The 56,393-nt window shown below is 72.8% G+C and carries 55 protein-coding genes (2 of these 55 running past the window's edge); 32 read left to right on the forward strand and 23 right to left on the reverse strand.

The features are described from left to right. Positions 1-892, forward strand: partial view of a helix-turn-helix domain-containing protein gene (locus QOL15_RS01640; RefSeq protein WP_175473821.1) — the 3' portion only. 50 nt of this gene lie to the left of the window's left edge; 892 of the gene's 942 nt are visible here — the last part of the coding sequence; its start codon lies beyond the left edge, outside the window; it ends in the stop codon at positions 890-892. Then, positions 889-3,726 (forward strand): LuxR family transcriptional regulator, encoded by a 2,838-nt coding sequence (locus QOL15_RS01645; RefSeq protein ID WP_071246576.1) that lies wholly within the window; start codon positions 889-891, stop codon positions 3,724-3,726. The genes QOL15_RS01640 and QOL15_RS01645 overlap by 4 nt, the downstream gene beginning before the upstream one ends. Before the next feature lie 195 nt (positions 3,727-3,921). On the opposite strand, the gene QOL15_RS01650 is transcribed toward QOL15_RS01645, so the two are convergent. Both QOL15_RS01650 and QOL15_RS01655 read right to left on the reverse strand, forming a co-directional pair. Further along, on the reverse strand, positions 3,922-4,377 hold the full coding sequence (locus QOL15_RS01650) for an ester cyclase (protein WP_065960963.1): 456 nt from the start codon (positions 4,375-4,377) through the stop codon (positions 3,922-3,924). Positions 4,378-4,460: 83 nt separating this feature from the next. Then, positions 4,461-4,823 (reverse strand): DUF4267 domain-containing protein, encoded by a 363-nt coding sequence (locus QOL15_RS01655; protein WP_071246574.1) that lies wholly within the window; start codon positions 4,821-4,823, stop codon positions 4,461-4,463. A gap of 106 nt (positions 4,824-4,929) precedes the next feature. Here QOL15_RS01655 and QOL15_RS01660 point away from each other — a divergent pair, with 106 nt between their 5' ends. After that, a complete protein-coding gene (locus QOL15_RS01660; protein WP_071246572.1) occupies positions 4,930-5,466 on the forward strand; it encodes a TetR/AcrR family transcriptional regulator in 537 nt (178 codons plus the stop codon). A gap of 10 nt (positions 5,467-5,476) precedes the next feature. Here QOL15_RS01660 and QOL15_RS01665 read toward each other — a convergent pair whose 3' ends face one another. Continuing rightward, the gene (locus QOL15_RS01665) at positions 5,477-5,890 is read right to left on the reverse strand and encodes a BLUF domain-containing protein (protein WP_071246569.1); all 414 of its coding nucleotides are present in this window, start codon (positions 5,888-5,890) and stop codon (positions 5,477-5,479) included. Between the two features lie 198 nt (positions 5,891-6,088). On the opposite strand from QOL15_RS01665, the gene QOL15_RS01670 reads away from it, so the two are divergent. Next, positions 6,089-7,003 (forward strand): carbohydrate kinase, encoded by a 915-nt coding sequence (locus QOL15_RS01670; RefSeq protein ID WP_071246634.1) that lies wholly within the window; start codon positions 6,089-6,091, stop codon positions 7,001-7,003. Between the two features lie 111 nt (positions 7,004-7,114). Here the strand turns inward: QOL15_RS01670 and QOL15_RS01675 are convergent, their stop codons facing one another. The 4 genes from QOL15_RS01675 to QOL15_RS01690 form a co-directional block, all read right to left on the reverse strand. Continuing rightward, positions 7,115-7,243 (reverse strand): hypothetical protein, encoded by a 129-nt coding sequence (locus tag QOL15_RS01675; protein WP_290439172.1) that lies wholly within the window; start codon positions 7,241-7,243, stop codon positions 7,115-7,117. A gap of 83 nt (positions 7,244-7,326) precedes the next feature. Then, entirely contained in the window at positions 7,327-7,656 is a 330-nt protein-coding gene (locus tag QOL15_RS01680; protein WP_071246567.1) for a hypothetical protein, read from the reverse strand. A 10-nt stretch (positions 7,657-7,666) separates the two neighbouring features. Further along, a complete protein-coding gene (locus QOL15_RS01685; RefSeq protein WP_065961076.1) occupies positions 7,667-8,245 on the reverse strand; it encodes an Asp23/Gls24 family envelope stress response protein in 579 nt (192 codons plus the stop codon). Continuing rightward, positions 8,242-8,799 (reverse strand): RNA polymerase sigma factor, encoded by a 558-nt coding sequence (locus tag QOL15_RS01690; RefSeq protein ID WP_065960975.1) that lies wholly within the window; start codon positions 8,797-8,799, stop codon positions 8,242-8,244. The genes QOL15_RS01685 and QOL15_RS01690 overlap by 4 nt, the downstream gene beginning before the upstream one ends. A gap of 137 nt (positions 8,800-8,936) precedes the next feature. On the opposite strand from QOL15_RS01690, the gene QOL15_RS01695 reads away from it, so the two are divergent. The 5 genes from QOL15_RS01695 to QOL15_RS01715 all read left to right on the forward strand — a co-directional run bounded on the left by QOL15_RS01695 (position 8,937) and on the right by QOL15_RS01715 (position 11,598). Next, the gene (locus QOL15_RS01695) at positions 8,937-9,218 is read left to right on the forward strand and encodes a hypothetical protein (RefSeq protein ID WP_065960978.1); all 282 of its coding nucleotides are present in this window, start codon (positions 8,937-8,939) and stop codon (positions 9,216-9,218) included. Then, on the forward strand, positions 9,208-9,846 hold the full coding sequence (locus tag QOL15_RS01700; protein WP_071246565.1) for a hypothetical protein: 639 nt from the start codon (positions 9,208-9,210) through the stop codon (positions 9,844-9,846). Before QOL15_RS01695 ends, QOL15_RS01700 begins: the two co-directional genes overlap by 11 nt. A gap of 68 nt (positions 9,847-9,914) precedes the next feature. After that, positions 9,915-10,097, forward strand: a complete 183-nt coding sequence (locus QOL15_RS01705; RefSeq protein ID WP_071246563.1) for a hypothetical protein — start codon at positions 9,915-9,917, stop codon at positions 10,095-10,097. A 197-nt stretch (positions 10,098-10,294) separates the two neighbouring features. Then, complete coding sequence (locus QOL15_RS01710; RefSeq protein WP_139197412.1) at positions 10,295-11,302, forward strand: hypothetical protein; 1,008 nt, start codon at positions 10,295-10,297, stop codon at positions 11,300-11,302. Continuing rightward, complete coding sequence (locus QOL15_RS01715) at positions 11,299-11,598, forward strand: hypothetical protein (RefSeq protein ID WP_139197411.1); 300 nt, start codon at positions 11,299-11,301, stop codon at positions 11,596-11,598. Before QOL15_RS01710 ends, QOL15_RS01715 begins: the two co-directional genes overlap by 4 nt. Before the next feature lie 123 nt (positions 11,599-11,721). Here QOL15_RS01715 and QOL15_RS01720 read toward each other — a convergent pair whose 3' ends face one another. The 4 genes from QOL15_RS01720 to QOL15_RS01735 all read right to left on the reverse strand — a co-directional run bounded on the left by QOL15_RS01720 (position 11,722) and on the right by QOL15_RS01735 (position 14,946). Then, on the reverse strand, positions 11,722-12,141 hold the full coding sequence (locus QOL15_RS01720; RefSeq protein ID WP_139197410.1) for a hypothetical protein: 420 nt from the start codon (positions 12,139-12,141) through the stop codon (positions 11,722-11,724). A gap of 68 nt (positions 12,142-12,209) precedes the next feature. Then, complete coding sequence (locus QOL15_RS01725) at positions 12,210-13,154, reverse strand: GNAT family N-acetyltransferase (protein WP_083393924.1); 945 nt, start codon at positions 13,152-13,154, stop codon at positions 12,210-12,212. A gap of 79 nt (positions 13,155-13,233) precedes the next feature. Then, positions 13,234-13,572, reverse strand: a complete 339-nt coding sequence (locus QOL15_RS01730) for an SH3 domain-containing protein (RefSeq protein ID WP_071246555.1) — start codon at positions 13,570-13,572, stop codon at positions 13,234-13,236. A gap of 318 nt (positions 13,573-13,890) precedes the next feature. Next, on the reverse strand, positions 13,891-14,946 hold the full coding sequence (locus QOL15_RS01735; RefSeq protein ID WP_071246554.1) for a LacI family DNA-binding transcriptional regulator: 1,056 nt from the start codon (positions 14,944-14,946) through the stop codon (positions 13,891-13,893). Positions 14,947-15,115: 169 nt separating this feature from the next. On the opposite strand from QOL15_RS01735, the gene QOL15_RS01740 reads away from it, so the two are divergent. The 6 genes from QOL15_RS01740 (at position 15,116) to QOL15_RS01765 (ending at position 22,524) form a co-directional block, all read left to right on the forward strand. Continuing rightward, entirely contained in the window at positions 15,116-16,360 is a 1,245-nt protein-coding gene (locus QOL15_RS01740) for an extracellular solute-binding protein (RefSeq protein WP_071246629.1), read from the forward strand. Positions 16,361-16,441: 81 nt separating this feature from the next. Then, positions 16,442-17,413 carry a carbohydrate ABC transporter permease gene (locus QOL15_RS01745; RefSeq protein ID WP_065961004.1) on the forward strand — a complete coding sequence of 324 codons (972 nt, stop codon included), beginning with the start codon at positions 16,442-16,444 and terminating at the stop codon, positions 17,411-17,413. Between the two features lie 133 nt (positions 17,414-17,546). Further along, a complete protein-coding gene (locus QOL15_RS01750) occupies positions 17,547-18,308 on the forward strand; it encodes a carbohydrate ABC transporter permease (protein ID WP_065961079.1) in 762 nt (253 codons plus the stop codon). A 32-nt stretch (positions 18,309-18,340) separates the two neighbouring features. After that, complete coding sequence (locus QOL15_RS01755) at positions 18,341-20,257, forward strand: glycoside hydrolase family 127 protein (protein WP_071246552.1); 1,917 nt, start codon at positions 18,341-18,343, stop codon at positions 20,255-20,257. Positions 20,258-20,486: 229 nt separating this feature from the next. Next, on the forward strand, positions 20,487-20,708 hold the full coding sequence (locus QOL15_RS01760; RefSeq protein ID WP_065961007.1) for a LacI family DNA-binding transcriptional regulator: 222 nt from the start codon (positions 20,487-20,489) through the stop codon (positions 20,706-20,708). Positions 20,709-20,754: 46 nt separating this feature from the next. Next, positions 20,755-22,524, forward strand: coding sequence for a CBM35 domain-containing protein (locus QOL15_RS01765; RefSeq protein ID WP_083393923.1), 1,770 nt, complete (start codon positions 20,755-20,757; stop codon positions 22,522-22,524). 196 nt (positions 22,525-22,720) lie between these two features. Here QOL15_RS01765 and glgX read toward each other — a convergent pair whose 3' ends face one another. Both glgX and QOL15_RS01775 read right to left on the reverse strand, forming a co-directional pair. After that, on the reverse strand, positions 22,721-24,739 hold the full coding sequence (gene glgX / locus QOL15_RS01770) for a glycogen debranching protein GlgX (protein WP_254784094.1): 2,019 nt from the start codon (positions 24,737-24,739) through the stop codon (positions 22,721-22,723). Positions 24,740-24,869: 130 nt separating this feature from the next. Next, positions 24,870-25,145 carry a DUF4190 domain-containing protein gene (locus QOL15_RS01775; protein WP_071246548.1) on the reverse strand — a complete coding sequence of 92 codons (276 nt, stop codon included), beginning with the start codon at positions 25,143-25,145 and terminating at the stop codon, positions 24,870-24,872. A gap of 160 nt (positions 25,146-25,305) precedes the next feature. Here QOL15_RS01775 and QOL15_RS01780 point away from each other — a divergent pair, with 160 nt between their 5' ends. Together QOL15_RS01780 and QOL15_RS01785 are read left to right on the forward strand one after the other, a co-directional pair. Then, a complete protein-coding gene (locus QOL15_RS01780) occupies positions 25,306-25,947 on the forward strand; it encodes a hypothetical protein (RefSeq protein WP_065961014.1) in 642 nt (213 codons plus the stop codon). Between the two features lie 212 nt (positions 25,948-26,159). After that, a complete protein-coding gene (locus QOL15_RS01785) occupies positions 26,160-26,420 on the forward strand; it encodes a hypothetical protein (protein WP_065961017.1) in 261 nt (86 codons plus the stop codon). A 60-nt stretch (positions 26,421-26,480) separates the two neighbouring features. On the opposite strand, the gene QOL15_RS01790 is transcribed toward QOL15_RS01785, so the two are convergent. Next, positions 26,481-27,503 carry a LacI family DNA-binding transcriptional regulator gene (locus tag QOL15_RS01790; RefSeq protein ID WP_065961019.1) on the reverse strand — a complete coding sequence of 341 codons (1,023 nt, stop codon included), beginning with the start codon at positions 27,501-27,503 and terminating at the stop codon, positions 26,481-26,483. A 384-nt stretch (positions 27,504-27,887) separates the two neighbouring features. Between QOL15_RS01790 and QOL15_RS01795 the strand changes: the two genes are divergently transcribed. The 4 genes from QOL15_RS01795 (at position 27,888) to QOL15_RS01810 (ending at position 33,315) form a co-directional block, all read left to right on the forward strand. After that, entirely contained in the window at positions 27,888-29,927 is a 2,040-nt protein-coding gene (locus QOL15_RS01795) for a beta-galactosidase (RefSeq protein WP_071246546.1), read from the forward strand. After that, complete coding sequence (locus tag QOL15_RS01800; protein ID WP_071246544.1) at positions 29,924-30,868, forward strand: carbohydrate ABC transporter permease; 945 nt, start codon at positions 29,924-29,926, stop codon at positions 30,866-30,868. Before QOL15_RS01795 ends, QOL15_RS01800 begins: the two co-directional genes overlap by 4 nt. Continuing rightward, positions 30,865-31,815, forward strand: coding sequence for a carbohydrate ABC transporter permease (locus QOL15_RS01805; protein WP_254784093.1), 951 nt, complete (start codon positions 30,865-30,867; stop codon positions 31,813-31,815). Before QOL15_RS01800 ends, QOL15_RS01805 begins: the two co-directional genes overlap by 4 nt. A gap of 165 nt (positions 31,816-31,980) precedes the next feature. After that, the gene (locus QOL15_RS01810) at positions 31,981-33,315 is read left to right on the forward strand and encodes an ABC transporter substrate-binding protein (protein WP_065961025.1); all 1,335 of its coding nucleotides are present in this window, start codon (positions 31,981-31,983) and stop codon (positions 33,313-33,315) included. Between the two features lie 189 nt (positions 33,316-33,504). On the opposite strand, the gene QOL15_RS01815 is transcribed toward QOL15_RS01810, so the two are convergent. Both QOL15_RS01815 and QOL15_RS01820 read right to left on the reverse strand, forming a co-directional pair. Further along, the gene (locus QOL15_RS01815; protein WP_253181580.1) at positions 33,505-33,933 is read right to left on the reverse strand and encodes a DUF4190 domain-containing protein; all 429 of its coding nucleotides are present in this window, start codon (positions 33,931-33,933) and stop codon (positions 33,505-33,507) included. 76 nt (positions 33,934-34,009) lie between these two features. Continuing rightward, positions 34,010-34,618 (reverse strand): TetR/AcrR family transcriptional regulator, encoded by a 609-nt coding sequence (locus tag QOL15_RS01820; RefSeq protein WP_065961029.1) that lies wholly within the window; start codon positions 34,616-34,618, stop codon positions 34,010-34,012. An 80-nt stretch (positions 34,619-34,698) separates the two neighbouring features. Here QOL15_RS01820 and QOL15_RS01825 point away from each other — a divergent pair, with 80 nt between their 5' ends. Together QOL15_RS01825 and QOL15_RS01830 are read left to right on the forward strand one after the other, a co-directional pair. After that, positions 34,699-35,319 (forward strand): GNAT family N-acetyltransferase, encoded by a 621-nt coding sequence (locus QOL15_RS01825; RefSeq protein WP_065961033.1) that lies wholly within the window; start codon positions 34,699-34,701, stop codon positions 35,317-35,319. Positions 35,320-35,463: 144 nt separating this feature from the next. Then, positions 35,464-36,096, forward strand: coding sequence for an RNA polymerase sigma factor (locus QOL15_RS01830; RefSeq protein ID WP_083393921.1), 633 nt, complete (start codon positions 35,464-35,466; stop codon positions 36,094-36,096). 148 nt (positions 36,097-36,244) lie between these two features. Here QOL15_RS01830 and QOL15_RS01835 read toward each other — a convergent pair whose 3' ends face one another. Genes QOL15_RS01835 through aztB form a run of 4 tightly spaced genes read right to left on the reverse strand, consistent with a single transcriptional unit; the run spans position 36,245 to position 40,506 of the window. Continuing rightward, entirely contained in the window at positions 36,245-37,423 is a 1,179-nt protein-coding gene (locus QOL15_RS01835) for a hypothetical protein (protein WP_071246542.1), read from the reverse strand. 26 nt (positions 37,424-37,449) lie between these two features. Then, positions 37,450-38,361, reverse strand: coding sequence for a metal ABC transporter substrate-binding protein (locus QOL15_RS01840; RefSeq protein ID WP_071246540.1), 912 nt, complete (start codon positions 38,359-38,361; stop codon positions 37,450-37,452). Then, complete coding sequence (locus tag QOL15_RS01845; RefSeq protein WP_071246538.1) at positions 38,358-39,602, reverse strand: YncE family protein; 1,245 nt, start codon at positions 39,600-39,602, stop codon at positions 38,358-38,360. The genes QOL15_RS01840 and QOL15_RS01845 overlap by 4 nt, the downstream gene beginning before the upstream one ends. A 52-nt stretch (positions 39,603-39,654) precedes the next feature. After that, a complete protein-coding gene (gene aztB, locus QOL15_RS01850) occupies positions 39,655-40,506 on the reverse strand; it encodes a zinc ABC transporter permease AztB (RefSeq protein ID WP_065961044.1) in 852 nt (283 codons plus the stop codon). Positions 40,507-40,556: 50 nt separating this feature from the next. Between aztB and QOL15_RS01855 the strand changes: the two genes are divergently transcribed. Further along, positions 40,557-41,240: a metal ABC transporter ATP-binding protein gene (locus tag QOL15_RS01855; RefSeq protein WP_139197407.1), complete on the forward strand. Its 684-nt coding sequence runs from the start codon at positions 40,557-40,559 to the stop codon at positions 41,238-41,240. Positions 41,241-41,330: 90 nt separating this feature from the next. On the opposite strand, the gene QOL15_RS01860 is transcribed toward QOL15_RS01855, so the two are convergent. The 3 genes from QOL15_RS01860 to QOL15_RS01870 all read right to left on the reverse strand — a co-directional run bounded on the left by QOL15_RS01860 (position 41,331) and on the right by QOL15_RS01870 (position 44,966). Further along, a complete protein-coding gene (locus QOL15_RS01860) occupies positions 41,331-42,110 on the reverse strand; it encodes a copper homeostasis protein CutC (RefSeq protein ID WP_254784092.1) in 780 nt (259 codons plus the stop codon). Next, entirely contained in the window at positions 42,107-43,609 is a 1,503-nt protein-coding gene (locus QOL15_RS01865; protein ID WP_071246619.1) for a M81 family metallopeptidase, read from the reverse strand. The genes QOL15_RS01860 and QOL15_RS01865 overlap by 4 nt, the downstream gene beginning before the upstream one ends. Positions 43,610-43,781: 172 nt before the next feature. Beyond that, entirely contained in the window at positions 43,782-44,966 is a 1,185-nt protein-coding gene (locus tag QOL15_RS01870) for an ROK family transcriptional regulator (protein WP_083393920.1), read from the reverse strand. A gap of 203 nt (positions 44,967-45,169) precedes the next feature. Here QOL15_RS01870 and QOL15_RS01875 point away from each other — a divergent pair, with 203 nt between their 5' ends. The 8 genes from QOL15_RS01875 to QOL15_RS01910 all read left to right on the forward strand — a co-directional run. Then, positions 45,170-46,966: a peptide ABC transporter substrate-binding protein gene (locus tag QOL15_RS01875; protein WP_175473820.1), complete on the forward strand. Its 1,797-nt coding sequence runs from the start codon at positions 45,170-45,172 to the stop codon at positions 46,964-46,966. 115 nt (positions 46,967-47,081) lie between these two features. Then, positions 47,082-48,041: an ABC transporter permease gene (locus QOL15_RS01880; protein ID WP_071246534.1), complete on the forward strand. Its 960-nt coding sequence runs from the start codon at positions 47,082-47,084 to the stop codon at positions 48,039-48,041. A gap of 79 nt (positions 48,042-48,120) precedes the next feature. Then, complete coding sequence (locus QOL15_RS01885; protein ID WP_071246533.1) at positions 48,121-49,017, forward strand: ABC transporter permease; 897 nt, start codon at positions 48,121-48,123, stop codon at positions 49,015-49,017. Beyond that, on the forward strand, positions 49,014-50,813 hold the full coding sequence (locus QOL15_RS01890; RefSeq protein ID WP_071246532.1) for an ABC transporter ATP-binding protein: 1,800 nt from the start codon (positions 49,014-49,016) through the stop codon (positions 50,811-50,813). The genes QOL15_RS01885 and QOL15_RS01890 overlap by 4 nt, the downstream gene beginning before the upstream one ends. Further along, positions 50,810-51,736, forward strand: coding sequence for an ROK family protein (locus tag QOL15_RS01895; protein ID WP_071246531.1), 927 nt, complete (start codon positions 50,810-50,812; stop codon positions 51,734-51,736). Before QOL15_RS01890 ends, QOL15_RS01895 begins: the two co-directional genes overlap by 4 nt. Positions 51,737-51,866: 130 nt before the next feature. Then, positions 51,867-52,598, forward strand: coding sequence for a trypsin-like serine protease (locus QOL15_RS01900; protein ID WP_071246529.1), 732 nt, complete (start codon positions 51,867-51,869; stop codon positions 52,596-52,598). 424 nt (positions 52,599-53,022) lie between these two features. Further along, on the forward strand, positions 53,023-55,875 hold the full coding sequence (locus QOL15_RS01905; RefSeq protein WP_071246527.1) for a PA14 domain-containing protein: 2,853 nt from the start codon (positions 53,023-53,025) through the stop codon (positions 55,873-55,875). 84 nt (positions 55,876-55,959) lie between these two features. After that, positions 55,960-56,393: the 5' portion of a PA14 domain-containing protein gene (locus QOL15_RS01910; RefSeq protein WP_071246525.1), read on the forward strand. It continues 2,932 nt past the right edge of the window; the window shows 434 of its 3,366 coding nt (coding positions 1-434); it begins with the start codon at positions 55,960-55,962; its stop codon lies beyond the right edge, outside the window.

The raw sequence follows: 56,393 nt of genomic DNA on the forward strand, positions 1-56,393 counted from the left end.
GGCGTACCTGCGGGCGCACCGCGACCGCCTCCGACCCGACCAGGCCGGCCTGCCCGTGACCCGGGGGCGCAGGGTCCTCGGGCTCCGCCGCCAGGAGGTCGCCGAGCTCGCCGGGATCAGCGCCGACTACTACCTGCGCCTCGAGCAGGGCAAGGACCGCCGCCCCTCCGTGCAGGTGCTGTCCGCCCTGGCCCGCACCTTCCACCTCGACCCCGACGGTCGCGACCACCTGTTCCGGCTCGCCGGGCAGCACGGTCCGAGGTCGAGCGCACCGTCCGCCGACCTCGAGGGCCTGGTCGCGATGGTGTCCGCCTGGTCGGGTGTCCCGGCGGTCGTGGTCGACCCGCACCAGGACCTCGTGGTCGTGAACGCGCTCGGGCGGTGGTTCGTCCCGTCCGGCAGCGATGTCGGCGACAACCTGCTCGAGGCGCTCGTCGACCAGGTCGCGCACACGACCGACCCCCGCCTGCTGCGGGAGCGCGAGATCGCGGTCGCCGACGCGACGGCCGCCCTCCGGTTCCACGGCGACCCGGCCTCGCCGCGCCTGGCGGCGCTCGTCCGCGGGCTGTCCGCGCGGTCCGCGGTCGTCCGCCGGGTGTGGGACAGCCAGGAGGCCCGTCCCCGGCGGGCGGGCACGGTCACCGTGGACGTCGGGACGGCCCGCACCGACGGGGCGGCCGAAGGGGGCGCGGTCACCGGGAGCACGGCCACCGCGGTGACGTTCCGCTCGCAGACCCTCGAGGTGCACGGGGGTGCCGCGTTCCTCACCACCTTCTACGGGACGCCGGGGAGCCCCGCGGCCGCAGCACTCGCCGCCGTCGACGCGACGGCCCGCCCGGGTCGTCGTGCCGAGGTGTCCGATCCGCGCGTCGGTGCCACACTGGGCGTGTGAAGGAGCGTGCCGCCGTCGTCGGCCGGGACGGGGAGCTCCGGCGTCTCCGTGGCCTGGTCGACGAGATCGCCACCCGGGGTTCGGCCGTCGTCGTCGACGGTGACGCCGGCGTGGGCAAGTCCACCCTCGTCGACGCGGTCGCCGCGTACGCGCAGGACCGCGGCGTCCGGGTGCTGCGCACCGCGGGCTCGTTGTCCGAGTCGGGCGCGCAGTACGCCGCCCTGCAGCTCCTGCTCCACCCGCTGCGCGACGCGGTCGACGCCCTGCCGGGACCGCAGCGGGACGCCCTCGACGCCGCCTTCGGCCGGTCCGACGCCGCGGCACCGACACCGCTGATGGCCGGGCTCGCGGCCCTCACGCTCGTCACCGACGCCTCCGCCGAACGGCCCGTGCTGCTCGTCGTCGAGGACCTGCACTGGGTCGACCCCGAGTCGCAGTGGGCGCTCCGCATGCTCGCCCGGCGCATCGGTCAGGACCCGGTCGTCGTCCTCGTGACCACCCGCCTGCCGCCCGACGGCGACCAGACCGACCTCGACCGCGTGCACCTCGGACCGCTCGACGGCCACGACGCCGAGGCGCTGCTCGACGTGCTCGACCGACCGCCGGTGGGCGCCGCACGACGGGCCCTGCTCGACCTCGCCCAGGGCAACCCGCTGGCCCTCGTCGAGCTGAGCGGGCGGGACGGCACCGCGGGCGAGGACGGCGCCGTGACCCGGCGCCTCGAGTCCGCCTTCGCCGAGCGGTTCGGCGAGCTCGACCAGCCCGCCCGGTTGGCCGTGCTCGCGGTCGCGCTCGGCGGCACCGCCACCGCCGAGGACGCCGGACGCGCCGTGCACGCCGCGCTCGGCCGGTACCCCGACCCCTCGTGGATCGACCGGGCGGTGGCCGCGTCGCTCCTCGTCTGGTCGGACCGCGGGGGCCTGCGCTTCCGGCACCCGCTCGTGCAGACCGCCGTGACGAACATCAGCCGTCCGTCCGAACGTGCCGCCGTGCTCCGTGCCCTCGTGACCGAGCACGCCGACGACCCGGACCGGACGCTGTGGTGGCGCGCCGAACTCGCGACCGGCCCGGACCCGGCGCTCGCCGACGAGCTCGCCGCGCACGCAGCCGACGCCCTGACGACACGCGACCTCGTGACCGCCGCGCGGGCGACCGAGCGCGCGGCCGAGCTCACCCCGGCCGGCGGCGGCCGGGTCGCACGGCTGCTCGATGCGGCGGACTGCGCCGGGCTGGCCGGACGCGTGACCGACGCGGCACTGCTCCTGCAGCGCGCCGTCACCGAGACGACCGACCCCGTGCTGCTCGCCCGCGCCGCGTGGATCCGCGAGACGCTGCCGACCGGACGCACGGCGCTGGCCCGGGGCGACCTCGGTCCGGCGCTCGCCGCGGTCGGCGACCTGCAGCGGCACGGCGCGGTGGACCTCGCCACGGGTGCGCTGCTGCACCTCGCGGCGATCGCCTGGGACCACAACCGCCAGGCGTTCCCGGACGCCCCCATGCTCACCGCGGTCCGCGCGCTCCCGCTCCCCGAGGACGACCCCCGCGCCGTCGTGCTCGCCGCGGTCACCGAGCCGATCGCCCGCGGCGACGAGGTGGTCGCCCGCGTCCTCGCGCTCGACCCGAGCGTCACCGACGACCCCGAGCAGGCCTGGTGGCTCGGCTACGCACTGAACGTCGCGGGCGAGATCGAGGGTGCCCGGGAACGCCTCGACCACGCCGTCGCCGGACTCCGGGCGCGCGGCGACATCCGGGTGCTCCCGCAGGCGCTCCTCGGCGCCTCGATGAGCAACTACCAGGCCGGCCGGACCGTGCGCGCGCGGGAGCTGGCCGAGGAGGCCGTCGTGCTCGGCCGCGACCTCGGCGACGCGGGCTACACGACCGCAGCCCGCTCCTGCGTCGCCTGGTTCGCCGCGATCGACGGCGTCCCACCGGACCGCGACGCGATCGCCGGCGGCTCGGAGGAGGGCGCGCACGTCCTGCAGTCGAGCGTGATGCGCGCCAACCTTGCCGGTGCGACGGCCGTGAGCGCGCTGCTCGACCGGCGTCCGCGCGACGCCCGCGAGGCACTGCGGCACCTGCTCGACCCGGACGCCGACGGCCACAACCCGACCTTCGCGGTGCTCACCACGCAGGACTTCGTCGACGCCGCGCTCGCCACCGACGCCCGTGACCTGGTCGAACGGCACCGCGATCGGCTGGCCGCCCTGCACGAGCGGTGGCACGGACCGATCCTCGTGACGGCCCTGCGCTACACCGAGTCCGCGCTGGCCCTCGAGCGGGACCCCGACGCGGCCGTCCGGCGACTCCTCGCCGAGCCCCTGCCGATGCCGTACGTGCAGGGCCGGGCGCTGCTGCTCGCCGGCGACCACCTCCGCCGGTCCGGTCGCGGTGCGGACGCCCGTCCGGTGCTGCACGCGGCGCTGTCGGTCCTGGAGCACACCGCCGTGGACGCGTGGGCACGACGCACGCGCGAGGTCCTCCGGGCGACCGGGGAACGCCTGCCCGAGGCGCCGCCGTCCGGCGTCCCGGTGCTCACCCCGCAGGAGCTGCGGATCTGCACGCTCGCGGCGACCGGGTTGACGAACCGGGCGATCGCGCAGCAGATGTTCCTGTCGCCGCGGACCGTCGGGGCGCACCTGTACGCGGCGTACCGGAAGCTCGGGATCGGGGGGCGCGCGCAGCTCGCGGCGGTCCTCCGGCCCGACGGTCAGGACGGGGCGGTCGGGCAGGACGGGGCGGTCGGACAGGACGGGGCGGTCGGACAGGACGGGGCGGCCGGGTCCGTCGGGTCGGCCGGGTCGGCCGGGGACGTCGCGGAGCCGGGTCGGTCCTGACCGGCCGCGCCGCGACCGGTGTCCGGACCCCGTGCCGGACGGGAGGCGCGGTGCCGGCCCGACCCGCGCCTCCCGTCCGCGGGACGTGCCGGACGTGGTGCGGCCCGGCGTCGCGCCGCACGGCGGCCGTCGGCCGTGCGCGATCGACGGGTGCGGACCCGTGTCGCGTCCGCACCCGTCGTGTGTCGCGTGCCGTCAGCCCCAGGCTGCCGGGGTGGGGGCGTCCGCGGGAGCGTTCAGCTGCGCGATCAGGCCGGCGAAGTCCTCCAGGTGCCAGGTCGTGACGATCTTCCCGTCGCGCACCTGGTGGACGTCCATGGTGCGCATCTCGATGCGCTTGCCGGTGGGCTGGTGTCCCATGAAGACGCCCTGGTGGGTGCCGGACACGGTGTTCCGGACGGCGACCCTGTCGCCCTGGACGACGAAGTCCTGGTGCTCGACCGCGTAGTCGGGCATCGCCTGCCGGAACTGCGCGATCTGCCCCTTCATGCCCGCCGGCCCCTGTTCCTGGCCCGGTGCGAGCGGCAGGTCGGTCCAGTCCTCGGCGAGGACCTCGTCGTATGCGCTGGTGTCGCCGGTGCGGAACGGTTCGTAGAACGCGCGGACGACGTCCTCGGTGGTGGTGTCGTCGGTGTCGTGTGTGGTGCTCATCAGGGTGACCTCTCGGAGTCGGTGGTGCGGAAGGAGTCGACGGGGTGCAGCGAGGGAGCCGGGCGCGCGGCCGGGTTGCGTGCTCAGGCGAGCGCGAGGACGAGGCCGGCGACGATCAGGACGACGGCGGTCGCGGCGTGCACGCTGAGCGCCTGACGGAGCGTCCCGCCGTTCGTGACGACGATGATCGCGTCCCCGACGGGCGTGACGGCCGCGGCGACGAGGGCCCAGCCGAACACGTGCGGGCCGGCGACGAGGAGCACGACCAGGGGGACGATGCCGGACGTGATGTCGCGGACTCCCTTGATCGAGGTGAACGCGCGGCGACGGTCCTCGGCGATGCCGAACCCGGCCGTCGCGACCTCGGGCGCGATCAGGAAGCGGCCGCCGATGAAGAGGATGAACGCACATCCCAGGACGGCGACGATGAGCGCGACTGTGACCACGGGTGATGCCTTTCGAGGTTAGATAACAACGTTCTTCTTCGAGCGTACTGCTCGGAGGAACGCCTGTCTAGTGCTGTTACCTAACGCCTCTTGCTACGGTGCTCGCATGGCACCTCGACCCGCTCCCGACCTCGACCTCAGACGCGACCAGATCGTCCAGGCCGCGCGCGCGGTCGCCGAGGGCGAAGGGTGGGAGGCCGTGACGATGCGACGGCTCGCGAGTGCGCTGGGGGCGACGCAGCCGGTGGTCTACTCGGCGTTCCCCGGGGGGCGACAGGCGGTGATCGACGCGGTCGCACTCCGGGGCTTCGAGGCGATCGCAGCAGCGCTCGAGGCGGTCCCCGCCGAGCCGCTCCCGCGGATGCAGGCGTACCTGGCGTTCGCGGCCGACCAGCCGCGTGTCTACGAAGCGATGTTCTCGATGCCGTCGGGCCTGGAGTTCGGCACCGGTGCCGGGGCCGGGCCGTTGCAGCGCGCGTTCGCCGCGATCGAGGCAGCGTTCCCCGGATCCGACGGGACGGCAGCCGAGGTCGCCTGGGCCGCGGTCCACGGGCTGGCGACCCTCGAGAACGGCGGGCGCCTCCCGGCCGTCCGGTCAGGCGCGCGCCTGGCGTACCTGCACCGCGCCCTGACCACGGACTGACCCTGCCCCGTCAGTCCCCGCGGGGCCGGAACCACCGGATGAGCTCACGGAGCGCCGGCAGGGACGCCACCTGGGCACCGCCGTCGAGGTCGTCGAACGTGGTCCGGTAGCCGGGCGCCTGCTCGACGTCGGTGTCCTCGGCCGGGTAGCCCATCGTCCACTCGGGGAACTGCCGCTCCTCGACGACGTCCTCGAGCAGGACGGTCACCTTGGTGTGCCGGTCGTCGTGCTTGATGGTCTCCATCTTCGCGCGCACCGCCCGGTCCGGCCCCTCGAGCAGCTGCAGGAAGTACCCGTTCCGGAACAGCAGCACGCCGGTGATGTCGTTCTCGGCGTTCGCCCGTCGGCTCTGCTCGAGCAGGTGGGCCAGGTCGTCGTCACCGAGCGGACGCGTCGCGACGCTCGAGTAGATCAGGGACAGCATCGGGACTCCATCTCGACGGTCGGGTCGGGTCCCAGCAGTCAACTCCTGGGCACCGGCCAGCAGCCTGGTGAGCGCGTGCCCCGGACGACGCGACGCGCGCGGGCGCGGACGGGAGGCGCGGGGCGGGCCCGCACCGTGCCTCCCGTCCGCCCCGTGGGACGCTGCGGAACCCGCGCGCACTCTGCCAGGGTGGGCGGCATGGACACCGTCATCGTCATCGGAGAAGCCCTGGTCGACGTCGTCGACCGCCCCGAGGGGCGGGTCGAGCACCCGGGCGGCAGCCCGATGAACGTCGCCGTCGGCCTCGCGCGGCTCGGCCGGCCCGCACGGCTCGTCTGTGCCCTCGGCGACGACGCCCGCGGCGCGTCGGTCCGCGACCACGTCGGTGCGAGCGACGTGCAGGTGGACGCGACCGCGATCGACCGGACCTCGACGGCGGTCGCGACCATCGGCGAGGACGGCGGTGCCTCGTACGAGTTCGACCTCGACTGGCGGCTCGACGCCGTCGACGTCCCCGCGGGCACCCCGCTCGTGCACGTCGGTTCGATCGGCGCGGTGCTGCAGCCGGGCGCGCAGGTGGTGCTCGACGCCGTCCGCTCCCGCCCGACCGGTGCCCTGGTGTCGGTCGACCCGAACGTGCGACCGACCATCACGCCGGACCGCGACGGCGTGCTCGCGACCCTCGCGCCACTGCTCGCCGAGGCCGATGTCGTGAAGTGCAGCGACGAGGACGCGGCCTGGCTCTGGCCGGACCGGGACGTCGACGCGGTGCTCGACGGCCTGCTCGAGCACGGGGCCGGCCTCGCCGCCGTGACCCTCGGCGGCTCGGGCTGCGCGATCGCCACCGCTCGTGCGCGACGCACGCTGCCGGCGCCCACGGTCGACGTCGCGGACACCATCGGTGCGGGCGACTCGTTCATGTCCGGGCTGCTCGCCGGCGTCCTCGCGACGGGGACGGCCCCGGTCGACCTCGACGAGGACGAGCTCGGGCGGCTCGCGGCCCTCGCGCTGGCGTGCGCGGCGGTCACGGTGTCGCGGCCGGGCGCGGACCCGCCCACGCGGGACGAGCTGGCGGCGGACGTCGCGGCGACGTTGGGGGAGCGGGCGGTCTAGACCGGCTGGGCGAGCTGCACCGGCGCGTCGAGCGTGCCGTGCTCGCTGTCCACGGCCGCGCGCCGGGCCGCGGCGTGGTGCAGCGCACGGATGCCCCGACCGCCGAGGACCTCAATCCTCCCGGCGGGTGTCGAGCGAGCGACGCCGACGCGCGACGAGCGACTGCACGCCCCACGAGACGAGCGCCACCACGGCGACGAGCACGACGACGGTGACGACCAGGTTCACGTTCCCGAACACGTCACGAGCGGAGACCAGTCGGTCTCCCCACGGCGGAGCGCCCCGCTGGGCCGACGATGTCGAGCTGGTGTCCGGAAGGCGGTCTAGACGCCCTCGACGAGCCGCACCCGGACGTCGATCACGTCGGCGCGCGTGCCGCCGAGCCCGTCGACGACGTCGCGCAGGCGCTCGCCGACCTCGCGGACGGTGTCCGTGGCGGGCCGCTCGTCGGCGACGGCGATGCCGGTCACGATCCGCAGCGCGGAGCCGTGTCGCTGGACGTCGACGACCGCGTCCGGCTCGTGGAGCGCGAAGGCCGCCGCCGCGATCTCGGCGGCCGCGTGTGCGATCGGTCGCGGCGGGTGCACGGCGACCACGCCGGGGACCCCGCGCACGGCCGTGGTGAGGGTCCGGGAGAGCTCGTCGTCGTTCACAGGGTGCTCCTCACGGCCGGAAGACGTCGTCGAAGCGGACGTCGATCGACTCGATCCGCAGTGCGGTGTGGCGTTCGAGGGCGCGCTGCACGACCGCGCGGAGTTCGTCGGCGGTCTCGTCGGCCGAGGCGCCGTAGAGCAGGCCCGCGGTGATGTCGACGCGGACGGGGGCGTCGGGCGTGCCGATGTCGCCGTCGAGCGAGCACCGGCCCATCAGGACCGTCCGCATCCCGTCGCCGGCACGCCGGACGATGCCGCGGACGGCCGCCTCGGTCACGGCGAGCCGGAGTCGGGGGTCGGGGTGCGGGACGGGGACGTCCCGGCCGGAGCGCACCTCGGAGCGGATGGCGTCGAGCAGCCGGTCGATCCACCCGGTCTCGCGGTCGGCGTCGTCGTCGGCGCGACGGAGCAGCGCGTCCGTCGACAGCTCGCGGAGTCGCTGCAGGTTGGACAGGGCGAGGCGGCACCCGGCCGATCGCTCGATCGACGGGTCGACGGGGGTGCGACCGCGGTCGAGGTACTCCGCGAGCTCCTCGATCGTGTGGCCGTCGAGGTCGTCGCCGTCGTGCACGGTCACGTCGTCGCTCATCGCCACCCCTCCATCTCCACTGCGAGGAACCGTCGCGCACGGGCCAGGAGCCCCCGCACGGTCGAGGGGGACAGCTCGAGTTCCTCGGCGATCTCCTGGTAGGACATGCCCGCGGTCTCGCGCAGGAGCCAGCACCGGCGCTGGTCGGTGGGCAGACGGTCGAGGGCTGCCCACAGGGCGTCGGTCTGCTGCCGTGTCTCGACGATACGCTCCGGCGTCCGGACGGCATCGGCGGGGTGTGCGACCTCGTCGACGTCGTCGTGGTGCCGCTGACGGCGGAGCCGGTCGAGGGCCTTCCGGGTGGTGATCTGCAGCACCCAGGCGCGGAAGCGTGCCGGCTCCTCGAGCTCGGAGAGCTTCCGCCACGCGGTGAGGAAGGACTCCTGCACGACGTCGTCGGACTCGACGTTCGACGCGAGGACCTGCTCGGCGTAGACCCGCATCAGCGGCCCGTGCCGTCGAGCGAGCACCTCGAAGGCGAGGACGTCGCCGTCCGCGGCGCGGACCACGAGCGTCGCGTCAGCGGCTCTCGCGAGCGGGTCGTCGTCGCTCATCCCCACCCGTCGCTCGGCCGTCCCGACGCGGACCGGTCGGACCTCCGAGCATGCACCGCGCGGTCGAGCGCCGCCCGAACGGCGTGTCACCCGTGGATCTGTGACGTTCCGCCTCGTGCGCACGTCTTCACGGTGAGATGGACCACGACACGAACGACGTACCCGACGGGTCCACCCCGCAGGCAGCGCCCCCGACCGGTGGCGCCGCACCCGGCATCGACGCGGCGGTCGTCGCCTTCTGCACGAGCGTCTTCGACCGCTGGCGCTGCGGGGAGCCGGACGGCCACGGCGGGTCGCACCGCGCTGCGTCCGGCGCCAGCACCGCCTCCTGGAACGAGTCGGCGACCGGACGCGCGCTGCGTGGCTGGGCCGCGCGGACGATGCGCGGTCCGCGGGCAGGAGTGACCGATGACGAGTGAGGTCCACGAGGTGCCGGTGACCGTCGCGCCCCCTGCAGTGCTGTTCGTCCCGTGGGGGCCGTCCAGCGTCGACCGCGCGGCGCGGACCGCGATCGAGCTCCGGCAGGACCGCGACCTCGGCGGTCTGGTCGTCGCGAACGAGAAGGCACTCGTGCCGGACCTGTTGTCGTCCTGGCCCCACCGCACCCTCCGGACCCGCACCGCGATCCCGGACCGGACCGCGGTCGCGGTGGTCCGACCGAGCTACGAGCTGCTCGCCGGCCTCCGGCTCGGGGCGGACTGCGTCGTCGTCGTCGCCGAGGACCCGGCTGAGCCGCTCGGCGGGTGGGCGCAGTTCGTCGGCGCGCTCGACCTGGACAGCGGCGAGGTCCAGGGACTCGACGTGGACGACGCCGTCGAGGAGGGGTTCGTCCGCCTCCTCGACGCCACCCGTGGCGGACTGCCCGACGAGCGGTCGGTGCGCCGTGCGCGCGAGGCCGTGGAACACCTCCGGTCGCTCGGGCTGTCGGGGCCGCAGGTCGTCGGGTACCTGCTCAGCGGTCGTCGGCCGCCGGGGGTGCGCGGGTACCACGGTGACGCCCCGTTCAACGCCCGTGCGATCCGACGGCTGCGCGCGCTGCTCGACTGAGGTTGGCGCATCGGGGCTCCGCGGAGGCCGTGTTGACAGGACCTCGGCGTCCACGAGACCGTGGTGACGTGCGCAACGGTCTCGTCCTCGGTCTCGTCGCGGCGGGCTTCGGCGTCGTCGGCATGGTCCTGACGTTCGTGTGGGACACGTCCCGGTCCGGTCCGCTGCTGGCGCTCGCGGGCGTGGCGCTGCTCGTCGCGGTGGTGTTCGTGGGGCTCTCGGTGCGCGCGACGCGATCGACCCGCGACTGAGCCCGAGCGCGGCGGTCGCATCCCGGGTCTCGTCGTCGCTCGATCACGAGCGCACGCACGCTCGATGGCCTGCTGGCCAGCTGCCCGCGCGCGAACCTCATCCGATCGGATGAGGGTGATTCCTGAGTGCTCTCATAGATTCGGGTGTGTGCCGGGGCGAGGGGCCCCTGCCGCATCAGATGGGGGAATCAATGCTGTTGACGGGAAGAGCCTTCGGGCTCGCGGGGGTCGGACTGCTGTGCGTCGCCGCCATGGCGGGGACGTCCACGGTCGCGTTCGCCGACGACACCGAACAGGTCGACGCGATGGCCGCTGTCGAGGGGATCGCGCCGGAGGTCCTGGAAGGTGTCGCGTCGCCCGACAGTGCCGACGGTGACGCCTCGACGTACGTCGCCAGCGGCGTCGACATCACCGTCCCGAAGGATGCCGGCGACGGCGCCGTCCTGCAGGCCGGGAACCACGAGCTCACCGTGTCGCTGCCGTTCGCGAACCAGGCGGCAACTGCGGTGGACGTCGGCGGGGGACTGACGACGTTCGACAACCAGAACTCGTCGACGACCGCGCCGATCGCACGAGAGGACGGCAGTCTGCAGATCCTCACGATCATCGACGATGCCAGCGCGCCCACCCGGTACGACTACGACCTGTCGGTCCCCAGCGGTGGACAGATGACGATCCGCGAGGACGGCGTCGTCATCATCTCCGATCGCGACGGCGGTTTCGCCGGCACCGTGGCACCGGCTTGGGCGAAGGACGCGACGGGGGCGCCGATCGGAACCCACTACGAGGTGCAGGGCAACACCCTGACGCAGGTGGTGGAGCATGCTCCGGGCACCCAGTACCCGGTCGTCGCCGACCCGTGGCTCGGGATCACGCTCTTCAAGAGCTTCAAGCGCGACACCTACCACGGCGATTACCGCTACAGCGCCTGGGTGACCGGTCCCGGCGCACTGGTCCTCAGCGGTGGTGGCGGAGTGGGCGGGTACGCAGCCGGACAGGCCGTGTTCCGCGGTGCGGGTTGGGATGAGTGGAAGGCCAAGTGGCCAGCGATCACGAACAAGGCCACGCTGCAGCAGCAGTACAACTGCCACGTCGCGGCGAGCGTGTACGGGCTGCCGTTCACGCAGGACTACAACCTCGAGCGGTACCGGGCGAACCGCTCGAACTGGGTCGCAGGAGTTGCCTCCCACCGCTGCAACTGGTGACCGTTGCACGACCGATCGGAGAGAAGCGCATGAAGAAGTGGATGATCGCTTCCGCTGCCGCAGCGGGAGTCGGAGCGCTCACGGCAATCGGGTTCCTCGTCGCGATGGGCGTCGACTACCGCATGCAGGAAGCGACCGGCGTGGAACCCGGGTACACGCCCGACGGCATCGTCGGAGGCTTCCAGGTCGGCCTCTGGCTCCTCGGCGTCGGGATCGTGGCACTCGTCGCCTGCGTCGTCGTCGCAGCCGCGCGTCGCCGAGGTGGAAGTGGCTCGACATCCCCTTCTGAGCGCTGACGGGCTCTCGGGCAGCAGCACCGCTCCGGTGCTGCTGCCCGAGACCTCGATCCGCTCGACTCGACGACATGGCGCTGACCCGGCAGCGCTCCTCCCGTCCCGCCGCTCGGTAGCCGGTAGCCCTCAGCGGTCCTCGTCGTGGATCGCGACGAACGCCTCGTGGGCCCGCTCGTTCGTGGCGGGCGACGTCGACCGGTAGGTGCGCGACCCCGACCGCCCGGGGTGGAGCACCTGCACGGTGAACGGTGTCCCGAGCTCGACCGCGAGCGCCTGCGCGAGCCGTTCGCCCTCGCGCTCGAAGGCCCGTCGGACGTCCGCAAGGACCGCGTACGGGTCCCGAGGATCTCCGGCCTCGGAGAAGCAGGCGTCGAACGCCCGGAGGTCCCGATCGAGGTCGGGCGACAGGTGCATCTCGTCGTGGTCGCGGGGACCGCGGTACCAGACCGGGCTGTCGCCGTGGTCGACGAAGACCCGGACGAGCCACTCGTCACGCTCACGCACCGGCTTCCGCATCCCGCCATCCTGCGCGAGCGACGTGGTCACGTCCGTGACCGTGGCCCGTCTGACGGGCCGGGCCACCCGACGGCGCGTCGGCCGACCCGTGACCGCCGTCACTGCGCGTGCACGATGCGCACACGGGTGACGGTGAACCCTGCGCGCTCGAACGCCGCCCGCATGGGGGTGTTGGCCGCGTCGGTCGTGCCGACGATCCGGGCCTGACCGTCGTCGTGGTGGACGTGGGTCATCTCCGCGAGCAGGTCGTGGACGTACCCGTGTCCACGGTGCTCGGGGACCACGCCGAGGTAGCTGATGCTCGCGTCGTACGCCGTCCTGGTGGGGATGATGAACCCCACCGTCGTCCCGTCCGGGAGGTGCGCGGTCCGCCAGGCCTGCCGGTCGCCGGGCAGTGAGCGGTAGAAGTCGAGGTCGTCGTCGGCGAGTGCGTCGATCCCGTCGCGGGCGACCACGTCGTTCGTGTGCGCGTCGAGGGAGCCGGTCGCGACGGCGGCGAACAGCGCCCGGAAGGTCTCGTCGTCCGCGGGGGCGAACCGCAGGCGGGTCGGGCGCGGCGGCTTCGCATCCGTCGCGGTGCGCGCGAAGCTGACGCGTTCCGTGGTCCGCGTGAAACCGCCGAGGTGTGCGGCTTCGTGACGCCACCGCACCGCCTCCACCGCTGCCGGATCGCTCGCCCAGGTCGGGGCGGCGTCGACGATGAACTCGAGCGGCGCGCCGGCACCGAAGGCGTCCAGTCCCGCGCGGACCAACGCGGCACCGATCTCGACCGCCGCCGGGCCTCCTGTGCTGGTGCTGAGGCAGTCCAGGGTGACGGGGCGGTCTCCGTCGGACCGGCCCCACCAGAGCGCTCGGCCGACGGGCCGCCCTTGCTGTTCCGCGAGCCAGGACCACTCCGGCCGGTAGTTGCCCGTGCGGAGTTCCGCGGTGAGGCGGTCGGCGTCGATCCGTGCCACGGGGTCGTCGCTGGTCCACCGGGTCAGGGCGGGGACGTCGTCGGGCGTCGCACGTCGGATCCGGGTCGGCGGTGTGGTGGGGGTCATCGACCACGAGCCTGCCGCGTCGGCCGCCGATCCACCAGGGCCGGCAGGCGGCCGCTGCGCGCCCGGAGGTGCGGACCCCTCACCGGGGAGCGAGCACACGGTGCGGGATCCACCCCGCACGGCCGTCCGCGTTCCGGCACCAGGCCCAACCGCTCTCCGGGTCGTCCTCGACGACCTCGACGACCTCGCCGGCCTCGGCGGGGAGCTCCGTGGTGTCGTACCCGACCCGCACGACGCCCGACGGGCCGTCGACGTCGATGTGCCGCGCCGGCACCCATCCCGTTCCGTGTGCTGTGGTCACGAACACGAACGCGGGCCACTCGGTGTCCCGGTCCCCGACCTGGACGACCTCGCCGGGCCGCACCACCAGCGGGGCCCGTGCCGGGATTGCGTGGTCAGCGGTCAACACGTGTCGCACGGCACCGATCCTGCCACCAGCCGGGACGGGCGCGGCGGAGCGGGCGGGCGCCGTGGCGCGGGACGTGACGGACGGGAGGCGCGGTTCCGGCCCGCACCGCGCCTCCCGTCCGTCATCCGGTCGCGTCGACGGCCGTGGCCGGCCCGACGGGGCGGCCCGACCGGCGGAGCGTGGCCGGCCGACGGGATCGCCCGGCCGTGGCCGGCGCCCCGGGCCGCCTGGCGGACCGCCCGCGGTCGTGCGCGCGTGCGTCCTTCCGACGGGGGCGCCGACCGGGTTCCCACCGGATCGACCCCGACGCCGGAGCGTCGCCCGGGGTCAGTCGCGGGTGGGCTCCCCTGCGGGAGCGCTCGACCCCCGCACCACCAGCTGCACCGGGTTGCGGACCCGGCCGCGCCGGACGTTCCCGTCGATGGTGTCGACGAGGGCCTCGGCGGCCAGGCGTCCGAGTTCCTGCAGGTTCATGTCCACGCTGGTCAGGTGCGGGCGTGCGCCCTCGACCAGGATGTCCCAGTTGTCGAAGCCGACGACCGCCACGTCGTCCGGGATCCGCCGCCCCGATTCGCGGACGGCGTCCATGACCCCGCGGGCGATGTGGTCGCTGCCGGCGACGATCGCGTCGACGTCGGGGTGCGCCTCGAGGAGCCGGACGGTCGCCTGGCGTCCCCAGGCTTCGTTCCAGCTGCCGAACACCAGACCCGGGGTGCCGACGAGTTCGAGTCCGTGGTCCTCCGTCGCCGCGGCTGCCCCGCGGAGGCGGTCCCGGGCGGCGGCGTAGGTGTCCTCGCCGTTGACGATCGCGATGCGTCGGCGACCGACGGCGACGAGGTGGTCGACGGCCAGGCGCCCGGCGAGCTCGTTGTCCGGCTCGAACGACAGGTCCTGGTCGTCGGTCGACGGCGCGTAGACGTAGACGACGGGGACGTTCGGCTTCGACTGCATCGGCGGGCGGGGGCTCGTGGTGCGGCCGACGACCAGGACGCCGTCGACCCGCCGGGTGAGCAGGGACTGCAGCTGGAGCTGCTCGCGGAGCACGCTGTCCCGCGCGTCCGCGAGCAGGACGCTCAGCGACCCGGCGCCGAACGCGTCCTCCGCCCCGAGCAGGATCGGCAGGACGAACCGGTTGTCGAGGTCACTCGTGAGCATGCCGATGGTGTTGGTGGGCGCACGGTTCAGGGCTCGGGCGAACGGGTTCGGGACGAACGCGAGGGCGGACGCCGCGGCCGTCACGGCCTCGCGTGCCCGCGCGCTGACGTGCGCCTTCCCGTTCAGCGCCTTGGACGCGGTCGCGACGGAGACCCCCGCTGCCCGTGCCACGTCGGCCAGGGTGACGGTCGTCGCCGTGGTGTCGGTGCCGCTGTCGTCGTCGCTCATGGTGCCTCCGAAACTAGTTTACGAATTTCCTTGACACCTCGGTAGGGCGGATCGTAGATTCCTCCCGAAACCGGTTTCGGTTCCCTCGACGGCGAGGCAGCGTCGCCGAGGGGACCGTTGCCGGACCCGAACCTGCGATCACGTCGCATTCAGAGAGGAACCCGTGATCATGCGCACCAAGACCGCAATCCGCATCGGCGCGCTGGTGGCAGCAGCCAGCGTCGTCGCCGGTCTCACCGGCTGTTCGGCCCAGTCCTCCGGCTCGTCGGACGCCGCGAAGGGCACCTACACGTTCTGGGACCCGTACCCCCAGTACGACGCGTCCTCCGCGTGGGGCAAGCTCGTCGCGAAGTGCGGCACCGACGCCGGTGTCACCGTCAAGCGCACCGGCTACGACACCTCCGACCTGACGAACAAGGCGCTGCTCGCCGGCCAGCAGGGCAAGTCGCCCGACGTCCTGCTCGTCGACAACCCCGTCGTCTCGACCCTGGCCCAGGCCGGGATCCTGACCGACACCGGGACGAACGGCCTGCAGACCGGGTCGATCTCCAAGAACATCCTCGGCGCGGGCGTCATCGACGGCAAGACGTACGGCGTCCCGATCGGCGCGAACACCCTGGCGCTGTACTACAACCCGAAGGTGCTCGAGGCCGCCGGGGTCGACGTCTCCACGATCAAGGACTGGGACTCGCTGACCGCGGCCCTCGCGAAGGTGAAGGCCGCCGGCAAGAAGGGCATCACCTTCTCCGGGATCAACACCGAGGAGGGCTCGTTCCAGTTCCTCCCGTGGTTCTGGGGCGCCGGCGCCGACCTGACCAAGCTCGACTCGTCGAAGGCCGAATCCGCGCTGAACCTGTGGAAGGACTGGATCGACAAGGGCTACGCGCCGAACTCGGTGATCCAGAACACCCAGACCACCAGCTGGCAGGAGTTCCAGTCCGGTGACTTCGCGTTCGGCGAGAACGGCACCTGGCAGAAGGACGCGGCGAAGCAGATGGGCGCCGGCGTCATCACGATCCCGGCGAAGGACGGCGGCGCCGCGCCGGTGCCGACCGGTGGCGAGTTCTTCACGGTCCCCGTGCAGAAGGACGACGCCCGCTACGCGACGACGAAGAAGATCGTCTCGTGCCTGTCGTCGGGCGACGACGTCGTGAAGACCGACAACACGCTCAACTACATCGCCGCGTCGTCCAGCCTGCAGCAGCAGCAGCTCGCCGCGAACAAGGACCTGTCCACCTGGGTCGACGCGGTCAAGGCCGCGCGGGCACGCACCGGCGACGACCTCGGCGTGAAGTACCCGGTCATCTCGGAGCAGCTCTGGACCGCGGTGCAGAAGGCCGAGTCCGGTTCCGCATCGCCGTCCGACGCGCTGCAGGCGGCCCAGCAGGCGGTCGACGCGAAGCTCACCAAGTAGGCGCCCGACCGCCCGACCGCACGACCGCACCACGCGGACACCACCCACCGCACCACCACGGAAACGGAAGTCGACACGACCATGACGACCGACACGACGTCACTGCGACCGTCGGCTGCGCGTCCCCGGGCCGAGGGCACCCCTGCCTCGGCCCGGGCCCGCCGCGCCCACGCGCAGCGGAGAGCACAGCTCACGGCCTGGGCGTTCCTCGCCCCGGTGGCCCTCTACCTGCTGCTCTTCTACGCGTACCCGCTCTACAAGAACGTCGAGCTGAGCCTCCGGCACTACACGGTGACGTCGTTCGTCTCCGGCAACGCCCCGTTCGTCGGCCTGCAGAACTTCGTCTCGGTGTTCTCGAGTGCGACCTTCGCCCCGGCGATCTGGAACACCACGGTCTTCGTCCTCGTGTCGATCCTCGTGCAGTTCGCACTCGGACTCGCCCTCGCGGTGTTCTTCCACAACCACTTCCCGCTGTCCGGACTCCTCCGGGCGCTGTTCCTCGTGCCGTGGCTCCTGCCGCTGCTCGTGTCGGCCAGCACCTGGTCCTGGATGATGAACAGCGACTCCGGGATCGTGAACGCCTTCCTCGAGTCGGTCGGCATCGGGCAGATCAACTGGCTGACCTCGCCGACCTGGTCCCTGTTCGCCGTGCTCGTCGCGAACATCTGGATCGGCATCCCGTTCAACCTCGTGATCATGTACTCCGGGCTGCAGGGCATCCCGGGCGAGCTGTACGAGGCGGCGTCCCTCGACGGCGCGAACGGCTGGCAGCGCTTCTGGCGGATCACGTTCCCGCTGCTCCGCCCGGTCACGGCGATCACCCTGCTGCTCGGCTTCGTCTACACGCTCAAGGTGTTCGACATCATCTGGATCATGACGAAGGGCGGCCCGTCGGGCTCGTCCACGACGCTCGCGATCTGGTCCTACCAGCTGGGCTTCGGCTCGCTGCTGCCCGACTTCAGCTCCGCCGCGACCGTGGGGAACGTGCTCATCGTCATCGCCCTGGTCGTCGGCCTCGTCTACGCGCGCGTGCAGCGCCGCCTGGAGGTGTGAGATGGCCACCACGACCGTCACCCGAGCCGTCACCACGCGGAACGCCCGCGGCGGACGGCAGCGCGCCACCGCGACCGGGCCCGCTGCGAAGCGGTGGTGGCGGACCGTGCTCGGTGTCGTCTTCACCGCGGTGATGCTGTTCCCCGTCTACTGGATGGTGAACGTCTCGCTCACCCGCGACCAGGACATGCGGAAGAGCCCGCCGAACCTCATCCCGATCGACGGCACCCTGCACGGCTACAGCACGGTGCTCGGCCAGCAGCTGCCGTTCCTCGGCACGAGCCTGCTCGTCGGGCTCGGCACCGTCGTCCTCACCCTCGTGCTGTCGGCACCGGCGGCGTACTCCCTCGCCAAGCTCCGGCCGCGGGGCGGGGGAGCGATGAGCTTCGTGCTCCTCATCGCGCAGATGATCCCCGCGATCATCATGGCGATGGGCTTCTACACGATCTACGTGCAGCTCGGGATCCTCGACACCGTGTGGGGGCTGATCCTCGCCGACTCGACGATCGCGGTGCCCTTCGGCGTGCTCATCTTCACCGCGTTCATGCGTGGGATCCCGGACGAGCTGCTCAACGCCGCCCGGATCGACGGGGCGAGCACCTGGCGCACCTTCACCGCCGTCGTGATGCCGGTGAGCCGGAACTCGGTCGTGACGGTGTCGCTCTTCAGCTTCCTCTGGGCCTGGTCCGACTTCCTGTTCGCCAACACGCTCGACGGCGGTGGCGACGCGAAGCCCATCACGCTCGGCATCTACGCCTACATCGGCAACAACAACCAGGAGTGGAACTCGATCATGGCCACCGCCGTGGTCGCGTCGATCCCCGCCGCGGTGCTCCTCGTCCTCGCCCAGCGCTACGTCGCCGCCGGTGTCACCGCCGGCGCGGTCAAGGACTGACGCACCCGTTCCCCACGTCCGAGGAGGACATCGTGACCATCACCCACACCACCGTCCCGGCCGGGCCCGTCGTCCCGTCCACGGGTGCGCTCCGACCGCTCCCGCTCGGTGACCTGCGCCTGACCGGCGGCTACTGGGCCGACTGGCAGCAGCGGAACGCCGACACCGTGATCCGCCACTGCGAGACCTGGATGGAGCGGATCGGCTGGACCGGGAACTTCGACGCCGCGGCCACCGGGCAGCCGTTCGAGCACGCCGGGATCGAGTTCGTCGACTCCGAGGTCTACAAGCTCCTCGAGGCGATGGCCTGGCAGCTCGGCGTGCAGCCCGACGACGACCTCGCCGCGCGGTACGAGCGGCTGGTCGAGCGGGTCGCGGGGGCGCAGGACGCCGACGGCTACCTGCACACCAGCTTCGGCCGTCCGTGGCAGCGGCCCCGGTGGTCGGACCTGGAGTGGGGGCACGAGCTCTACTCGATGGGGCACCTCCTGCAGGCCGCGGTCGCGCGGCTGCGCACCGCGGGCGGCGGACGGCTCGTCGACGTGGCGGTCCGCGTCGCAGACCACCTGGTCGACGTGTTCGGGGAGGGCGGACGGGAGGCGGTGTGCGGGCACCCGGAGATCGAGCCGGCCCTCGTGGAGCTCGGCCGGGCGACCGGCGACCACCGGTACGTCGAGCTGGCGCGGACGTTCGTCGAGCGCCGCGGCCACGGCTTGCTCGCGCCGATCGAGTACGGCCAGGAGTACTTCCAGGACGACGTCCCGGTCCGCGACGCCGAGGTCCTGCGCGGGCACGCCGTCCGCGCGCTCTACCTGGCCGCGGGTGCGGTCGACGTCGCGGTCGAGACCGGCGACGTCGGACTCCTGCGGGCGGTCGAGACCCAGTGGACGAACACCGTCGCGAAGCGCACCTACCTGACCGGTGCGATGGGCGCGCACCACCAGGACGAGGCGTTCGGGGCCGACTTCGAGCTGCCGCCGGACCGCGAGTACGGCGAGACCTGCGCCGCGATCGCCTCGAACATGCTCTCGTGGCGGCTGCTGCTCGAGACGGGCGAGTCGAAGTACGCGGACCTCATCGAACGCACGCTGTACAACGCCGTGATGGTCGCCCCGCGCGAGGACGGCCGCGCCTTCTTCTACGCGAACACCATGCACCAGCGGGTCGAGGGGACCGTCCCGCCCGAGGACGAGGTCAGCCGTCGCGCCCTGTCGAGCCTCCGTGCCCCCTGGTTCGAGGTCTCGTGCTGCCCGACGAACCTGTCCCGGACGCTCGCGAGCGTGCAGACCGTGTTCGCCACGGTGAGCGACGACGGCCTGCAGCTGCACCAGTACGGCGACTTCGAGGTCGACACCGTGCTCGGTGACGGGACCCGCGCGGCGTTCTCGGTCCGGTCGGACTGGCCGCGCGCCGGACGGGTGGAGGTGGTCGCCACCGTCGGCGGCGACGCCCCCGTCGCCCTCCGGCTGCGGGTGCCGTCCTGGTCCTCGGGTGCCGCGCTCGACGTGGCGGGCCAGGCGGTGCCCGTGGAGGGCGACACCGTCACCGTGCGCCGGGTCTTCGCCGCGGGCGACCGGATCGTCCTCGACGTCCCCGTGCAGGCGCGCACCACGGTCCCGGACCCGCGCATCGACGCGGTCCGCGGCACCGTCGCGGTCGAGCGCGGCCCGCTCGTGTACGCGGTCGAGTCGATCGACGCGGGCTCGGACGTCCGCGACCTGCTCGTCCCGGTGGGTGCCGAACCCGTCGACCACGGCGCGGACGACGTCCGGCTCGCGGTCCGCACCGTGGCGGTGCCCGAGCCGACCGGCCTGCCGTACGGGGACGGTGGCGGCGCCGGCGCCGGCGCCGTGGTGACCGGAGAGCCGCGCGAGGTCCGACTCGTCCCCTACGCGACGTGGGGCAACCGCGGACCGTCGACCATGCGCGTCTTCCTGCCCGTCGGGTAGGGGAGCCGCGGACGGGAGCCGCACCGCGCCTCCCGTCCGCACCACGGCGACCGCCTGCCGGGCGGACAGACCGTCTGCCGGGCGGACAGACCGCCTGCCCGGCGGACAGACCGCCTACCGGGCGGACAGACCGCCTACCGGGCGGACAGACCGCCTGACCGGCGGGCCGACCGTCCGACCGGCGGGCCGTCCGCCCGACCGCCTGCCGGGCGGACCGAGAGGAGGAGCGATGACGCTCGACCGCACCGACAAGCCGACCATCTACGACGTCGCCTTCGTGGCGGGCGTGTCCCACCAGACGGTCTCGCGCGTCCTGAACTGCCCGGAGACCGTGCGCCCGGCGAACCGCCACCGCGTGCTCGCGGTCATCGCGTACCTGGGCTACGAGCGGAACGCCGAGGCCGAGCGGCTCGGCCGGCTCCACAAGCACCCCGCCGACGCGGCGGAGTGACCCACCAGCGTTCCGGGACCACCCGGAACACGACGAGGAGGAAGCAATGACGCATCTTCGAACACCGGTCCGACCCGGACGCCGTCGGGGTCGACCCCGACGGGCCGCAGCGGTCCTCTCCGCACTCGTGGTCGCGGGGACGGCGGCCTTCGGGTTCGGGTCCACGGCGCCCGCCTACGCCGACGGCAACACCCTGACGGTGAACGTGGGCACGACCGTCCGCCCCGTCACGCACGTCGCCGCCGGTGGCCTGTACGGCGTCGACACCGGCAGCACCCCGCCGCTGAGCCAGCTCTACCCGCTGCACGTGAACACCTTCACGCAGCCGCCGCCCGGCACGCAGCAGCTCGGCAACGGTGCCACGCACCCCTGCTGCGACGGCCTCCAGGTGGCCGGGAAGATCACCGACGCGGGCGGACAGCAGTACCTCCGGCTGCCCGACGTCTTCAGCACCTTCCCGTACAACTGGGTGAGTTGGCCGGACTGGGAGTCGAAGATCGGGACGATGATCTCGGCCCGCGTGGACGCGACCAGCACGACCAACATCGCCGGGTACGAGATCTGGAACGAGCCGGACGCGAACTGGGCGGCCAGCACGAAGAACGACCCGAACGCCGGCAGCTACCTCGACATGTGGACGCGGACCTACCGTGACATCCGCGCGGTCGACACCCTCACGCCGATCATCGGACCGGGCGCCAGCAGCTACAGCCACGACTTCATGCTCGGCTTCATGACGAACGCGAAGAACACCGGCACGCTGCCCTCCGTCGCGGTGTGGCACGAGCTCGGCGACTTCAGCTACCAGGACGTCCAGGCGCACGTCACGGACTTCCGCGGCATCGAGGACTCCCTCGGGCTGCCGCACATCCCGATCTCGATCAACGAGTACGCCTCGCCCGGGCAGGTCGACGAGCCGAGCATCGGCGTGCACTACATGGCCGCGTTCGAGCGGGCCGGCATCCACGACGCCGAGCGTGCCTACTGGTACGAGGCCGGGACGATGGACGGGCTGCTGTACAACAACCTGCCGACGGCGTCCTACTGGGCGTACAAGTGGTACGGCGACCAGTCCGGCAACGTCGTCCAGACCGTCCCCCAGTCGTACCTCGACGGTGTCGCCTCGTACGACGCGAGCCGGAAGCAGGTGAACGTCGTCTTCGGCGGTGACGGCGGGACGAACACCGTCAAGGTGAACGGGCTCGCCGGGCTCGGCAGCCAGGTCTCGGTGCAGCTCTCGTCGACGAACACCACGGGTCGCACGACGAACCAGGCCGCGCCGAACCTGCTGTCGACGACGACCTACCCGGTCGTCGACGGGTCGATCTCGGTCCCGGTGTCGAACATGGACGCCGTCGCGGCGTACCAGCTGCTCATCACCCCGACGACCGGGACGCCGACGTACCAGCAGACCTACGAGGCGGAGAACGCGACCGTCGTCAACGCGAGCCGGCTGTCCTCGTCCACGGCGTCGAACGGCGGGTACGTCGGGCGCATCGACGGGAACGGTGACGCGCGGACGGACAGCTTCGTGGACTTCCTGGTCGACGTGCCGACCGCCAGGTCGTACACGATGACCATCAAGTACGCGAACGCCACCGGTGCGACCGCCACGCAGGGGCTCGCCTCCGACGGCGGCGCCTTCTCGACGGTGAGCTACCCGCCGACGACGTCCGGCTGGGGCAACCCCACCGGCAGCGTCGACGTCACGGTGCAGCTCCGGGCCGGGTACAACGTGATCCGACTCGCGAAGGGGTCGCCGAACTACGCCGGCGGCACGGGCTACGCCGAGCTGGACAGCATCCACCTGCAGTAGAGGCGGACGGACGGGAGGCGCGGTGCCGGTCGGCACCGCGCCTCCTGTCCGTCATCCGGTCACCTCGCGGGCCGTGGGCGGTCCGACGGGGCTGCCCACCGTCGGGCCGCCCGCCGTCCGGCGACCGCTGTCGGGCCGGCCGCCGTCCGGCGACCGCTGTCGGGCCGGGCCGCCGTCCGTCGGCCGGCCCTGCGGGTCAGACGAGTGCCGTGAAGGACGCGTCGCGGACGAGCAGCGTGGTCGCGCCCTCCTCGACGGCCTGGTCGTGGTCGCTCGACAGGCCGAGCTCCCACGCACCGCCGCCCGGCTTCTCCGGCAGCGTGAACTCCACCGTCGTCTCGGACGCGTTCAGCAGCACGGCCACGGTGTCGTCGCCCTGCGCGAGCACGAGGATCACCGCACGGTTGCCGCCGTCGGCCCAGTCGCCGTCCTCGAAGCCGTTCGCGTCGGCGCGGAGCACCGAGACGGCCGACGCCGAGTCGCCGGGCGCGGTGCGGTACCACTCCGGGCGGAGCGCCGGGTGCGCGGCGCGGAAGGCGATCGCGGCCGTCGTGAAGGCGAGCAGGTCCTGGTCGGCGGCCGCCCAGTCGAACCACGAGATCTCGTCGTCGTGGCAGTAGGCGTTGTTGTTGCCGCCCTGCGAACGGGCGATCTCGTCGCCGCCGAGGATCATCGGGACGCCGGCCGACAGCAGCAGCGTGCCGAGGAAGTTCCGGCGCTGGCGGTCGCGGTAGTCGTTCACCGCGCCGTCGTCGGTCGGGCCCTCGATGCCGCCGTTGAACGACGTGTTGTTGCTCTCGCCGTCGTTGTTGTCCTCGCCGTTCGCCTCGTTGTGCTTCTCGGCGTACATCGTCAGGTCGGCGAGCGTGAAGCCGTCGTGCGCGGTGACGAAGTCGACCGAGCAGAGCGGGGAGCGGCGCGAGCCCTCGTACACGTCCGGCGAGCCGAGGACGCGCTGGACGGCGTCGCCCAGGGTGCCCTCGTCGCCGCGCCAGAACGCGCGCAGGTCGTCGCGGTACTTGCCGTTCCACTCGGACCAGTCGGCCGGGAAGCCGCCCACCTGGTAGCCCGCGGTGTCCCACGGCTCGGCGATCATCTTGACCTCGCGGAGCACCGGGTCCTGGTGGATGATGTCGAGGAACGCGGAGTGCTTCTCGGCCTCGCCGTCCTGGCGGGTCAGCGTCGTGGCGAGGTCGAAGCGGAAGCCGTCGACGTGCATCTCCTCGACCCAGTAGCGGAGCGAGTCGGTGATGAGCCCGAGCGCCGACGGGTGCGACACGTTGAGGCTGTTGCCCGTGCCGGTGGTGTCGAAGTAGTTCGCCTCGTCGCCCTCGACCAGGCGGTAGTACGAGGCGTTGTCGATGCCCTTGAAGGACAGCGTCGGGCCCATGTGGTTGCCCTCGGCGGTGTGGTTGTAGACGACGTCCATGATGACCTCGAGCCCGGCGGCGTGCAGGGCCTTGACCATCTCCTTGAACTCGGCGACCTGCTGGCCGGCCGTGCCCGAGGACGCGTACTCGTCGTGCGGGGCGAAGAAGCCGATGGAGTTGTAGCCCCAGTAGTTGCGGAGGCCCTTGTCGGCGAGGGTGGAGTCCTGCACGAACTGGTGCGTCGGCAGCAGCTCGACGGCGGTGACGCCGAGGTCGGTCAGGTGCTTGATCGCCGCCGGGTGCGCGAGGCCCGCGTAGGTGCCGCGGATCTCCTCGGGGACGTCGGGGTGCTGCTTCGTGAAGCCCTTCACGTGCACCTCGTAGACGACGGTGTCGGCGTACGGGGTGCGGAGCTGGGTGTCGCCGTCCCAGTCGAACTCGCGGTCGGCGACGACGGACTTCGGCATGGCGCTCGCCGAGTCGGTCTCGTCGATCTGCTCGGGCGACTCCATGTCGTGCCCGAAGAGCGCCTGGCCCCACGTGTACTCGCCGTCGATCGCGGTGGCGTAGGGGTCGAGCAGGAGCTTGGCGGCGTTGTGGCGCAGGCCGTTCGCCGGGTCCCACGCGCCGTGCACGCGGAAGCCGTAGCGGGTGCCGACCGTCACGTCGGGGACCACGTCGTGGAAGGTGTACCCGGTGCGGTTCCGCAGCTCGGTGCGGTGCTCGGTGCCGTCCTCGTCGAACCGGCAGAACTCCACCCGCTCTGCGGTGCTGGAGAAGAGCGCGACGTTGGCGCCGCCGTCGACGAGCGTGACGCCGAGCGGGGTGCGGGAGGAAGTGGTCATCATGCCCTTCTAGTGGTGGGCGACTGTGCTCCCGCGCGACCGGCGTACCCCGGGGCCCGCGCTGCTCCTCCGAGGGGCCGGTTCAGTGGCCGACCGTGACGACGCGTCAGTGCCCGACGGTGACGACGAGTCAGTGCCCGACGGTGACGACGAGCGCGTGTGCGAGCAGGGCGACCGCGAACAGGGCGATCCAGGCACCCCCGACGGCGATGCCGGCGATCGCGAGGCCGCGGCCGTGCTCGCCCGTCCGGTGGATCCGCACGAGGGCGACGATCGAGACGACGAGCCCGACGACGTTCGCGACGAACGCGAGGACGAAGCCCGCGATCGCGAGCGAACTCGTCCGGTCGACGCGCGGCACGGGGGCGTACGGGTCGGTGGGCAGGGGATGGGCGTGGTCGGTCACGGTCGATCCTCTCGTCGTGGGCGGGCGTCCCGCCCCTGTCCTCCGAGCCTCGTCCTTGAGTCGTCGCCGGGGTGAGCCTCGGGCGGATGACCGGGGTCCACCGTGCGGACGAACCCGGGGTCCGCCGGTCGGAGGAGCGATCTCGCGGTAGGTTCCCGCCATGACCGACTCCCTCCGCGCACGCTCGGCGCCGCCCCGTCCTGCGCGCCGGACGGACGAGGCCCGGCTGCTCCTGGCCGGTGCCGTGCTGTCCGTGCTCCTCGCGGCCGTGCTGCAGCGGGTCTTCTTCGTCGTGACGAGCGAGCTGCAGCTCCGCACCGGCGAGGTCGTGATGGGCGTCCTCGGGTTCGTGGTGCCGCTCGTGCTCGTGCTCGTGGCGCTGTCGCGGGTGCCGACCGACGCGGTGGGACGTGCGGTGGCACTGGGCCTCGCGACCCTCGCGAGCACGGTCCTGGTGGTCGGCCTGTTCCTCGACGGGGTGGCCTGGCTCGTCGGCGGGAGCCTCGGCTGCGCCGCGCTCCTCGCCGCGTGGCTGCTGGTCCACCGCGCTCCACCGGTCGCCTGGCTCCTGCTCGTGGCCCCCGCGGCGGCCATCGTCGGCCTCGGTCTGGTCGGCATCCTCGCCCGTGCGGTCTTCGACGCCGCCCCCGACGCGCGTCCGGTCCTGTGGCAGGTGGAGGGCGTGCTCGCGGTGCTGCTCCCGCTGGCCGTGACGGTGGGCGGGGCGATGCTCGTGCCCCGCACCCGGCGGGGTCGTTCGTCGTCCGGCCCGCCGGACGCCCCGGTCTCGCGGCGGTCCTGACCGCGTCCGACGACGCGCGTCGTCGGCCTGCTCCGGTGAGCGCGTCCCGGGTCGCGCAGGGCGGCTGACGGCGCGACGAGGGGGCGGACGGGAGGCCCGTGGCGGCGCCGCCACGGGCCTCCCGTCCGCCGTCCTGTCCGGGGCACGCCGACGGGTGCCGATGTCCGCGCCGTCGCGTACCATTCGAACACACGTTCGAACGGGAGGTCGAGATGATGCTGACGCACGAGGTCGCCACGGTGTGGTGGGAGCGCGGTGTGCCGGACCGGATGGTGTGGCGCGAGCGGCGCTGGCGGGTGAGCGACAGCCCGACGCGGCTGACCGCGACGGCCGAGTTCCTGCCCTCCGCGATGACGCACGCGCCCGAGCGGACCGTGGGGTGGCGGTTCCAGGTGAGCGCGGACGGGGACGCGGTCGTCGTCGACATCGTGCCCGAGGGGGACGGGTGGGTGGTCGCGCGGACCTGGCGGTGACCGGCGGCGTCCGGGGCTGCCCGCTCGCGCCGACCTGGCGGTGACCGGCCGTTCGCGGGGCTACGCGCTCGCGCGCCAGACGACCTCGGTCGGCAGGATCAGGCCCCGCGGTCCGTCGTCGGTCCCGGCGATCTGCTCGAGCACCTGGCGAGCGGCGTGCTCGCCCAGGGTGCGGGCCGGCTGGCGCACGGTCGACAGCGGCGGGTCGCAGCGGAGGGCCCAGGCGCTGTCGTCGAAGCCGACCACGCCGACGTCTCCGGGGACCGAGCGACCGGCGCGCTGCAGGACGTCCATCGCCCCGGCGGCCACGGCGTCCGATGCTGCGAACACGCCGTCGACGTCGGGCGCGCGGTCGAGCAGCTCGCGCATGCCCTCGACCCCGGCGGTGTAGCTGAACAGGGGATTGCGTGCGACCAGGTCGGGGTCGAAGCGGTCGCCGAGGGCGGCGGTGAAGCCCTCGAGGCGGTCCTGCCCTGAGTCGCGGTCGAGGCCGGACGCGAGCATGCCGATGCGCCGTCGGCCGGTGTCGACCAGGCGTCGGGTGATGGCCTCGGCGGCGGCGCGGTTGTCGATCGCGATGTACGAGGTGTTCGCGGCGTCGGACGGGTGCCCGACGAAGCACGCGGGCAGCCCGATCTCCTCGATCGCCCGGGTCACGGGGTCGCCGTCGCGGGCGGAGAGCACGATCGCGCCGTCGACGAACCCGCCGCGCAGGTACTCGACCACGCGCTCGTTGTCCCGGGCCGAGTCGACCATGATCGTGACGAGCTGCTGGTCGGCCTCGGACAGGACGGCGTTCGTGCCGATGAGGATGTTGCCGATGTTCGGGTCGTCGAGCACCTGGACGCTCGGCTCGTGCACGATGAGCGCGACCGCACCGGAGCGACGGGTGACCAGGCTGCGGGCCGCGGCACTGCGGACGTAGCCCACCCGGCGGACGGCTGCCTGGACGGCCTCGCGTGCCTCGGCGGAGACGTAGGGCTCGTCGTTGAGGACCCGGGAGACGGTGCCGCGGGAGAGCCCGGCCTCGTCCGCGACGTCCTGGATCGTCGCACGGGAGCGCGCGGCTCGGACGTCGGTCATCCCGCAAGCGTATCGGCGCGCGCGGCGCGGCCGGGTGCGGGGTCGCGGGGCCCCGGCCGGGGCCTGCGCCACGCCCTGCCTCGGCGCCCTGCGCACAACCGGAAGCACCTCGCGCCGTGGTTCGCCGTGGCGCGACGCGCTTCCGGTTGTGCGGGAGCACCCCGCACCGCGGGGTGGCGGCGCAGCACCGCGCCCGGCCGCCTCCGAGCGGTGCCGTGTTGACAGCCACCGCGATCTGGTGTTCACTCTGGGAGCGCTCCCAGAACCCTCCGATCCCGATCGGTCGGCGCAGTCTGGGAGCGCTCCCACACAGCAGTACCTTCGCCGTCGAAGGGGTCCATCGCGACCGGACGGCGCAGACCGCCACGACCAGCGAGGACCACCGTGACCACCACCCTCCCGGCACCCGCCACCACGGCGCTCGGGCTCGGCTCGACCGGACTCGCGTTCGGCTGCGACTACAACCCCGAGCAGTGGGACCCCGAGGTCTGGGTCGAGGACGTCCGCCTGATGCGCGAGGCCGGCGTGAACCTCGTCGCGATCAACATCTTCGGCTGGTCGCACGTCGAGCCGCACCAGGGCGAGTACGACTTCGCCGCCCTCGACCGCGTGATCGAGCTGCTGCACGGCGCGGGCATCGGCGTCGACCTCGGCACCGGCACCGCCTCGACCCCGCCGTGGCTCACGACCGCCCACCCCGAGGTCCTGCCCGTGGTCGCCGACGGCACCACCCGCTGGCCCGGTGGCCGCCAGGCGTTCTGCCCGAGCTCCCCGGTCTACCGCGAGCACGCCCTCGCCCTGGTCCGCGCCACCGCCGAGCGCTACGGCGACCACCCCGCGGTGCAGCTCTGGCACGTGTCGAACGAGCTCGGCTGCCACAACGCACACTGCTTCTGCGACGTCTCCGCCGACGCCTTCCGCGACTGGCTCCGGAACCGCTACGGCACGCTCGACGCCCTCAACGCCGCGTGGGGCACCTCGTTCTGGAGCCAGCGCTACTCCGCCTGGGAGCAGGTCCTGCCGCCCCGCGCGACCCTCTCGTTCACGAACCCCGGGCAGACGCTCGACTTCGACCGGTTCTCGTCCGACGAACTCCTCGCCCACCACCGTGCCGAGGCCGCGGTCCTGCGCGAGCTGAGCGACAAGCCCGTGACGACGAACTTCATGGTCGCCGCGCACATCACGGCGCTCGACTACTGGTCCTGGGCCGACGACATGGACGTCATCGCGAACGACCACTACCTCGACCACCGCCTGCCCCGCCCGCACGCCGAGCTCGCGTTCGCCGCGGACACCACGCGCGGTCTCGCGAAGGGCGGCCCCTGGCTGCTCATGGAGCACTCGACCGGCGCGGTGAACTGGCAGCCGCACAACGTCGCGAAGGACCCGGGGCAGATGCTCCGCGACACCGCGACGCACATCGCCCGCGGGGCCGACGGCGTCTGCTTCTTCCAGTGGCGCCAGTCGGTGCAGGGGAGCGAGAAGTTCCACTCGGCACTGCTCCCGCACGCCGGGACCGACTCGCAGGTCTGGCGCGACGTCGTCGCGCTCGGCGCCGTCGTGGAGCGCCTCGGTGAACTCCGCGGTTCCCGCGTCGTCGCCGACGTCGCGGTCGTCTTCAGCTGGGAGGTCCAGTGGGCCGCCGACACGGAGGCGCACCCCACCACCGCGCTCCGCTACCTCGAGCAGGTCCACGCGTTCCACGCCTCGCTGACCGACCTCGGGCTCACCGTCGACGTCGTCGCGCCGGGTGCGCCGCTCGACGGCTACGGCGTCGTGGTCGTCCCCGAGCTCTACCTCGTGCGTGACGAGCACGCCGCCGCGATCGCCGAGCACGTCGAGCGCGGGGGACACGTCGTCGTGACGTTCTTCAGCGGCATCGTCGACGAGACCGACCGGGCTCGTACCGGCGGGTACCCCGGGGCGTTCCGCGACCTGCTCGGCGTCCGCGTCGAGGAGTTCCGCCCGCTCGCCGCCGGGCAGACCCTGGCGCTGTCGGACGGCACCCGGGCGAGCACCTGGTCGGAGCCCGTGGCGCTGCGCGGCGCCGAGACGGTGACGTCCTACGCCGAGGGCCCCCTCGCTGGTTCCCCCGCCGTCACCCGCAACACGCACGGAGCGGGCAGCGCCTGGTACGTGTCCACCGTGCTCGAGGACGACGCGCGGGCCGAACTGCTCCGCCGGGTCACCGCGGAGGCCGGCATCGCCCCCGACCCGCAGGCCGAGCCCGGCCTCGAGGTCGTCCGTCGCCGCGACGACCGGTACGAGTGGGTCTTCCTGCTCAACCACTCCGACCGCGAGGTCGCGCACACCGTGGCGGGCCACGAGCTCGTCGCCGACCGGCCGGTCGACGGCACCACCGTCGTCGCCCCGGGCGGCACCCAGATCATCCGTACCGAGCACACCCCCGGAGCCCGCTCATGACCACCACCACCCAGTCGCGCCGCGCGGCCCGGCCGACCCCAGGCGGGTCGACCGAGCGTCGGCGTCGAACCGGCGGGAGCTCGCGGTACCGCGGCGCGATCGCGATCTTCGTGCTCCCCTTCGCGGTGCTCTTCGCCGCGTTCTACCTGGCACCGATCCTCTACGCCGTGTGGGAGTCGCTGCAGAAGATCGAGCGCCAGGGCACGTTCGGCGCCCCGACGCAGGTGTTCGGTGGCCTGAGCCAGTACGTGCTCGTGTTCCAGGACACCGAGTTCTGGGGTTCGACCCTCCGCGTGCTGCTGTTCGGTGTCGTGCAGGTCCCGGTGATGCTCGGGCTCGCGCTGCTGTTCGCCCTGCTGCTCGACTCCCCGCTGCTGCGCGGCAAGCGGTTCTTCCGCCTGGCGTTCTTCGCGCCGTACGCGGTGCCGGGCGTCATCGCCGCGATCATGTGGGGCTACCTCTACGCCCCCGACCTGTCGCCGTTCTCGTTCCTGACCTCGAACGTCGACCTGCTCTCGGCGAGCACCGTGCTCTGGGCGGTCGCCAACGTCGTGACCTGGGTCTACGTCGGCTACAACATGCTCATCATCTACTCGTCGCTCCTGGCGATCCCGACCGAGATCTACGAGGCGGCGAAGCTCGACGGCGCGTCCCAGCTGCGCATCGCCCTGTCGATCAAGATCCCGATGGTGGTCCCGGCGATCATCCTCACCGCCGTGTTCTCGGTGATCGGGACCCTGCAGCTCCTGACCGAGCCGACCGTGTTCCGCCAGTTCACCTCGACGATCACGTCGACGTTCACCCCGAACATGCTCGTCTACTCGACCTCGTCGGTGCCGAACTTCAACCTCGCGGCGGCGTTCTCGGTCGTCCTCGCCCTCGCCACGTTCGTCCTGTCGATCGGGTTCCTCCGACTGACCCAGCGGAAGGCCGCCGAATGACCGTCAACGCACCCTCCCGACGCGACCTCGTCGCCGACGCGGGCCGACCGCTCGAGCCGAACCGCGCCTCCCGTCCGCACCAGCGCGGAGCGCGCGGTCCCCGCGAGAGCGTCATCTCGCGCAGCGCCGCGATGCTCGTGATGGGCGTCTTCACCCTGTACTTCCTGCTGCCGATCTTCTGGCTGCTGGTGTCGTCGACCAAGACGGCCGCGAACTTCAACACGACGTTCTCGCTGTGGTTCAGCGCGACCTCGGTGCAGGACTCCCTCGGCAACCTCGTCGAGCTGTTCACCCGGCAGGACGGCGTCTACCTGCGCTGGATGGCCAACAGCATCGCGTACGCCGGGGTCGCCGGACTGCTCGGGACCGTGCTGTCGGCGATGTGCGGCTACGCCCTCGCGAAGTACCGGTTCCGCGGCCGCGAGGCCCTGTTCAACGTGTTCCTCGGCGGCGTGCTCGTGCCGGCGACCGCGCTGGCCCTGCCGCTGTTCCTCATCTTCAGCCAGGTCGACCTGACCGACACGTTCTGGTCGGTGTTCCTGCCGAGCATCGTCAGCCCGTTCGGCGTGTACCTGTCCCGGCTGTTCGCGGCGTCGAGCGTCCCGGACGAGATCATCGAGGCCGCGCGCATCGACGGGTCGGGCGAGATCCGGACGTTCTTCACCGTGGCGGTGCGGCTCATGTCGCCCGCGCTCGTGACGATCTTCCTGTTCCAGTTCGTCGCCGTGTGGAACAACTTCTTCCTGCCGCTCGTGATGCTCCGGGACACGTCGCTGTTCCCGGTCACCCTCGGCCTCTACACGTGGAACTCGAGCGTGAACCAGTACCCGGACCTGCGCACGCTCGTGCTCATCGGGTCGTTCGTCTCGATCATCCCGCTGCTCGTCGCCTTCCTCTCCCTGCAGCGCTTCTGGCGGTCCGGCCTCGGCGCCGGCGGCCTGAAGTAGCCCGAACCGGCTCCCGGCCTCCGGCGCCCGGCTCCCGGCCACCGGCGCCCGGCCCCGGCCACCGGCACCCGGCCCCGGCCCCCGGCCCCCGCCGCTGGCCCGGGGCACCCGGACCGGCTCAAGACCCTCCCGACGCACCACCCCTCACATCCGAACGGAAACAGCATGAAGACAACGAAGTTCCTCAGTGCAGCCGCGATCGCCGTCGCGGCGACCGTCGCCCTCGCCGGCTGCAGCGCCGGCGGCTCCGGCAGCAGCGGCTCCGACTCCGCGGCCTCGAGCTGCAAGCCCTCGGGCGGCAAGGTCACCCTCGACTTCACGACGTGGGTGCCGAACATGGACAAGGTCGTCGAGATCTGGAACAAGGAGAACCCGGACATCCAGGTCAAGGTCTCCATCGTCGCGAACGGCAACAGCGGCACGTACCAGAACTTCTTCAACCAGCTGAAGGCCAAGCAGGCGCCGGACATCGGCCAGGTCGAGTACGACTCGCTGCCGGCCTTCCGCGTGCAGGGCGGCCTGCAGGACATCGGCGCGTGCGCCGGGGTCGCCGCCGCGAAGAAGGACTTCTCCGAGGGCCTCTGGAACCAGGTCACCTTCGGTGAGTCGAAGTCGGTCTACGCCGTGCCGCAGGACTCCGGGCCGATGGCGCTGTACTACCGCAAGGACCTGTTCGAGCAGGCCGGCATCCCCGTCCCGACGACGTGGGACGAGTACGCCAAGGCCGCCGAGGAGATCAAGGCCAAGGGCGGCAACATCACGAACTTCGCCAAGGGCGACGTCAACCAGTTCGCCGGGCTCGTCTCGCAGGCCGGCGGCCAGTGGTTCTCGAACACGGGCGACCAGTGGGACGTCAACCTGACCGACAGCGCGTCGAAGAAGGTCGCCGACTACTGGCAGGACCTCATCGACAAGAAGCTCGTCAACACCGTCCCGAGCTTCACCGACCAGTGGAACGCCGCGTACGACAGCGGCCAGGACTGGACCTGGGTCTCCGCGGTCTGGGGCGCCAACACCATCTCGAGCGGTGCGCCGTCGACCTCGGGCAAGTGGGCCGTCGCCCCGATGCCGCAGTGGAAGTCGGGTGACAGCAAGTCGGCCGCGTGGGGCGGCTCGTCCAACGTCGTGTTCGCGGGTGGCAAGCACCCGGCCGAGGCGTCGAAGTTCCTCGTCTGGCTGAACACCTCGACCGAGGCGCTGTCCGCCCTGAACAAGGAGGCGAACCTCTACCCGGCGTCCTCGACCGGTGCCGACCTGCCGGCGCTCACCGAGGGCCTGCCCTTCTACGGCAACCAGAAGATCTACGAGGAGTTCGCCTCGGCCGCGAAGGACATCCAGCCCTTCACCTGGGGCCCCACGATGACGCAGACCTACGCGGACGTGTCGGACGGCTTCGGCCAGGCCGCGTCCGGGCAGGGCACGCTCACCGAGGCGCTCGAGAACGGGCAGTCGAAGACGATCGCGGCGCTCAAGGCGCAGTCGATCCCGGTCAAGGGCTGAAGCGCTGAAGCGCTGACGCGCTGACGCGCTGACGCGCTGACGCGCTGACGCGGACGGGAGGCACGGTGCCGGCTGGCACCGTGCCTCCCGTCACGTCGTGGGTCGCGCGGGAGGCGCCGGTCGCGTCCGTCGTGCGGGTCGCGTCCGTCGAGCCGGCTGGGCCCGTCGTGCCGGCTGCGTCCGTCGTGGCTAGGGGCTGGTCGTGCCGCTCGTCGCCGCCGCCCCGAACAGGCCGAACCCGAAGACGAGCATGACCACGAGCAGCACGGCCCACCCGGCCACGATGATGCCGTTCAGGATGATCCCGGTGATGGCCATCCCTCGACCGGCCGGCTCCTTCCGGATGCCGACGAAGCCGAGGACCAGCCCGATCACCGGGACGATCAGCGTGAACCCCGCGACGATCGACACCAGGCCGAGCACCATGCTCGTGATGCTCAGGCCGCGCGGCGGAGCGGGCTGGTACGCGTTCACGACGACCTGCTGCCCGTACGGCTGACCGTACTGCTGCTGGCCGAACTGCTGGCCGTGCTGCTGCTGCCCCTGCTGCTGCGTCCCCGCGGTCTGCTGCCAGGCCTGCTGCTCGGGCGTGGTCGGTCGTCGGTCGTCGTCGCTCATCGTGATCCCCTCGTCGTGATGGTCCCCGCACCCTACCGGCAGCCGACGACGTCGCGGCGGTCGGACGGTCGGGCGGTCAGACGGTGAGGGCCGCCGCGAGCCCGCGCACGAGCACCGTGCGAGCCCGTTCGGTCGCGACGCCGTCCGGGTCGCTCCACGCCGCGCGGCCGAGACCGTCGATCAGGGCGAGCACGGCGTCCGCCACCACCTCGGCGGGTTCGGTCAGGCGCACGCCGGTCCGGGTCGTCCACCGTTCGACCCCGGCGGCGACGCCCTCGCGCCAGACCCGTCGTTCCTCGGCGACCAGGACGTCGTCGTCCGCGAGTGCCGGCCCGCTGACCGCCTCGAGCAGCAGGAAGCGCTCGGGTTCGGCGCGGACGAGCTCGAGCCACGCGGCGACGGCTGCGTCGAGCGCCCCGGCGAGGTCGGCATGGGCGTCGGCGGCCGCGAGCACCCGGGGGAGGACGTCGCGTGCCTGCCGGTCGAGCAGCGCGACGACGAGGTTCCGCCGCGCCCCGAAGGCGTAGTGCACGACACCGTGCGCGACCCCGGCCCGCTCGGCGACGGCACGGGTCGTGAGCGCGTCGAGGCCCCCGTCGCGCACGACCAGCGCAGCGGCGTCGAGCAGCTCGTCGCGGCGCGCGGCGCGGCTGCGGTAGGCGCGGGGTCCGGGTCCAGGGGGCATCACAGGCAGCGTACGGCCCGTGCCCAGGAGCGGACGGGAAACTCGATCTGGCCACACGGCCGAATCAAGGAGGAGACCCGATGCCGATCATCGTCCGACCCGCCGCCGCGCACGAGCTCCCGGCAGTCGCCACCGTCCTGGCCGAGGCCTTCGCCGACGATCCGGTGCTGCACGCGTTCCGCCCCGCGCGCCCGGGCGAGGACCGCACCGCCGTGCTCACCGGACTGTTCGCAGCGCTGATCCGCTCGGTCCCGGAGCGCTGCCGCGCCGTCGACGTCGCGGTCGACACCACCTCAGGGGGTGTGGTGGGCGCGGCGTTCTGGGAAGCCCCGCGTCCGCACCCGGGCAGTGTGCTCGCCTTCCTCCGGCAGGCACCCGCGTTGCTCGGAGTCCTCGGTGTCGGGGGTGCCCTCCGTGCCCTCCGGCACCTGCGTCGGATGGACCGCGCCCGTCCGGACGCACCGCACTGGTACCTCGCCGAGATCGGGGTGTCCGCAGCGGCCCGCGGGCAGGGCGTCGGCGGCCTGCTGCTCGAGCACGCGCTCGACCGCGTCGACGGGCAGCGTCGGCACGCGTACCTGGAGTCGTCGACCCCGCTGAACCGTCGGCTCTACCGGCGGCACGGGTTCGGCGAGGGCGCGCCGATCACCGGTCTCGGCACCGCGGCCCCGGTGTCGATGTGGCGTCCGGCGGTGTCCTGAACCGCGAGCGGCGACCCGGACCGGTAGGCGTACGCCCACCCTCGCGCCGCCGTTCCACCCGCCTTCTGGGGGTCGTCGGCGAGGCACCCGGACCGGCCCCGCCTCCGAATCACCGGCAACCACAGCCGCTGATCAGGGGGCACCATGCTCGCGACCCTCCCGGACCCCACCCGGACCACCCTGCCGTCCCGCACGACGACCCTCGACGCGCCGCCCGCGACGCGCGTCCCGCCCTCGACACCGGCGACCACCGACGACGGGCGCCTCGTCGGTCGGGTCGCGGCCGGCGACGACCGGGCCTTCGCCGAGCTCGTCCGACGGCACCACGGTCTGGTCCGCGCGGTCGCGGCGGGCATGCTCGACGGCTCGTGCGACGTGGACGACGTGGTGCAGGACACCTTCGTCGCGGCCTGGCTCCACCTCGCCGACGTCGTCGAGGGCGACGCGATCGCCGGGTGGCTCGTGACGACCGCCCGGCGACGGAGCGTCGACCGGCTCCGCGCCGCCGCGCACCGCCGTCGGGGCGAGGCGCCGGAGGAGTCCGTCGCCCCCGTCGACCACCGCCCGGAGGCCGTGGTCGAGCGCGCCTCGCTGGTCGCCGCGGCCCGGCGGGCACTCGCCGCGATGCCGCCCCTGCAGCGGCGGTGCTGGGAGCTGCGGCACGTCGACGGGCTCTGCTACCGGGACGTCGCCGAGGTCGTCGGGCTCCCCGCGTCCACCGTGCGCGGGCTGATCGCGCGGGCGCGGCTCGACGCGGAGCGCAGCAGCTGGCGCTGACGCGACGTCGGCGCTGACGCGTCGGTGGCGCAGATCCGTCGCCGGCGCTGACGCGACGTGCGTGACCGGGTCGCGACCACACGACGGACGGGAGGCGCGGTGCGGGCCCGCACCGCGCCTCCCGTCCGTCCGGTGGTCGCGTCGGACGCTAGGCGACCGCGATCTCGTTGGGCACGCCGGGCAGGGTGTCGCTCGAGGCGACCACCTCGCCCGAGGTGAGGTCCACCGCGTGCACCCGCTTCGTGGCCGGGTCGGTGACGTAGGCGACGTCGCCGACCACCTTGAGTGCGGGGTGCGCGTCCTGCCACTCGGCCGGTCCCTCCCACGCGGCGATGACGTCGATCGTGTCGAGCGCCGCACCGGTCTCGGTGTCGAAGGCGTGCAGCGCGCCGTCCGAGCCGAGCACGACGGCCTCGTCGCTCGGACCACGGGCGAGGTCGCGGAACGTGAAGCCGACGCCCTCCGGCATGTCGACGACGCGGTACTCGCCCGACTCGGCGTCGATCATCGCGACCTGGTCGAGCAGGTAGCCCTCGCTGTCCGGGTCGTCGTTGTAGTCGCCGACCGCGACCGAGCTCGTTGCGGTCGTGAACAGGTTGCCGGTGCGGCCGTACGCGGTCGGGGCGTCGATCTTCGAGAACGCGCCGTCCCTGTACACGAGGGCCCCGTCGGTGCAGCCGAAGACGGCGACCTCGTCGCGCACGGCCCCCTCGCCGTGGACGCCCGGGCACTCCTCGGAGCGGGCGGTCTCGGTGCCGTCGGCGTCGAGCGCGCGGACGCCCGAGCGCGACTCCTCGGTGCCGATCGTGGTGAGGAGGGTCCCGTCCTCGAGCTGGATGGCGACGCCGTGGTGCGGGGCCTCGGACGTCGTGGTCTCGACGTCGGGCAGGGTGTCGCCGTCGAGTTCGTCGTGCTCGAAGACCGTCACGTCGCCGGAGCCGTCGGCGAAGAGCGCCGTCGTGTCGCCGTGCACGACCGCGTGGCCGCCGGTGTCCGCGGGGAAGACCGCGTCGGTGAGCGCGGGCTCCGCGGCGGTGTCGAGGACCCGGAAGCCGGCGGGCACCGTGACGAGCACGTGCCGACCGTCGCCCGCGGGGTTGACGCGGGTGAAGCCCTCGATCTGGTCGTCCGACACGACGCGGAGGTCGCGGTCCAGGGTGAGCAGGCCGCCGTCGTAGGTCAGGACGACACGGTCGCCGTCGGCGGACCGGTCCTGGCGGTCGGTGTCGGAGCCGGCGTCGGTGGAGCCGGCCGAGCAGCCGGTCAGGACGAGGGCGGCGGCGCCGAGCAGTGCTGCGGGCGCGAGTGCGGTGCGGAACGTGGTCATGCCTCTCACTGTACTGATTCTCATTCTCATTTGAAAACGGACAGGCCGGCGACGATCGACGCGGTGTTGGCCCGCATCATGCCGAGGTACGTCGCGGCCGCACCGTCGGCGGTCAGGGACTCGGTGGCGAGGGAGCGGATCTCGACGTGGACGTCGACCTCGTCCGCGAGGACCTCGGCCAGGCGTGCGGGCTGCGAGAGGTCGGCGAAGATCGTCGGTACCCCGGCCTGCTCGATCGCGTCGGCGAGGTCGCGGAGGTCCGCCGCGCTCGGCGAGGCCAGGGTGGTGCCGCTCGGGATCACCGCGCCGACCACCCGGAAGCCGTACCGGTCGGCCAGGTAGCCGAACACGTGGTGGTTCGTCACGAGTGCCCGGCGCTCCTGCGGGATCGTCGCGAAGGCCTCGGTCATCTCGTCGTCGAGGGCGGCGAGCTCGTCGAGGTACGCGTCCGTGCCGGTCGGCTCGATGCCCACCTCGCGCAGGTCGGTGTCGAGCGCGCGCACGACGTCGGCCATCCGGGTCGGGTCCGTCCAGATGTGCGGGTCCGGACCGCTCGCGTCCTCGGTCGTCCACTCCAGGGCCTCGACCGCGTCCCCGGCCGTGGTGACCGGGACCCCGTCCTGCTCTGCGGCCTCGACGTGGCGGGACACGCCCTCCTCGAGCCCCAGGCCGTTCTCGACCACGAGGTCGGCGGAGCGGAGCCGCGCGGCCTCCTGCGCCGAGACCTCGAAGGAGTGCGGATCGGCGCCGGCGGGCATGAGCACCATCACCTCGGCCGCGTCGCCGACGACCTCGGTCACGACGTCGCCGAGGACGTTCGTCGTCACCGCGACGAGCGGGCGGTCGGAGCCGGGGGAGCTGCACCCCGCCGTGCCGCCCACGAGCCCGAGGGTGACCGCGACCGCGACCGCGACGAGCGCGCGGGACCGGCGCGTCACAGCCCGACCTCGGCGAGGGCGGTCGGGGCGACGGGCAGGTCGATCGTGCGGGTGACCCGGGCGCCGTCGGCGAAGTCGACCTCGTGCACCCGTGCCCCGGACGCGTCGGCCACGTAGGCGCGCTGGCCGTCGAGTTGCAGCACCGGGCCGGCGGCGGGGTCGACGAGCGGCGCCGTCGTGGCCACCGCACCGGTCGACGCGCTCACGACGACCACGCGTCCGGCGTCGTCCACCGCGACCACGTGCCCGTCCTCGTCGTCCACCGCGGACACGGCACGCAGCGGCCGCTCGGTCGGCACGAGCTGCCAGGTGCCCTCACGGCTGTCGAGCAGCCAGAAGCCGGTCGTCCCGGCGAGGCCGGCGACCGTGGGGCGGCCGGCGCGGGCGGCGAAGGTGGTCGGGCGCTCGGCGCCCGCGGGCAGCGCCACGGTCTTCGTGGACCCGTCCTCGCCAACGACCACCGCGCCGTCCGCGCAGCCGACGACCGCACCGGCCCGGGTGACGATGCCGCCGGCCGGGTCCGCGCAGGCCTGGGGGGTGCCGGTCGGTGCGCCCTCGGCGTCGAGCAGCTGCACGCCCTCGGGGGTCCCGGCGACGAGTCCGTCGGCGGTCGGGAGCAGGACCGTGGCCGCGACGCGGGCGGTCTCGACGACGTCACCCTGGCCGAGCGCTGCGCGGTCGAGTGCGACGGCCTCGCCCCGCTCCGGCCACGTGATCGTGGTGGTCGTCTCGGAGGAGTGCACCTCGACCGGGCCGCCGCCCGCGAGGGTCCCGACGACCCGGGGCTCGGCGGCGTAGTAGTGCGTGTGGTCCCCGTGGTCGACCGTCCACGCGCCGCCGTCCAGGACCGTGGTGCGCTCGTCGGTGGTCGTGACGAGGAACCGTCCGTCGGTCGCCGAGTGCGTCGGGGCGTCGACGCGGTCGAGTCCGGTCGCCTCGCCGCTGAGCAGGTCGTGCACGGCGGACGCGCCGTCCGGCCCGACGGCGAGCAGGCGGACCTGCGGCTCCTGGGCCTCGCTCGCACCCGCGACGTAGCCGTGCGGCTTCGCGGTGCTGCTGCTCGTGGAGCCGGAGCCGGAGCCGGAGCCGGAGCCGGAGCCGGAGCCGGGTCCGGTGCCGGAGCCGGCGTCGGTGGTCGAGCACGCGGCGAGTCCGAGCGCGAGGCCGATCGTGGCCGCGGTGGTGGTCAGGGCGCGGGCTGCGGGCCGGCGGGTCCGTGGGGTGGTGGTCGGATGGCGCATGGTGCCTCTCGTGGTCGTCTCTCGTGGTGGTGGTCGGGTGGGTGTGGTCGTGTCAGACGGGGACCGGCTCGGTGCTGCGTCGTCGTGGTGTGCGGCGCACCAGGGCTGCGGCGCCCTGCGACACGGCGACCCCGGCGACCGCGACGCCCGCGATGCTCGCGCCGGCCGCGGTGCCGAGGTGCCAGGACACGAGCAGGCCGACGGCCACCGCGGCCGTGCCGACGAGGGCGGCGAGGAGCATCGTCGAGCCGACGTGCCGGGTCCACGCCCGTGCCGCCGCGGCCGGGGCGAGGAGCAGCCCGACGACGAGCAGCGTCCCCACCGCCCGGTACGACGCGACGACCGCGAGCGTGACGAGGGCGATGAGCACGACCTCCGCCAGCCGTGGGCGGAGACCGAGCGTCGCCGCCTTGCGGGAGTCGAAGGCCGTGGCGGTGAAGGGCCGGTGGAAGACCGCGGCGACGACGAGCGCCACCGCGACCGCGACGGCCAGTCCGCCGAGGTCGGTGCGGGTGACCGCGAGCACGTCGCCGAACAGGATCGCCGTGACGTCGGTGGCGAAGGACCGTGACGACGAGACGACGATCACCCCGAGCGCGAGCATGCCGACGAACAGCAGGCCGATCGAGGTGTCGTACGACAGGCGCGCCCGACGCCGGAGCGCCCCGACGCCGAGCACCATGACCCCCGCGCTGACCGCGGCACCGAGGACGGGCGGGAAGCCGGCGAGCGTGGCGACCGCGACGCCCGGCAGCATGCCGTGGGCGAGCGCCTCGCCGAGGAACGCCATCCCGCGCACGAGCACCCAGGTCCCGACGACCGCGCAGAGCACCGCGGCGAGGGCACCGCCGGCGAGGGCCCGCAGCATGAAGTCGACGGAGAACGGATCGGTCAGCCAGGTCACGGTCGACGACGCTACATGAAAATGACTATCGATACTGATAGGCTCCACAGGTGCCCAACGCCCCCGACACCCGAGCCGCCGCCCGTGCCGGCACGTCCGCCAGTACCCGTGTCGCCGCCGGTGCCGACCGGGCCGTCGCGGTCCGCGGGCTCGTCGTCCGGCGCGGTGACCGGACCGTGCTCGACGCCCTCGACGCGACCTTCCCCGCCGGCGTCGTCACCGCGCTGACCGGCCCCAACGGCTCCGGCAAGTCGACCCTGCTCGACGCGCTCGCCGGAGTGGTGACGCCGTCCGCCGGGGCCGTGACGGGCCTCCCGTCCTCCGGTGCGGCGTACGTGACGCAGGCCGTCCCGCCGACCGCCCTGCCGCTGACCGTCCGCGCGACCGTCGCGATGGGCCGCTGGCGCGCCCGCCCCTGGTGGCGGCCGTCGACCCGCGCCGATCGCGCCGTCGTCGACGAGCAGCTCGACCGGCTGCGGATCGCCGACCTGGTCGACCGTCCCCTCGACGAGCTGTCCGGCGGGCAGCGTCAGCGTACGTTCGTGGCCCTCGGTCTGGCGCAGCAGGCGTCCGTCCTGCTCGTCGACGAGCCGACCGCCGGGGTCGACGCGGCGTCGGCCGCACTCGTCGTGGCGGCGCTGGCCGACGAGGCCGCGCGGGGTGTCGTCGTCGTGCACGCGGCGCACGACCCGGTCGCCGTCGCGGCGGCGGACCGGGTCGTGACACTGGGCTGACGTCAGGGCGCGGCAGGACCCCCGGCCCGGGCTGGACGGACTCGGCGACGCTGGCCCGTGGACATCGGTGTGCGCCGACGGACCGGATGCTCAGGCGTCGAGCGCGGCCCGCGCCGCCGCCACCACACCCGCGTCCGTCACGAAGTGCGCCGAGCCGTCGTCCCCGGTGCCCATCGGCACGCCGTCGTGTCCGCCGCCCGACGATCGCTTCGCCGACAGGTGCACGGCGGCGACACCCGCGGCCACGAGCACGGGGACGTCACCGGGCGTGACACCGGCGCCCGCCATCACCTGGACCGGTCCGGCGGCCTCGACCATGCGGGCGATGGTCGCAGACCCGGCACGGGCACTCGCCGCGCCGCCCGAGGTCAGGACGCGCGTGAAGCCGAGGGCTGCGAGCGCCGCGGCGGCCGCGACCGGGTCCACCGCGTGGTCGACCGCGCGGTGCAGCGTGACCTCGGCGACGGCGCTCACCGACCGGGCGGCGTCGACGAAGCGGCGGAGCGTGTCCTCGTCGAGGGTGCGGTCGGGGCGGAGCGCACCGACGACGACACCGGCGGCGCCGGACCGCAGGACGGTGCGGACCTCGCGTTCCATGAGCGCGACCTCGTCGGGGTCGTGCACGAAGCCGCCAGGACGGCAGCGGACGAGCGCATGTGCGGGGATGCCGGTCTCGTGCACGGTCTCGACGAGCGCCTGCGACGGGGTGAGGCCGCCGAGCTCGAGCCCGGTGCACAGCTCGACACGGTCGGCCCCGGCGTCACGCGCGACGAGCGCCCCGGCCGGAGCGGTGACGGCGATCTCGAGCGCCACCGGCCCTCCGGCGGGTCGGGCGTGCGTGGCCGGGGCGTCCGCGGGGGCAGTGGTCACGCGATGGCTCCGAGGGGTTCGTTCGACGGCGGGATGATCCGGGCGCGCAGGTCCGGCGCCTCGGGGAACTCCCGATCGTAGGGGAACATCGGTCGGACGATCCGGTGGTGCCCGAGCCGTTCGAGGTCCTGGTCGACCCCGCCCGGCGTCAGCGCGAGCATCCAGTCGGCGGCCATCGCGAAGAGCTCCGGCTCGAGGTACCCGATCTTCACGACCACGACGTCGGCCTCGCGCGGGGCCAGGTCGAGGTCGGTGAAGTCGTGCTCGTGGTGGTACGGCTTGCGGCGCTCCGTGAGGATCGCGAAGACGCTGCCGACCTGCAGCACGACCTCGGTCCCGGCGTCGCGGTCCCCGTGCTTGACCGCGTGCACGCGGCCGGTCATCGTGATCGGCCCCGCGTGCACGGCGTCCACTGCCGCCCCGGCCGTGACGGTGACGGTCGCGCCGACCCCCGCGGCGACGGCGGTCGCGACGGCTGCGGGCCCGGGCACGCTCGCGTAGAGGACGACCGGGCCGGCGGGGTCGGCGAACTCCGGGCGCTCCAGGACACGGGTCAACCCCCACGTCATGTCGCCCGAGCCGCCCGCGGTCGGGTTGTCGCCGGAGTCGGAGACGAAGTACGGCCGCGCGGCACCGGGGGCGAGCGCGGCGTCGAGGCACGCGTCGAACGACCCGGTCGGCGCGACGAACACGAAGTCCTCGCGGACGTCCCAGAACGCCTGCGCGAGCCGTTCGGCGCCCGCGGCCACCGCGGCCTCGTCCCACCCGGTGACGACCGTGACGGCGCGGTCGCGGGGCTGGTCGGCCCACGCGTAGCCGACCCAGATCGCGGCGTCGAGCACGCCCTCGGTCTGCTCGACGAGCGGCACCTGCGCGTACAGCGACGCCGCGGGCTCGATGCGCGTCGAGGTCTGCTCGCCGGGGAGCAGGACGGGGATCGGCACCCAGGCCTTCACGGGTCGCTGCGACCCGACGGGCCGGGTCGTGAGCACGTCGACCAGGTTGCGGACCGCGCGCTCCTTGGTCTCGAGGGCGTCCTCGTGGGGTGCCATCCGGTAGCAGGTGACCAGGTCGACGTGGTGCGCGAGCTCGGCCGTGACGTTGCCGTGCAGGTCCATGGACGCCGACACCACCACGTCCGGGCCGACCACCGCGCGGATCCGTCCGAGCAGGTCGGTCTCGGCGTCGTCGAGCCCCTCGACGACCATCGCGCCGTGGATGTCGTACCAGAGCCCGTCGACGTGCTCGGCTGCCACGATCGCGCGCAGCCGCTCGACGATCTCGCCCGCCAGCGCCTCGTACGCCTCACGCGCGACGACCCCACCGGGCAGCGCGTGCCCGATCAGCGCGCCACGGAACGCGGCGCGGTCGGCCAGGTCCGCCAGGAACGGGTACCGCGCGACGACCTCGTCGCCGCGGTCCGGGTGGAACGCCGGCGCCAGGGTCCTGGTCGGCGTGAAGGTCGACGTCTCGATCGCCAGCCCGGCGATCGCGACCACCGGCCGACGCGTCGGCGCGCCGTCTGCCGACGCGGCCGATGCAGCCGACGCGGCCCCCGGCGACGCGGCCGATGCGGCCGATGCAGCCGGTGCGGCCCCCGCCGACGCAGCCGACGCGCCCTCCGCCGAGGTGGTGGTCGTCGCGTCGGGCGACGCGTTGCTCGTGGTCGTGTCAGACACGGACGCTCCTGTTCCTGGTGGTGGACTGGGGGATCGGGGCGGACAGCTCCTGCAGCGTCGCGGCCAGCCCGCGCTGCAGGGCGAACTGTCCGGCCCCGACGAGACCCGCGTCCGCGCCGAGCGAGACACGCTCGATGGCGAGGTGCTCGGTCATCAGCGGGTGGCAGCTCTCGTACAGCTGGCTCCGCACGGCCGCGACGAACGGGTCGAGCGTGGAGAGGATGCCGCCCAGGTAGACGGCGTCCGGGTTGAAGAAGTTCACGTTCGCGGCGAGGACCTCGCCGAGGTAGCGCCCGGCCAGGCGGACCGCGCGGGTCGCCTCGGGATCGGCGTCCGATGCGAGCCGGACGACGTCGGCGGTGCTGGTCACGGGAGCACCGGCGGTGGACAGGATCCGCACGAGCGCCGCCCCGGACGCCACGGTCTCCAGGCAGCCGGTGTTGCCGCACGAGCACGGGGTGTCCCCGGCGGCGTCGATCCGCACGTGGGTGATGTCGCCCGCGGCCCCCGTCGACCCGCGGTACAGCCGCCCGTCGATGACGATCCCGGCACCGATCGCCGACCCGGCCTTGACCGTGATCGCCTGCCGCCGGCTCGGGTCCTGCACGGTCTGCTCGCCCGCGGCCATGCAGTTGGCGTCGTTGTCCACCGCGGCCGGCACCCCGAAGCGCTCCTCGAGCCACGAGGCCACCGGGAAGCCGTTCCACCCGGGCATCCGGCTCGGCAGGTCGACGACCCCGGCCTCGACGTCCACCGGGCCGGGCAGGCTCAGCCCGACGCCGTGCAGGCCGGAGCGCCCACGGGTCTCGGCGAGGTCCTCGAGCAGCGCCGCCAGGCGCTGCAGTGCCGACACCGGGCCGTCGGAGAGCGCGAACGGGACGTCCGCGACCGACTCGAGCGCGCCTCCCGGCAGGACGACGCCGATGCGCGCGTGCCCGCCGCCGACGTCGGCGGCGACCGCGTACTCGTCGACGCCGCCGATCCGGAGCACCTTGCGGGGGCGCCCGCCCGTCGAGACGTCGGTGCCCTCCTCGGCCAGGATGCCGTGGCTGATGAGCTGCGCGACGACGTGCGAGACGGTCGACGGCGCGGCGCCGAGCAGCTGCGCGATCTCGGTCCGGCTGGACGCCTGGCCCGAGGCGACGAGTTCCAACACCCGTGAGCTGAGGTCGGCCACGACTTTCTCCAATCAGGCACGAAGCACGACCGATCCGGCCGCCTGCCAGGAACTCTAGGAGGATTCGCCGCGTTTTCGCTTTCGTCCGTTCGGCAGAAACAGACTATTTACACGAGAACAATTGTTTCTCCAACGACTTTGGCCATTGACTGTGCGCACCCCGACGTCTTCGCCCGACCGACGTCCCCGCTCAAGGAGTCCACATGATGAAGCCCCGTCGCTGGGCACTGCTCACCGGAGCCGCACTCGCGGTGAGCGCCCTGCTCGCCGGATGTTCCGGGGGCGGTTCCGCCGCCACGAACACGAAGTCCGACGCGATCAACTACGCCCTGCCGGCGAACTTCACGCCGAACTGGATCCTCCCGATCGGCACGGCGGCGCACCTCAACACGAACAACGGCTCGATCGCGCAGTCGCTGTACGAGCCGCTCGTCGCCTACGACGGCTCCACCGGCAAGATCGCCTGGAACAAGGCGGGCTCGGTCGCCACCGCAGCGGACTTCGCCAGCGACGGGAAGAGCGTCACGATGACGCTCGGCGACCGGCACTGGTCGGACGGCAAGCCGATCACGAGCCGCGACGTCGAGTTCTGGTTCAACCTGATCAAGGCGAACAGGGACCAGTGGGGCTCGTACTCCGAGGGCAAGGCACCGGACGACTGGACCTCGTTCACGGCCGTCGACGACACGCACTTCACGATCACGTTCGACAAGGCGTACAACAGCGACTGGATGCTCGCCAACCAGCTGAGCCACATCATCCCGCTGCCGCAGCACGCCTGGGACAAGACGAGTGCCAGCGGGACGGTCGGCGACGCGGACCGCTCGGCCGACGGGGCGAAGGCCGTCTGGAAGTACCTCAACACCGCCGCCGGCAAGATCGCCGACTACGCGACCGACGACCTGTGGAAGACCATCTCCGGCCCGTACGGCGTCACCGCGTTCACGACCGCCGGCAAGGTGCAGCTCACCGCGAACAAGCAGTACGACGGGGGCGAGAAGCCGTCGATCACGACCGTCAACCTGCTGCCGTTCACGACCACCGACGCCGAGACGAACGCCGTCCGGTCGGGGGCCGTCGACTACGGCTACATCAACGCCACGGACCTCGACCAGAAGGACTCCTTCACGTCGAAGGGCTACGACGTGGAGCCGTGGACCGGGTGGGCGATCACCTACATGCCCTACAACTTCAACAACCCGACGATGGGCCCGGTCTTCCAGCAGCTCTACGCCCGTCAGGCCGTCCAGATGTCGATCGACCAGACCAGCCTGTCCAAGGTCGTCTTCAACGGCACCGCCACCTCGACCTACGGGCCGATCCCGCAGGCGCAGGCGTCCGACTACGTGTCGAGCACGCAGAAGGACAACCCGTACCCGTTCAGCACGTCGAAGGCGAAGGCGCTCCTCACCAGCCACGGCTGGACCGAGCAGGGCGGCACGATGGTCTGCACCGACGCCGGCTCCGGCGACGACCAGTGCGGCGCGGGCGTCGCGGCGGGCACGAAGTTCACGATGTCGGTCCTGTCGCAGTCCGGCTCGACCGTCACCGACAACATGATGAGCGCCATCCAGTCGTCGCTGCAGAAGACCGGCATCGGCTTCACGATCAAGACCGCCCCGGTGTCGAGCGTGCTGTCGCAGACCCCGACCTGCACGAAGGACGAGGCCAGCTGCGACTGGGACCTGTCGTTCTTCGGCACGGCGGGCAGCTGGTACTTCCCGGCCTACCCGACCGGTGAGTCGCTCTTCCAGACCGGCGGCTCGGCGAACTTCGGTTCGTACTCGAACAAGCAGGTCGACGCCCTCATCGACGCGACGACCACGTCGACCGACGCGGGTGCGGTGCAGGACTACAGCGCCGCCGTCGCGAAGGACCTGCCGGTGATCTGGCTGCCGAGCCCGGACTACCAGATCTCGGTCGTCAAGCAGGGCCTGACCGGGTTCGAGCAGGACTCCCTCGCGAACTTCCACCCGGCCCAGTGGAAGTGGAGCAAGTAGGTCGCTGACGCGACCGGACGGTCGCTGACGCGACCACGGCCTGGAGGCGCGGTGCGGGTCCGACCCGCACCGCGCCTCCCGGGTCCTCACCATCCACCCCGATGACGGAAGCCGCATGACCACAGTCCTCTACCTGGCCAGGCGGGTGCTCCAGGCACTCGTCGTGGTCCTCATCGTCACCATCGTCGTGTTCTGTCTGCTGCACGCGCTGCCGGGCGGACCCGCCCGCGGGGTCCTCGGCGTCTCCGCGACCCCCGCGCAGATCGCCGCGTTCAACCAGGCACAGGGCCTCGACCAGGCGCTGCCCGTCCAGTACCTGCGGTTCCTCGGACGGCTGCTCAGCGGCGACCTCGGGACCTCCTTCACCCTGAACGAGCCGGTCGCGCAGCTCATCCGTGAGCGGCTGCCGAAGACGCTCGTCCTCACCGGCCTGTCCGCCGTCGTCGGCCTCGCGGTCGCGATCCCGGTCGGGATGTGGCAGGCGGCCCGCCGCAACGGAGCGGTGGACTACACGGTCACGGCGCTCGCCTTCGTCTTCTACTCGACGCCGGCGTTCTTCCTCGGCCTCGTCCTCATCGTCGTGTTCACCCAGCAGCTGCCGTGGCTGCCGTCGCAGGCGCCCACCGGCACGACCCTCGCCGAGGTGTTCCAGGACCCCGCCGGGCTCGTCCTGCCCGTGCTGACCGGCGCCCTCGCGATGATCGCCGTGTTCAGCCGGTACATGCGCGCCGCGACGCTCGAGAACCTGCAGGAGGACTACGTCCGCACCGCCCGAGCCGGCGGGGCGTCGACGACGACGATCCTGCGGCGGCACGTCCTCCGGAACTCGCTGACGCCCGTGGTCGCGATGCTCGGCTACTACCTGCCGGTGCTGTTCGGCGGGGCGCTCGTCACCGAGCAGCTGTTCAACTACCCGGGCATGGGGCTGCTGTTCTGGAACGCGGCGCAGTCCTCGGACTACCCGACGCTGCTCGGCTGCGTGCTCGTGATCTCGATCGCGACGGTCGTGGGGTCGTTGCTGGCCGACGTCGCGCAGACGCTCATCGACCCCCGGGTGAAGGCAGGTCGCGCATGACCGGCACGCCCCGATCCCGCACCCGCCGGTCGCGCGCGACCGGCGCGCCCCGATCCCGCACCGTGAAGGCAGGTCGCGCATGACCACCGTCCAGATCGCCCCCGAGGCCCCCGGCGCTCCCGTCGCGGTCGCCGCCACCGGGTTCCGCCTCGCCGCGCGCCGGTTCCGCCACAACACCCTCGCCGTGGTCGGCCTCGCCGTCATCGTCGTGATCGTGCTGTTCTGCTTCGTCGGCCCGTTCCTGTACCCGACCGACCAGACGCACACGATGCTCGAGCAGGCGAACCAGGCCCCGAGCGCCGCCCACTGGCTCGGCACCGACGCCGTCGGCCACGACGTGCTCGGCCGACTGATGTACGGCGGCAAGGTGTCGCTCACGGTCGGCATCGCGGCGGGCGTCCTCGCCACCGTCGTCGGCACGCTGTGGGGCTCGGTCGCCGGCTACGTCGGCGGGTGGGTCGACGCCGTCATGATGCGCGTCGTCGACGCCGGCATCGCGATCCCGGCGCTCTTCATCCTGCTCGTCATCTCGGCGATCACCACGCCGGGGGTCGGCGGCCTCATCGTCATCCTCGGCCTGGTGTCCTGGCTCGTGCCGTCCCGGCTCGTCCGCGCCGAGACCCTGACGCTGAAGAACCGCGACTACGTGCTCACCCTGCGCGCGATCGGCGGCTCCCACGCCCGCGCGATCGGCAAGCACCTGCTGCCGAACTCGGTGTCGACGATCGTCGTCGCCGCGACGTTCCAGGTGGCCGACGCGATCCTGCTCGTCGCCTACGTGTCCTACCTGGGCCTCGGGGTGCAGCCGCCCGCGACGGACTGGGGTGGGATGCTCTCGGCGGGGCTCACCGCCGCGTACTCGGGACGGTGGTGGCTGATCGTGCCGCCGGGTCTCGCCGTGATCCTGGTCGTCTGCGCGTTCAACGCGGTCGGCGACGGGCTCCGGGACGCCTTCGACGTGAGGGGACGGGGATGACCCACCTGCTGCAGACCACCGACCTCGGGGTCGTGTTCACCACCGAGTCCGGACCGGTCGACGCCGTCCGCGGCGTCTCGCTGACCGTCGCCCCGGGGGAGACCCTCGCGCTCGTCGGCGAGTCCGGCTCGGGCAAGTCCACCGTGGCGCTCGCCGCGATGGGGCTGCTGTCCGGCAACGCGACCGCCACCGGCAGCGTCGAGGTCGCCGGCCACCAGGTCGTCGGCGCCGACGAACCCACCCTGCGCGCACTGCGCGGCAGCACGGTGTCGATGGTGTTCCAGGAGCCCGCGACCGCACTCGACCCGCTCACCCGGGTCGGCGCGCAGATCGCCGAGGTCGTCCGGAACCACCGGCAGGTGTCCGCCGCCGAGGCCCGCGCCGAGGCCGTCGCCCTCCTCGACCGGGTCGGCATCCCCGACCCCGCCGAGCGAGCGCGGTCGTTCCCGTTCCAGCTGTCCGGCGGGCAGCGACAGCGCGTCGTCATCGCGATGGCGATCGCGAACGCGCCGCAGCTCCTCATCGCCGACGAGCCGACGACGGCGCTCGACGTGACGGTGCAGGCCGAGATCCTCGAACTGCTCCGGGCGCTCGCCGCCGACACCGGTACCGGCGTGCTCCTCGTCACGCACAACATGGGCGTCGTCGCGGACTTCGCCGACCGGGTCGCCGTGATGCTGCAGGGCGAGGTCGTGGAGACCGGGAGCGTCGAGGACGTCCTGCTCCGTCCGCAGCACGAGTACACGAAGCGGCTGCTCGCCGCGGTGCCGCGGCTCGACACCCCGGAGTCGCTCGCGGTGCGGGAGCGGGTCGCAGCACCGGGGGCGCCGGGTGCGCCCGGTACGGCTCCGTCGAGTCCGGTCGCGTCGGGTGCGGTTCCGTCCGGTGCGGTTCCGTCCGGTGCGGTTCCGTCCGGTACGGTTCCGCCCGGTCCGGCTTCCCCCGGTGCGGCCGGGAGGCCCGGTGCGGCCCCGGTGGTCGACCTGCGGGACGTCTCGGTGACGTTCGGGCGCGGGGCTCGCGCTGTGCACGCACTCCGCGGGGTCGACGTCGCGGTGCACGCGGGCGAGACGGTCGGCCTGGTCGGCGAGTCCGGCTCCGGCAAGTCCACGGCCGCGCGGGTCGCGCTCGGCCTGGTCGCGCCCACCTCGGGCACGGTCGCGCTGTTCGGGCAGGACCTACGCCGGACACCCCGTCGCGGCCGACGGTCCCTGCGCTCGGGCATCGGCGTCGTGCTGCAGGACCCGGTCGCGTCGCTCGACGCCCGGATGTCGGTCGGCGAGTGCATCGCCGAACCGCTCGCCGTGCACCGCCGCGGCACCTCGGCCGCCGACCGCCGCCGTCGGGTGGCCGAGGTGCTCGACGCCGTCCGGCTGCCGAGTGCACTGGCCGACCGAGCTCCCCGCGAGCTCTCGGGCGGACAGCGGCAACGCGTCAGCCTGGCGCGCGCGCTCGTGCTGGACCCGCGGCTGCTCGTCGCCGACGAACCGACCTCGGCGCTCGACGTGAGCGTGCAGGAGACCGTGCTCGAGGTCCTCACCGACCTCCAGGCAGACCTCGGGTTCGCCTGCCTGTTCGTGTCGCACGACCTCGCCGTCGTGCAGCACTTCGCCGAGCGGGTCGTCGTGATGCGCCGCGGTGTCGTCGAGGAGCAGGGCACCACCGACACCACCCTGCTGCACCCGACGACCGACTACACGCGGCGCCTGCTCGCCGCGGTGCCCGTCCCCGACCCGGTGCTGCAACGGCGGCGCCGGACGGAGCGCCTGGCGACCCTCGCCGCGGTGGCCGGGTGACCGCCGCGATCGCCGGCGTCGACGTGGGCGGCACGAACACGAAGGTGGTGCTGACGACCGGGGACCTCGACGTGCTCGACCGCGTCGACCTGCCGACACCCGCGCACGACGGCGGTGCCGAGATCACGGCGGCGGCGCTCGACGCGGTGGCGGTGCTGCTCGACCGGCACGGCGCGACCCTGACCGGTGTCGGGGTCGGGGCCGCCGGGGTGGTCGACACCACCACCGGCACGGTCCTGGTGACGGGCAACTCCTTCACCGGCTGGGCCGGCTTCGGCGTCACCGACGCGGTGACCGGCGCGCTCGGGGTCCCCGCGACGCTCGACAACGACGTGAACGCGTTCCTGCTCGGCGAACTCGCGACCGGTGCCGTGGCCGGTGAGACCGACGTGCTCGGCATGACGCTCGGCACCGGGGTCGGGGGCGCACTCGTGCTCGGTGGTGCGCTCTTCGCCGGACCCCGTGGCGCGGCGGGCGAGATCGGGCACGTGCCCGGGTTCGGCGACGCCCGGTGCACCTGCGGCCAGGTCGGCCACCTCGAGACGATCGCCGGTGCCCGGGGCATCGCCGACCGGTACGCCGAGCGGTCCGGGCGCCGGGTGTCCGCCCGTGAGGTCGCCGACGCCGCACGCGCCGGGGACCCCCACGCCGCCGAGGTCTTCCGCACCGCCGGGTGGGGGATCGCCCGCGCTGCACTGCTGACCGCGGGGATCCTCGACGTGACGACGGTCGTGCTCGGCGGCGGCATCACCCGGTCGTGGGACCTCCTGGCGCCCGCGGTCGAGGCCGCGATCGCCGCGGAACCGCCCGTCAGCGGGGCACCGATCCGACTCGCGCGGTCGGTGCTCGGGGCGGACGCCGTGGCCCTCGGTGCCGCGGCCCGGGTGCGTGCCCGGCTCGGCGCGACCGACCCGGTGCGCTAGGCGGGCGCGCCGGCGAGGGGACCGGCGCCGTGTCGGTGGAAGTGCGGACTGGTGCACCCCCAGGACGAGGGACAGGATCGACTTCAAGTTGCACCCTGCAACGCTGCAGGGTCCTGACCGAGGAGTCACCATGAAGCACACCCTCGCCGTGGCGTTCGCCGCCGTGGCCGTCGTCGCCGGCGGTCTGACCGTCGCCACCCCCGCCTCCGCCCTGCCCGCCGGCACCGAGGTCGTCGGCGGCGAGAAGGCCCCGACCACCACCTGGGCCGTCCAGCTCGAGGCGTCCGGCGGCACCATCCCGTCCGGCTACGTCACCGGTTGCACCGGCGAGCAGATCAGCGCCTCGTGGGTGCTCACGGCCCGCCACTGCATCGACGGCATCGGCTCGATGAACGTGTACCACTCGAACTCCACCGTGAACCGCGGCACCGCGGTCGCCGTCGACCGCGTCACCGCCGCACCCGCCGGGGACATCGCACTCGTGCACCTGCGCAGCTCCTACGGCCTGTCGACCTACGCGCCCCTCGACCTGACCGCTGCAGCCAAGTCCTCCGCCACGGGCGTCGTCCAGGGCTACGGCCTGCGGGCGAACGCGCAGCAGTCCGACGGCCTGTACCAGGCGACGGTCTCGCTGACCGGTGCGTCGCGTGACGCCTACAGCGGCAAGGCCCAGCACGTCACCGGCGTCACCGGCGCCTCGAACCACGGCGACTCGGGCGGCCCGCTCCTCGTGAACGGCCGGGTCGTCGCGGTGTGCTCGACCGGCGACAGCGCCGACCCGGGCGCGAACACGCAGGCCGGCTCCAACTACGCGCTGCTGTCGCAGTCGTCGTCCTGGATCCGGTCCACGGCCGGACTCTGACGCACGCGGTCCGTCGACCGCATCCTGGAGGCGCGGTGCCAGCTGGCACCGCGCCTCCGCGCCGTCAGGAGTCGCCGCTGCGGCGCGCGTGCCTCCCGCGAGGACCCCTTGGACGATCCTGTGCCGAACTTCAGCATGGAGCTGTACCCCGAAAGCAGTACCGCTGCGGAATCGTTCGATCCCGGGCCGACACGGGCAGCAGTGCCCCCGGATGTCGACGTACCCCTGTCCGGCGAGTGGCCCCGAACGGGGGCCACGGGCGAAGAATTTCCTGTGACCCGCTTTCCCTACGCTCAGGCCCGTGCTCTCCAGGGGAGGGCGGAGCGTTCTCGGGTTCGTCCCGTTGCAGCAGTAGGGGAGTCCCATGTCGGGGCGTTATTCGCGAGCCGGTGTGCTCGCTGGGGTTGTCACGTCGATCGCGCTGGTGGCTGAGCTGCTGGTGGCTGTCCCGGCGCACGCCGATCCGGTCACGGCGACGTCACCGACGGATCTGCCGGCGCTGCCGTCGTCGCAGGGAGACGACCTCCACGCGGGCTCGGCACTGGCCGGGAACGGTCTGCAGGCACCCGGATCGTTGCTGACGAAGGCGACGAAGACCGGAGACCCGAACGACCAGGCTCCCCCCGGTCTCGACCCTGCGGCGGGCGCCTCGGCCACGGGGATCGCGAAGGGCGCCGAGCTGACGTCCCGGTCGACGTACCAGAACACGTGGACCAACCCGAACGGCACCAAGGTGACGCAGATGTCACGCGTGCCGCTGAACGTGAAGGACGGCTCCGGGGACTGGGTGCCGATCTCGACGAAGGTCGAGGAGACCGACGGCGGTGGCTTCGCAGTCGATGACCACCCGTTGCAGCCGGAGTTCGCCGCGTCGACCGGGGAGGACGGTCCGGACTACACGGTCACGTCGTCGTCCACGGGGGATCGGGTGTCGTTCGAGCTCGAGGGCGAACGGGACGCCGACGCGCACGTGCCGACGAAGAGCCAGCTCGCGGCATCGGACCAGCCGGACGCCAAGGCATCGCACGGTGTTGCCTACGACGACGTGCTGCCCGGGACCGACATGTCGTACCAGGTCGATGCTGGCGGGGTGAAGGAGGCGCTGATCCTCGAGCGTGCTCCGAAGGCCGCGAAGCCGTCCTACAGCTGGAAGGTGCACGCTCCGGGCCTGTCGGTGGAGGACGGCCCGGTCGGATCGATCAAGTTCGTCGACGATGACGGCAAGACCGTGTTCTCGACGCCGACGCCGCTGATGACGGACTCGTCCGGTGTCTCGGGCAAGTCCGACAACGCGGTCGCGACGATCCCGGTGAGCATCGACCACCTGTCCGGGGACGACTGGCGGATCACCCTGACACCCGACGCCGAGTGGCTCCGCGACGATGCCCGGGTGTACCCGGTGTCGTTGGACCCGTCGATCTGGAACGGTCCGTCCGCGCTGCAGTCGTACATGTCGACGAACAGCGGTCAGAGCGTGGCTGCGACGGCGTCGTACGCGAGCATCGGCAACTCGCGGATCAACAACGCACCGAGCGTTTGGCGGACCGTGCTGAAGTTCCCGTACGAGCAGCTCTACGGCAAGCAGATCCTCTCCGCACAGCTGGCGGAGACACAGGCCAACTCCGGGACCGCGACCGCGACCACGTCGGTCGCTGGGTGGGCGTCGGCCTACGCGTGGAACTGCGGTGTCCGCAACGCATCCCGCACGAACTTCACGGCCGGGTACACCGGAACGGCGTCGTTCGACGTGACCGGACAGGTCCAGCAGTGGACCGACGCGAGCTCGGCCGGCGGGTCCTTCTGCCTCATCGGCGACGAGAACGCCGGTGCCTACACCTACAAGAAGCTCGACGTGTCCCTCTACCTGCAGTGGGAGGACAAGCCCACCGTCGCCGGGTCGGTGTCGAGCATGCGGGACCCGAACCCCGGGTTCCCGGATCAGCAGACCTCCCCAGGTGCAACGACGTCCGGCGGAGCCGCTTCCTCGCCGGTGACGTCGTCGTCGACGCCGACGCTGGCGGTCAAGGCGACGCAGGACGGTGAACAGACCTACCCGCTGATCTACCAGTTCTTCGTCGGGACCACGACCGATCCGTGGGGCTCGCGGGTGTGGAACACCGATTGGACGAACGCGCCGAGCGGGCAGAGCCCGACGTTCCAGGCGACGGTTCCGCAAGGGGTGCTGCAGCCAGGGACGCAGTACTGGTGGAACGTCGTCGTGCAGGATCCCTACGGAGTGCGGGCGTGGACTCCGGCCTACCCGATGGTGACGACGTCGCTGCCGACGGTCGGTGCCAGCGGATCGTTCACACCTGCTGACGGTTCGGTCGTCGCGACGACGACTCCGACGTTGACGGCGCCGCCGGCGGTGTCGACGAACGGGCAGCCGCTCAAGTACGAGATCCGCGTCACCAGTGGTGCCGACGGCACGTCGGGCCAGATCGCCCAGTCGCCGCTGTGCGCCCCGACCGGCAGTGCGTGCACGATCAACGCGGACGGGTCGATGTCGTGGAAGGTGCCCGACGCGGTCCTGCAGGACGGCGGGTCCTACACGTGGGTGCAGGTCGTCAACGACACGTTCGGTGACTACCTCTACACGGCGAACTCGACCACGGGCGTGAACCGGTTGACGGTGAACTCGCGCGTCACCGATCCCGGCCCGGCATCGACGGACGCTGCAGGCCCCGTGACGGTGAACCTCGGCAACGGCAACGTGGCCGCGTCGTTCTCCTCGCCGACCGTGCGCACCCTCGGTGGGGACATGGGGATGAACTTCTCCTACAACTCGCGTATCGCATCGAACCGCGGTCTCGTCGGCACGTACTGGAACGTCCCGGCCAACACCGCGACGTTCGGCCGGGGCGATTCGATGACCCCGAACGCCGTGCAGACGCTGGTCCGCACCGACTCGGGTGTGAGCTTCGACTGGGGGAGTGCAGCGCCGGACGACGCCGTCTCGCAGTCGTACTTCCAGGCCAAGTGGACCGGGTACATGACGCCCCCGTCCGGGACCTACTCGTTCGGGTTCCTCGCTGACGACGGGGTCGCCCTGCAGCTGGGGACCACCGGGATCATCACCGACCAGTGGGGGGATCAGCACCAGACCTCGCCTCGCATGGAGACTGCCGCGAACCAGGTCTTGACCGTGAACGGGTCGCAGTGGTCGATCGGTTCGCAGTCGGGCCAGCTGCCGATCCCGATCACGGTGGACTACTACCAGCGCGGCGGATCCTCGAACGTGTACCTCGAGGTCCAGCAGCAGTCCGGGTCCTCGTAGGTCAACACGCAGGTCGTCCCGTCGAACTGGTTCACGAAGTCCCCGACGCTGCTGCCGTCCGGCTGGGCATCGTCCGCAGCGATCATGGGTGACGCGGGAGCGTACGTCTCGGCGTCGAAGCAGGGCGGTTCGGTGATCGTCACAGACACCGACGGCGGCACGCACACCTACGCCCGGACCGCTGCCGGCGGCTACACCCCGCCCCCGGGCGAGCAGGGGGTGCTGGCGTCCGACGAAGCCGGCAACCTGGTCCTCACCGACGAGGGCGGTACCGTCTACCAGTTCGACACTGCCGGGTTGGTCACGTCCGTGACCCCGGCCGCCGACCTCGGGTCGAAGCCGGCGAACCCGGTCCCGGCGTACAACAGCAGCCGACAGCTGACGTCGATCTCGGACCCGCTCTCGGCGTCCGGGTCCGGCACGTCCCTGGCCTACGCACGTCAGGTGCGGTTCTCGTACCTGTCGAACACCACGATCGGCTCGAGCGCGACGAACGGCACCAACCGGGCCGCGGGTGC

It is taken from the genome of Curtobacterium sp. MCBA15_012 (assembly GCF_001864935.2).
Classification (GTDB): domain Bacteria; phylum Actinomycetota; class Actinomycetes; order Actinomycetales; family Microbacteriaceae; genus Curtobacterium.

Coding starts and splice junctions, on each gene's coding strand:
- QOL15_RS01650 (WP_065960963.1), bottom strand. CDS start 4,377: ATGAGCACCACACACGACACCGACGACACCACCACCGAGGACGTCGTC.
- QOL15_RS01660 (WP_071246572.1), top strand. CDS start 4,930: ATGGCACCTCGACCCGCTCCCGACCTCGACCTCAGACGCGACCAGATC.
- QOL15_RS01665 (WP_071246569.1), bottom strand. CDS start 5,890: ATGCTGTCCCTGATCTACTCGAGCGTCGCGACGCGTCCGCTCGGTGAC.
- QOL15_RS01670 (WP_071246634.1), top strand. CDS start 6,089: ATGGACACCGTCATCGTCATCGGAGAAGCCCTGGTCGACGTCGTCGAC.
- QOL15_RS01685 (WP_065961076.1), bottom strand. CDS start 8,245: ATGAGCGACGACGTGACCGTGCACGACGGCGACGACCTCGACGGCCAC.
- QOL15_RS01690 (WP_065960975.1), bottom strand. CDS start 8,799: ATGAGCGACGACGACCCGCTCGCGAGAGCCGCTGACGCGACGCTCGTG.
- QOL15_RS01695 (WP_065960978.1), top strand. CDS start 8,937: ATGGACCACGACACGAACGACGTACCCGACGGGTCCACCCCGCAGGCA.
- QOL15_RS01700 (WP_071246565.1), top strand. CDS start 9,208: ATGACGAGTGAGGTCCACGAGGTGCCGGTGACCGTCGCGCCCCCTGCA.
- QOL15_RS01725 (WP_083393924.1), bottom strand. CDS start 13,154: ATGACCCCCACCACACCGCCGACCCGGATCCGACGTGCGACGCCCGAC.
- QOL15_RS01735 (WP_071246554.1), bottom strand. CDS start 14,946: ATGAGCGACGACGACAGCGGCACCGACACCACGGCGACGACCGTCACC.
- QOL15_RS01740 (WP_071246629.1), top strand. CDS start 15,116: ATGCGCACCAAGACCGCAATCCGCATCGGCGCGCTGGTGGCAGCAGCC.
- QOL15_RS01745 (WP_065961004.1), top strand. CDS start 16,442: ATGACGACCGACACGACGTCACTGCGACCGTCGGCTGCGCGTCCCCGG.
- QOL15_RS01750 (WP_065961079.1), top strand. CDS start 17,547: ATGCTGTTCCCCGTCTACTGGATGGTGAACGTCTCGCTCACCCGCGAC.
- QOL15_RS01760 (WP_065961007.1), top strand. CDS start 20,487: ATGACGCTCGACCGCACCGACAAGCCGACCATCTACGACGTCGCCTTC.
- QOL15_RS01765 (WP_083393923.1), top strand. CDS start 20,755: ATGACGCATCTTCGAACACCGGTCCGACCCGGACGCCGTCGGGGTCGA.
- glgX (WP_254784094.1), bottom strand. CDS start 24,739: ATGACCACTTCCTCCCGCACCCCGCTCGGCGTCACGCTCGTCGACGGC.
- QOL15_RS01780 (WP_065961014.1), top strand. CDS start 25,306: ATGACCGACTCCCTCCGCGCACGCTCGGCGCCGCCCCGTCCTGCGCGC.
- QOL15_RS01785 (WP_065961017.1), top strand. CDS start 26,160: ATGATGCTGACGCACGAGGTCGCCACGGTGTGGTGGGAGCGCGGTGTG.
- QOL15_RS01790 (WP_065961019.1), bottom strand. CDS start 27,503: ATGACCGACGTCCGAGCCGCGCGCTCCCGTGCGACGATCCAGGACGTC.
- QOL15_RS01800 (WP_071246544.1), top strand. CDS start 29,924: ATGACCACCACCACCCAGTCGCGCCGCGCGGCCCGGCCGACCCCAGGC.
- QOL15_RS01805 (WP_254784093.1), top strand. CDS start 30,865: ATGACCGTCAACGCACCCTCCCGACGCGACCTCGTCGCCGACGCGGGC.
- QOL15_RS01810 (WP_065961025.1), top strand. CDS start 31,981: ATGAAGACAACGAAGTTCCTCAGTGCAGCCGCGATCGCCGTCGCGGCG.
- QOL15_RS01815 (WP_253181580.1), bottom strand. CDS start 33,933: ATGAGCGACGACGACCGACGACCGACCACGCCCGAGCAGCAGGCCTGG.
- QOL15_RS01820 (WP_065961029.1), bottom strand. CDS start 34,618: ATGCCCCCTGGACCCGGACCCCGCGCCTACCGCAGCCGCGCCGCGCGC.
- QOL15_RS01825 (WP_065961033.1), top strand. CDS start 34,699: ATGCCGATCATCGTCCGACCCGCCGCCGCGCACGAGCTCCCGGCAGTC.
- QOL15_RS01830 (WP_083393921.1), top strand. CDS start 35,464: ATGCTCGCGACCCTCCCGGACCCCACCCGGACCACCCTGCCGTCCCGC.
- QOL15_RS01835 (WP_071246542.1), bottom strand. CDS start 37,423: ATGACCACGTTCCGCACCGCACTCGCGCCCGCAGCACTGCTCGGCGCC.
- QOL15_RS01845 (WP_071246538.1), bottom strand. CDS start 39,602: ATGCGCCATCCGACCACCACCCCACGGACCCGCCGGCCCGCAGCCCGC.
- QOL15_RS01875 (WP_175473820.1), top strand. CDS start 45,170: ATGATGAAGCCCCGTCGCTGGGCACTGCTCACCGGAGCCGCACTCGCG.
- QOL15_RS01880 (WP_071246534.1), top strand. CDS start 47,082: ATGACCACAGTCCTCTACCTGGCCAGGCGGGTGCTCCAGGCACTCGTC.
- QOL15_RS01885 (WP_071246533.1), top strand. CDS start 48,121: ATGACCACCGTCCAGATCGCCCCCGAGGCCCCCGGCGCTCCCGTCGCG.
- QOL15_RS01890 (WP_071246532.1), top strand. CDS start 49,014: ATGACCCACCTGCTGCAGACCACCGACCTCGGGGTCGTGTTCACCACC.
- QOL15_RS01900 (WP_071246529.1), top strand. CDS start 51,867: ATGAAGCACACCCTCGCCGTGGCGTTCGCCGCCGTGGCCGTCGTCGCC.